Source organism: Streptomyces sp. C10-9-1, from assembly GCF_024497955.1.
Lineage (GTDB): Bacteria > Actinomycetota > Actinomycetes > Streptomycetales > Streptomycetaceae > Streptomyces > Streptomyces sanyensis.
On record NZ_JANHKP010000006.1, the window covers coordinates 224,827 to 282,126 of the forward strand.

General features: G+C 73.7%; 47 protein-coding genes, 3 tRNA genes and 1 pseudogene (2 of these 51 cut by a window edge). 24 read left to right on the plus strand and 27 right to left on the minus strand.

What is annotated here, in order from left to right; all coding sequences use genetic code 11:
• A protein-coding gene (locus tag NPS70_RS10790; RefSeq protein WP_256523914.1) for a universal stress protein crosses the window boundary here: on the minus strand, positions 1–678 show its 5' portion. It extends 252 nt beyond the left edge of the window; 678 of the gene's 930 nt are visible here — the first part of the coding sequence; the start codon lies at positions 676–678; the stop codon falls past the left edge of the window.
• A 197-nt stretch (positions 679–875) separates the two neighbouring features.
• Between NPS70_RS10790 and NPS70_RS10795 the strand changes: the two genes are divergently transcribed.
• Positions 876–1,595, plus strand: a complete 720-nt coding sequence (locus tag NPS70_RS10795) for a DUF4389 domain-containing protein (protein WP_256523915.1) — start codon at positions 876–878, stop codon at positions 1,593–1,595.
• Positions 1,596–1,635: 40 nt separating this feature from the next.
• On the opposite strand, the gene NPS70_RS10800 is transcribed toward NPS70_RS10795, so the two are convergent.
• The 3 genes from NPS70_RS10800 to NPS70_RS10810 form a co-directional block, all read right to left on the minus strand.
• The gene (locus tag NPS70_RS10800; protein WP_256523916.1) at positions 1,636–2,484 is read right to left on the minus strand and encodes an EI24 domain-containing protein; all 849 of its coding nucleotides are present in this window, start codon (positions 2,482–2,484) and stop codon (positions 1,636–1,638) included.
• Between the two features lie 165 nt (positions 2,485–2,649).
• Positions 2,650–3,072 (minus strand): organic hydroperoxide resistance protein, encoded by a 423-nt coding sequence (locus NPS70_RS10805; protein ID WP_256523917.1) that lies wholly within the window; start codon positions 3,070–3,072, stop codon positions 2,650–2,652.
• 78 nt (positions 3,073–3,150) lie between these two features.
• Positions 3,151–4,167: an NADP-dependent oxidoreductase gene (locus NPS70_RS10810; RefSeq protein WP_256523918.1), complete on the minus strand. Its 1,017-nt coding sequence runs from the start codon at positions 4,165–4,167 to the stop codon at positions 3,151–3,153.
• Between the two features lie 91 nt (positions 4,168–4,258).
• On the opposite strand from NPS70_RS10810, the gene NPS70_RS10815 reads away from it, so the two are divergent.
• A complete protein-coding gene (locus NPS70_RS10815) occupies positions 4,259–4,690 on the plus strand; it encodes a MarR family winged helix-turn-helix transcriptional regulator (RefSeq protein WP_256523919.1) in 432 nt (143 codons plus the stop codon).
• A gap of 69 nt (positions 4,691–4,759) precedes the next feature.
• Here NPS70_RS10815 and NPS70_RS10820 read toward each other — a convergent pair whose 3' ends face one another.
• Positions 4,760–5,269: a hypothetical protein gene (locus tag NPS70_RS10820; protein WP_256523920.1), complete on the minus strand. Its 510-nt coding sequence runs from the start codon at positions 5,267–5,269 to the stop codon at positions 4,760–4,762.
• Between the two features lie 477 nt (positions 5,270–5,746).
• Between NPS70_RS10820 and NPS70_RS10825 the strand changes: the two genes are divergently transcribed.
• The 5 genes from NPS70_RS10825 (at position 5,747) to NPS70_RS10845 (ending at position 11,563) form a co-directional block, all read left to right on the plus strand.
• Positions 5,747–6,322: a hypothetical protein gene (locus NPS70_RS10825; protein WP_256523921.1), complete on the plus strand. Its 576-nt coding sequence runs from the start codon at positions 5,747–5,749 to the stop codon at positions 6,320–6,322.
• Between the two features lie 259 nt (positions 6,323–6,581).
• The gene (locus NPS70_RS10830; protein WP_256523922.1) at positions 6,582–7,064 is read left to right on the plus strand and encodes a hypothetical protein; all 483 of its coding nucleotides are present in this window, start codon (positions 6,582–6,584) and stop codon (positions 7,062–7,064) included.
• Positions 7,065–7,213: 149 nt separating this feature from the next.
• Positions 7,214–8,353: a rod shape-determining protein gene (locus tag NPS70_RS10835; protein WP_256523923.1), complete on the plus strand. Its 1,140-nt coding sequence runs from the start codon at positions 7,214–7,216 to the stop codon at positions 8,351–8,353.
• Between the two features lie 92 nt (positions 8,354–8,445).
• Positions 8,446–9,972, plus strand: coding sequence for a GAF domain-containing protein (locus tag NPS70_RS10840; protein ID WP_256523924.1), 1,527 nt, complete (start codon positions 8,446–8,448; stop codon positions 9,970–9,972).
• A gap of 121 nt (positions 9,973–10,093) precedes the next feature.
• A complete protein-coding gene (locus tag NPS70_RS10845) occupies positions 10,094–11,563 on the plus strand; it encodes an AMP-binding protein (protein ID WP_256523925.1) in 1,470 nt (489 codons plus the stop codon).
• Between the two features lie 72 nt (positions 11,564–11,635).
• Here the strand turns inward: NPS70_RS10845 and NPS70_RS10850 are convergent, their stop codons facing one another.
• Positions 11,636–13,243 (minus strand): RICIN domain-containing protein, encoded by a 1,608-nt coding sequence (locus NPS70_RS10850; protein WP_256523926.1) that lies wholly within the window; start codon positions 13,241–13,243, stop codon positions 11,636–11,638.
• A 611-nt stretch (positions 13,244–13,854) separates the two neighbouring features.
• Between NPS70_RS10850 and NPS70_RS10855 the strand changes: the two genes are divergently transcribed.
• Complete coding sequence (locus tag NPS70_RS10855; RefSeq protein ID WP_256523927.1) at positions 13,855–14,271, plus strand: VOC family protein; 417 nt, start codon at positions 13,855–13,857, stop codon at positions 14,269–14,271.
• A 76-nt stretch (positions 14,272–14,347) separates the two neighbouring features.
• Here the strand turns inward: NPS70_RS10855 and NPS70_RS10860 are convergent, their stop codons facing one another.
• Positions 14,348–14,563, minus strand: a complete 216-nt coding sequence (locus tag NPS70_RS10860; RefSeq protein WP_256523928.1) for a hypothetical protein — start codon at positions 14,561–14,563, stop codon at positions 14,348–14,350.
• Between the two features lie 624 nt (positions 14,564–15,187).
• On the minus strand, positions 15,188–15,373 hold the full coding sequence (locus NPS70_RS10865) for a hypothetical protein (protein ID WP_256523929.1): 186 nt from the start codon (positions 15,371–15,373) through the stop codon (positions 15,188–15,190).
• 504 nt (positions 15,374–15,877) lie between these two features.
• On the opposite strand from NPS70_RS10865, the gene NPS70_RS10870 reads away from it, so the two are divergent.
• On the plus strand, positions 15,878–16,213 hold the full coding sequence (locus NPS70_RS10870; protein WP_256523930.1) for a hypothetical protein: 336 nt from the start codon (positions 15,878–15,880) through the stop codon (positions 16,211–16,213).
• Positions 16,214–16,277: 64 nt separating this feature from the next.
• Positions 16,278–18,821, plus strand: coding sequence for a tetratricopeptide repeat protein (locus tag NPS70_RS10875; protein ID WP_256523931.1), 2,544 nt, complete (start codon positions 16,278–16,280; stop codon positions 18,819–18,821).
• A gap of 638 nt (positions 18,822–19,459) precedes the next feature.
• Here NPS70_RS10875 and NPS70_RS10880 read toward each other — a convergent pair.
• From NPS70_RS10880 to NPS70_RS10905, 6 genes are all read right to left on the minus strand, one after another.
• Complete coding sequence (locus NPS70_RS10880) at positions 19,460–19,951, minus strand: hypothetical protein (RefSeq protein WP_256523932.1); 492 nt, start codon at positions 19,949–19,951, stop codon at positions 19,460–19,462.
• Positions 19,952–20,034: 83 nt separating this feature from the next.
• Entirely contained in the window at positions 20,035–21,468 is a 1,434-nt protein-coding gene (locus tag NPS70_RS28695; protein WP_256523933.1) for an alpha/beta fold hydrolase, read from the minus strand.
• 573 nt (positions 21,469–22,041) lie between these two features.
• On the minus strand, positions 22,042–22,248 hold the full coding sequence (locus NPS70_RS10890) for a hypothetical protein (RefSeq protein ID WP_256523934.1): 207 nt from the start codon (positions 22,246–22,248) through the stop codon (positions 22,042–22,044).
• Between the two features lie 884 nt (positions 22,249–23,132).
• Positions 23,133–23,209: transfer RNA gene (locus NPS70_RS10895), tRNA-Ile, on the minus strand.
• Between the two features lie 198 nt (positions 23,210–23,407).
• Positions 23,408–23,480 (minus strand) — tRNA-Asn (locus NPS70_RS10900).
• A 5-nt stretch (positions 23,481–23,485) separates the two neighbouring features.
• Positions 23,486–23,558, minus strand: a tRNA-Asn gene (locus tag NPS70_RS10905).
• 172 nt (positions 23,559–23,730) lie between these two features.
• On the opposite strand from NPS70_RS10905, the gene NPS70_RS10910 reads away from it, so the two are divergent.
• From NPS70_RS10910 to NPS70_RS10925, 4 genes are all read left to right on the plus strand, one after another.
• Positions 23,731–24,030 (plus strand): YtxH domain-containing protein, encoded by a 300-nt coding sequence (locus tag NPS70_RS10910; protein ID WP_256523935.1) that lies wholly within the window; start codon positions 23,731–23,733, stop codon positions 24,028–24,030.
• A gap of 35 nt (positions 24,031–24,065) precedes the next feature.
• Positions 24,066–25,511, plus strand: coding sequence for an FGGY family carbohydrate kinase (locus NPS70_RS10915; protein ID WP_256523936.1), 1,446 nt, complete (start codon positions 24,066–24,068; stop codon positions 25,509–25,511).
• A 188-nt stretch (positions 25,512–25,699) separates the two neighbouring features.
• Positions 25,700–27,433, plus strand: a complete 1,734-nt coding sequence (locus tag NPS70_RS10920; RefSeq protein WP_256523937.1) for an ABC transporter ATP-binding protein — start codon at positions 25,700–25,702, stop codon at positions 27,431–27,433.
• The gene (locus NPS70_RS10925; protein ID WP_308314998.1) at positions 27,430–29,373 is read left to right on the plus strand and encodes an ABC transporter ATP-binding protein; all 1,944 of its coding nucleotides are present in this window, start codon (positions 27,430–27,432) and stop codon (positions 29,371–29,373) included. The genes NPS70_RS10920 and NPS70_RS10925 overlap by 4 nt, the downstream gene beginning before the upstream one ends.
• A gap of 50 nt (positions 29,374–29,423) precedes the next feature.
• Here NPS70_RS10925 and NPS70_RS10930 read toward each other — a convergent pair whose 3' ends face one another.
• From NPS70_RS10930 to NPS70_RS10950, 5 genes and pseudogenes are all read right to left on the minus strand, one after another.
• Positions 29,424–30,503 carry a sigma-70 family RNA polymerase sigma factor gene (locus NPS70_RS10930; protein ID WP_374211979.1) on the minus strand — a complete coding sequence of 360 codons (1,080 nt, stop codon included), beginning with the start codon at positions 30,501–30,503 and terminating at the stop codon, positions 29,424–29,426.
• A gap of 412 nt (positions 30,504–30,915) precedes the next feature.
• Complete coding sequence (gene dnaG, locus NPS70_RS10935) at positions 30,916–32,826, minus strand: DNA primase (RefSeq protein ID WP_256523938.1); 1,911 nt, start codon at positions 32,824–32,826, stop codon at positions 30,916–30,918.
• 63 nt (positions 32,827–32,889) lie between these two features.
• Positions 32,890–34,152: an FAD-dependent oxidoreductase gene (locus tag NPS70_RS10940; protein WP_256523939.1), complete on the minus strand. Its 1,263-nt coding sequence runs from the start codon at positions 34,150–34,152 to the stop codon at positions 32,890–32,892.
• A gap of 179 nt (positions 34,153–34,331) precedes the next feature.
• Positions 34,332–35,750: a deoxyguanosinetriphosphate triphosphohydrolase gene (locus NPS70_RS10945; protein ID WP_256523940.1), complete on the minus strand. Its 1,419-nt coding sequence runs from the start codon at positions 35,748–35,750 to the stop codon at positions 34,332–34,334.
• Positions 35,751–35,799: 49 nt separating this feature from the next.
• Positions 35,800–36,797, minus strand: a pseudogene (locus tag NPS70_RS10950) (sirohydrochlorin chelatase).
• Positions 36,798–36,978: 181 nt separating this feature from the next.
• Here NPS70_RS10950 and NPS70_RS10955 point away from each other — a divergent pair.
• Positions 36,979–37,773 carry a vancomycin high temperature exclusion protein gene (locus NPS70_RS10955; protein ID WP_256523942.1) on the plus strand — a complete coding sequence of 265 codons (795 nt, stop codon included), beginning with the start codon at positions 36,979–36,981 and terminating at the stop codon, positions 37,771–37,773.
• A 45-nt stretch (positions 37,774–37,818) separates the two neighbouring features.
• Positions 37,819–40,002 (plus strand): molybdopterin oxidoreductase family protein, encoded by a 2,184-nt coding sequence (locus tag NPS70_RS10960; RefSeq protein ID WP_256523943.1) that lies wholly within the window; start codon positions 37,819–37,821, stop codon positions 40,000–40,002.
• 13 nt (positions 40,003–40,015) lie between these two features.
• Here NPS70_RS10960 and NPS70_RS10965 read toward each other — a convergent pair whose 3' ends face one another.
• Positions 40,016–40,453: a gamma-glutamylcyclotransferase family protein gene (locus NPS70_RS10965; protein ID WP_256523944.1), complete on the minus strand. Its 438-nt coding sequence runs from the start codon at positions 40,451–40,453 to the stop codon at positions 40,016–40,018.
• On the minus strand, positions 40,450–40,785 hold the full coding sequence (cutA, locus tag NPS70_RS10970) for a divalent-cation tolerance protein CutA (protein ID WP_374211980.1): 336 nt from the start codon (positions 40,783–40,785) through the stop codon (positions 40,450–40,452). The genes NPS70_RS10965 and cutA overlap by 4 nt, the downstream gene beginning before the upstream one ends.
• A 380-nt stretch (positions 40,786–41,165) precedes the next feature.
• Between cutA and NPS70_RS10975 the strand changes: the two genes are divergently transcribed.
• Positions 41,166–41,672: a hypothetical protein gene (locus NPS70_RS10975; protein WP_256523946.1), complete on the plus strand. Its 507-nt coding sequence runs from the start codon at positions 41,166–41,168 to the stop codon at positions 41,670–41,672.
• A 146-nt stretch (positions 41,673–41,818) separates the two neighbouring features.
• A complete protein-coding gene (locus tag NPS70_RS10980) occupies positions 41,819–42,454 on the plus strand; it encodes a class F sortase (protein WP_256523947.1) in 636 nt (211 codons plus the stop codon).
• Positions 42,455–42,526: 72 nt separating this feature from the next.
• Here the strand turns inward: NPS70_RS10980 and NPS70_RS10985 are convergent, their stop codons facing one another.
• Complete coding sequence (locus NPS70_RS10985) at positions 42,527–43,309, minus strand: TSUP family transporter (protein WP_256523948.1); 783 nt, start codon at positions 43,307–43,309, stop codon at positions 42,527–42,529.
• 215 nt (positions 43,310–43,524) lie between these two features.
• On the opposite strand from NPS70_RS10985, the gene NPS70_RS10990 reads away from it, so the two are divergent.
• The 3 genes from NPS70_RS10990 to nirD are packed head-to-tail and all read left to right on the plus strand — an operon-like array spanning position 43,525 to position 47,739.
• Positions 43,525–44,760 (plus strand): NAD(P)/FAD-dependent oxidoreductase, encoded by a 1,236-nt coding sequence (locus NPS70_RS10990; RefSeq protein WP_256523949.1) that lies wholly within the window; start codon positions 43,525–43,527, stop codon positions 44,758–44,760.
• A gap of 1 nt (position 44,761) precedes the next feature.
• A complete protein-coding gene (gene nirB / locus NPS70_RS10995) occupies positions 44,762–47,374 on the plus strand; it encodes a nitrite reductase large subunit NirB (protein WP_256523950.1) in 2,613 nt (870 codons plus the stop codon).
• Positions 47,371–47,739 carry a nitrite reductase small subunit NirD gene (nirD, locus tag NPS70_RS11000; protein WP_256523951.1) on the plus strand — a complete coding sequence of 123 codons (369 nt, stop codon included), beginning with the start codon at positions 47,371–47,373 and terminating at the stop codon, positions 47,737–47,739. The genes nirB and nirD overlap by 4 nt, the downstream gene beginning before the upstream one ends.
• Before the next feature lie 128 nt (positions 47,740–47,867).
• On the opposite strand, the gene NPS70_RS11005 is transcribed toward nirD, so the two are convergent.
• Positions 47,868–48,278: a VOC family protein gene (locus tag NPS70_RS11005; RefSeq protein WP_256523952.1), complete on the minus strand. Its 411-nt coding sequence runs from the start codon at positions 48,276–48,278 to the stop codon at positions 47,868–47,870.
• A 256-nt stretch (positions 48,279–48,534) separates the two neighbouring features.
• Here NPS70_RS11005 and NPS70_RS11010 point away from each other — a divergent pair, with 256 nt between their 5' ends.
• Positions 48,535–49,695: an alkaline phosphatase PhoX gene (locus NPS70_RS11010; protein WP_256523953.1), complete on the plus strand. Its 1,161-nt coding sequence runs from the start codon at positions 48,535–48,537 to the stop codon at positions 49,693–49,695.
• Here the strand turns inward: NPS70_RS11010 and NPS70_RS11015 are convergent.
• The 3 genes from NPS70_RS11015 to dusB form a co-directional block, all read right to left on the minus strand.
• Positions 49,665–50,696, minus strand: coding sequence for a winged helix-turn-helix domain-containing protein (locus NPS70_RS11015; RefSeq protein ID WP_256523954.1), 1,032 nt, complete (start codon positions 50,694–50,696; stop codon positions 49,665–49,667). The two genes, NPS70_RS11010 and NPS70_RS11015, sit on opposite strands and share 31 nt — an antisense overlap.
• Before the next feature lie 656 nt (positions 50,697–51,352).
• On the minus strand, positions 51,353–54,061 hold the full coding sequence (gene ppdK / locus NPS70_RS11020) for a pyruvate, phosphate dikinase (RefSeq protein WP_256523955.1): 2,709 nt from the start codon (positions 54,059–54,061) through the stop codon (positions 51,353–51,355).
• A 444-nt stretch (positions 54,062–54,505) separates the two neighbouring features.
• Positions 54,506–55,672 carry a tRNA dihydrouridine synthase DusB gene (dusB, locus tag NPS70_RS11025; RefSeq protein ID WP_256523956.1) on the minus strand — a complete coding sequence of 389 codons (1,167 nt, stop codon included), beginning with the start codon at positions 55,670–55,672 and terminating at the stop codon, positions 54,506–54,508.
• A gap of 119 nt (positions 55,673–55,791) precedes the next feature.
• Here dusB and NPS70_RS11030 point away from each other — a divergent pair, with 119 nt between their 5' ends.
• A complete protein-coding gene (locus NPS70_RS11030; RefSeq protein ID WP_256523957.1) occupies positions 55,792–56,340 on the plus strand; it encodes a hypothetical protein in 549 nt (182 codons plus the stop codon).
• Positions 56,341–56,431: 91 nt separating this feature from the next.
• On the opposite strand, the gene NPS70_RS11035 is transcribed toward NPS70_RS11030, so the two are convergent.
• Entirely contained in the window at positions 56,432–56,671 is a 240-nt protein-coding gene (locus NPS70_RS11035; protein ID WP_256523958.1) for a DUF6243 family protein, read from the minus strand.
• A 266-nt stretch (positions 56,672–56,937) separates the two neighbouring features.
• Here NPS70_RS11035 and NPS70_RS11040 point away from each other — a divergent pair, with 266 nt between their 5' ends.
• Positions 56,938–57,300, plus strand: the beginning of a protein-coding gene (locus NPS70_RS11040; RefSeq protein WP_256523959.1) for an aldo/keto reductase. The gene runs 675 nt beyond the window's last position; only the first 363 of its 1,038 coding nucleotides appear in the window; it begins with the start codon at positions 56,938–56,940; the stop codon falls past the right edge of the window.

The window sequence follows — 57,300 nt, forward strand, 5'->3', positions numbered from 1 at the left end:
CCCCTGCACCTGGTCGGCCAGGTCCTTGAGCTCCTGCACCCGCTCGCGGGCCACGTCGTCCAGGTCGTCCAGCATCGTGGCGACATCCCCCACATGGCCCAGCACGTTCCAGACGGCGAGCATCCGCAGGGAGGCCTTGCGCGCCTCGGCCTCGGCCGCGGCGAGCAGGAGCCAGTCGAGGTCGGCGGCTCCGTGGACGGCCGCCGTGACCGTGCCCGTGCCCGGGCGGTCCGCCTCGCCCCGGACGACGACCACGGGCACCTCGGCGCGGGCCACCACGCCGAGGCCGACCGAGCCGAGCAGCAGCGCGGAGAACCCGCCGAGCCCGCGGCTGCCGACCACGACCGTCGCCCGGTGAGCGGCCGCGGCCCGCAGTCCCGCCAGCGGCTCCATCCGGCTGAGCTCGGTGGTCATGGCCAGGTCGGGGAAGCGCTCCCGGACGGCCGAGGCGGCCTCGACCAGCAGGTCGTGACCGGCCTCCCGGACCGACTGCAGGGTCTCGGCGGTGGAGAACAGGGCGCGCCGGTCGGTGTCGGCGGCGTGGACGAGGGTAAGCGGGCGGCCCCGGCGGTCCGCCTCCGCGGCGGCCCACAGCACGGCCTCCCTGGCTCCGTGGGAGCCGTCCACTCCGACGACGACCCCGCCGAGTTCCGGGCGGGTGGGGATGTCGCTCTGCATGACTCCTCCTCCGGCATGGGCGGCGGGGCCGGCGGTGCGCAGCCCCCGGTGCCTCCACCGTCGCACCGCACGACCGGGGCGGGAAGGGCCGACCGGTCCCCGGGGGGCCCGGTCGGCCCCGGCCCGCGCGGGGACGGCCTGCCTCGGGGAGCCCTCCGGGGCGGGTCGGAGGACGATGGGGGCAGGAGGTGGTCCGCATGGCTGTCCCCGGCTACCCGCCCGTGAGGGTCTCCGCCCGGCTGGACGAGCCGCTCTCCCGCTGGCTCTGGCTGGTCAAGTGGCTGCTGGCACTCCCCCACTGGATCGTGCTCGTCTTCCTGTGGACGGCGTTCCTGGTGCTGAGCGTGGTCGCGTTCTTCGCGATCCTGTTCACCGGGCGGTACCCGCGGCAGGTGTTCGACTTCAACCTGGGGGTGCTGCGCTGGTCCTGGCGCGTGTCCTTCTACTCGTACGGGGTCCTCGGCACGGACCGCTATCCGCCGTTCAGCCTGGGCCCGGAGCCGGACTACCCCGCGCGTCTGGACATCGCCTACCCCGGGGAGCTGTCGCGCGGGCTGGTCCTGGTGAAGTGGTGGCTGCTGGCGCTGCCGCACTACCTGGTGCTGGGGGTGTTCCTGGGCGGTGTGCGCGGCACCTGGAGCACGGGGCTGAGCGGTCTGCTGGTCCTGTTCGCGGGGATCGCGCTGGCCGCGACCTCCCGCTACCCGTCCGGCATCTTCGACCTCGAGGTGGGTCTGCACCGCTGGGCGCTGCGGGTGGCCGCCTACGCGGCACTGATGACGGACGCCTATCCGCCCTTCCGGCTGGAACAGGGCGGATCGGAGGCGGACGGGGACGGGCCGGGAGCCTTCGAGGCGGACGCGCCCGGGCCTGCCGCGTCCGGACCGGACTGGACCAAGCCCTCCGGCCCGGTGTGATGCGGCCGGTTCCGCCGGGCCTCGGCCTTCGCGGCCCGCCTCAGCCTTCGCGGCCCGCCTCGGGCCAGTGGACCGGCGGCGGGGTGGCGCCCGCGGGCGCGGCGGGTGGCTGCGGGACGGCGGCGTCGGGAGCCCCCGCGTCGGCGGCCTCGTCCTCCGGGACCATCGCGCGCGCCATCAGGGTGGCCCCCGCCACCGCCCCGGGCATCAGCAGCACGGCGACGAAGGGCACCAGGAAGGCGAGGACGAGGGGGACGCCGAAGCCGAGCACGCGCAGCCGCCGGGCGCGCAGCAGTGCGAGGCGCTCACCGAACGGGACCCCCCGGCGCTGGAGCGCGACCGCCGTCAGCTCCTCGGTGAGGAAGAAGCCCGAGACGCAGAAGCCGATCACGGGGACCACGGTCTGCCCGGCGACCGGGATGAAACCGCAGGCGAAGAGGATCACCCCGTAGAAGGCGACACGCAGCAGGATCCGCAGGGAGTCCCGCGCGGAGATCCACAGTTCCCGCCAGAGCGGCAGGCCGGAGGTGGGTACCCGGCCGCCCTCGGTGCGGTCCACCTGCTCGGAGAGCGACTCGTAGAAGGGCTGGCCGACCAGCAGGGTGACGGCCGTGAAGGTGATCACCGCGAGGAAGAGGCCCAGCGCGAAGAGCAGCGCGGTCAGCGTGCCCCGCAGCAGGCCCTGCCACGGCGAGGTCCAGTCGTCGGCGAAGGGCGTCGCCCAGGACGTCACGTCGCCGGCGCCGGCGACCAGGCCGGCGAGGGCGGCCGCGTAGAGCACCAGCGTCACCAGACCGGGCAGCAGGCCGAAGCCGAACCACCGCCCGTGCCGGAAGACCCAGCGCTGACCCTGCATCAGATAGGAGAAGCCCACCCCGAGATCACGCATGGGCCAAGCCTAAGGGGTGGGTCCTCACCCCCGGTGGCGGAACCGTCCCCGGTGCGTTCGGATCGTGTACCGGTTGCGGCGGCTCCCCGGCGGGACGCCGGGCCCGGCGGAGCACGCGGCGCCCGCCCGGGGGACCGGGCGGGCGCCGCGGACGGCCGGCCTCCGTCAGACGGCCAGGTCGACCGTGATGTTGCCGCGGGTGGCCTTGGAGTACGGGCACACCTGGTGGGCCTTGGCGATGAGGTCCCGGGCGGTGGCCGGGTCCACCTGCGGGATGGTCGCCGAGATCCTCACGATGATGCCGAAGCCGTCGTCGTTCCTGCCGATGCCGACCTCGGCGGTGACCGTCGAGCCGGAGACGTCGACGTCCTCCTGGCGGGCGACGACGCCGAGGGCGCCCTGGAAGCAGGCGCTGTAGCCGGCTGCGAACAGCTGCTCCGGGTTGGTCCCGGAGCCGCTGCCGCCCATGGCCTTCGGCGGGTTGACGACGACGTCGAGGCTGCCGTCGTCGGTGGCGACGCGCCCGTCGCGGCCGTTGTGCGCGGTGGCCACGGCGGTGTAGAGCACGTCGGACTGCTGGATGGACATGGAGTCGTTCCTCCTGCTGGTTCGCCGCGACTCGCGCCCACGATCGCGACGGCTGCGCAAGAGCCTAACGGGTGACGCTCAGGCCAGGGAAACGATCATCTTGCCGGTGTTCTCGCCCCGCATCATGCCCGCGAAGGCGTCGTAGCCGCGCTCGATGCCCTCGACCACGGTCTCGTCGTAGGTGAGCTCACCGGAGGCGATCCAGCCGGAGACGTCGCGGACGAACTGCTGCTGGAGGTGCTTGTGGTCGTTGACCAGCATGCCCTGAAGGCGCAGCCGCTTGCCGATGACCAGGGCCAGGTTGCGCGGGCCGGGGGCCGGCTCGGTGTTGTTGTACTGCGCGATCATGCCGCAGATGGTGGCGCGGCCGCCGACGTTGAACGAGGAGATCGCGGCCTCCAGGTGCTCGCCGCCGACGTTGTCGAAGTAGACGTCGATCCCGTCGGGGGCGGCCTCCTTCAGCTGCTCGGCCACGGGGCCCTTCTTGTAGTTGAAGGCCGCGTCGAAGCCGTACCCGTCGACGAGGAGGGAGACCTTCTCGTCGGAGCCGGCCGAGCCGATCACCCGGGCCGCGCCCTTGATCCGCGCCATCTGGCCGACCTGGCTGCCCACGGCTCCGGCGGCGCCGGAGACGAAGACGGTGTCGCCCTCCTTGAAGGAGGCGACCTCGAACAGGCCCGCGTAGGCGGTCAGACCGGTCATGCCCAGCACGCCGAGGTAGGCGGACAGGGGCGCGAGCTTGGCGTCGACCGCGACGGCGTGCTCGGCGGGCAGCTCCGCGTACTCGCGCCAGCCCAGCCCGTGCAGCACGTGGTCGCCCACCGCGAAGCCCTCGGCCGAGGAGGCGATGACCTCGCCGACCGCGCCGCCGTCCATCGGGCGGTCCAGCTGGAACGGCGGGGTGTAGGACTTGACGTCGTTCATCCGGCCGCGCATGTAGGGGTCGACCGAGAAGTACAGGTTGCGGACGAGGATCCGGCCCTCTGCGGGCGCGGAGACCTCGGCCTCCCGCAGCGCGAAGTCCTCGGGCTTCGGCACGCCGTGCGGACGGGCGACGAGGTGCCATTCACGGCCGGACGTGGGAAGAGCGGACATGGTGCGTGCCTCCAGAGAGATACTTCAGTACGTGAAACAACCATGCCCCTGGATATTTCATGTTGTCAAGTAAATGGGTACCCTGGTGCCCATGGCCACTCCCGGAGCAGACCCCCTGACCATCGAGGTCGTCGAACTCATCGGCGCCGTCGTGGCCCGGTACCACGAGGAGTACGAGGAGGCCGCCGCCCAGCACGCCCTCACCGGAGTGCAGGCGCGGGTCCTGAGCCTCCTCGCCCTCGAACCGCTGCCGATGCGCCGCGTGGCCGAGCGGCTCAAGTGCGAGCCGTCGAACATCACCGGCATCGTGGACCGGCTGGAGGCCCGCGGCCTGGTGGAGCGGCGTCCGAGCCCAGACGACCGCCGGGTCAAGCTCGCCGGGGCCACCGAGGAGGGCCGCGCCACGGTCTGCCGCCTGCGCACCTCGCTGGACTTCGCCCGGGAACCGCTGGGAGAGCTGTCGACCGAGGAGCGCACCGCCCTGCGCGACCTGCTGCGCCGGATGCTCGGCACCCGCGACTGAGGCGCCCCGGCGCGACTCCCGCACCGGCCCCGGCAGCACGTCCGGGCCCCGGGCCCGCGCCGTCGCGGCTCAGACGCACCACCACAGGAAACGCCTGCACGGCGGTGCGTCCGGGGCGGGAGGCGGCGAGGGCGAGGACGAGGCGGACGGGGTGGCCGAGGGGGGCTCGGCCGACGGTGGCGTGGCGCTCCCGCCGGGGCCGCCCGGAGCCTCCGGCGGTCCGCCGGCCGGTGCGGACGGGGGCCCGTCGGACGCCGAGGGCGCCGCCCCGGCCGGCTCCGAGGGGCTCGCGGCGCCGGGAGCGGCGGTCGTGGCGGGGGCCCCGCCCGCGGAGGGCCGCGCACTGCCGCCCTCGCCGGAGGGCCGAGCCGTGCCCGTACCGGCGGGCCGGGGGGCCTCGGAGGAAGCCGCCGGCCGCTCGGCGGCCTTCTCGGGGCCGGAGGCGGACGCCTGGGGGGCCACCGGCTCCAGCGGCTCCGGCGCGGTGGCGGCGCTCTCCTTCACCCGGGTGGCCGCCCCGTCGCCCGCTCCCCCGGCGGCCAGCTGGGCCAGCCCCAGGAGGCCGGCCGCCAGCACCACGCCCGACACCCCCGCCACGGCCGCGCGCCCCCGCCCGCTGCGGGCGGCGCGATGCGCGGGTGCGGCGGCCCTGCGCCCGGCCTGCCGCCGGCCGGAGCGCGCACCCGGCGGGCGGAGCGGTGCCGCGGCCGGCTCCCCGGGAGCCCGGGCGCCCCTCCCCTCGGGCGCGCCGGCCCCGTCCGGCGGCGGTGCGGCACGGTCGGCGGGCATGCGGGCCGGGGCGGCGTCCGGGCGCCCCGCGGCGGGTGGTGCGGAGCCGAGGCGGCGGAGCTCCTCGGCGGGGGTGCCGCACCCGGCGCAGGCCAGAGCTCCGTTGAGGTGCCGTCCGCACGGGTGGCAGTAGTCCATGGCCCTCGGAGACTAGGCGGCCCCCGGGAGCGGGAAGCGGGACCGCGGTGAGGATCCTGTGTGGAATCCGGGCCCCCCTGCACGGCCGCGCGGCCCGCGGGCGGCCCGCGTCCGGGCAGGATGTCGGGCATGGACCACAGCGCCCCCTTCGGACCGCTCGACTTCCAGCTCGTCCTGCTGCGCCGCATGGCCGACCACCGGCCGGAGCTGGTCGAGGAGGCCCGCCGTGCGCTCGGCGCGGACGCCGCGCGGATGCGCGAGGCCAACCGCCGCTGGCAGGCCATGGCCCGCTCTCCACGCGGCCGCGGCGCCCTGGCCCGCTACCGCTCGGCGCTGGGGCCACCGCCGGAGGTGGAGCCGCGCCGCATCGGCGACCTCGCCTGCGAGTCCCTGCGCTGGCCGGTGCCGCTCTGGCCCGGGCTCCGCTTCGAGGTGCTGGCGTCCGCGGGCGGAGGTCCGGGCGGCAGGGCGGTGTTCAACGAGTGGCTGGTGCGCGCCCCCGGTGAGCCCGGTCCGGTCCTGGGCGGCACCGGGGACCTCACGCCCTGGTCGGCGACGGTCGACGAGGTGGCCCGCGCCTTCGCGCCGGCCAGACTCCTCCCGGGCACGGCCCCGACCAGGATGCGCCTGGCCTTCACCGACCCCGCCGACGGCGCGGAGCGCGTCGCCGACTTCACCTGGGGGCTGCTCCAGCAGGTGGACTGACGGCAGCGCCGGGCAGGGGAGGGACGGGCCGCCCGGGACCGCGCGGACCTCGGCGACGGCGCGGCGCCCTCCCCGTCGCCCCCGCGACACCGCGGCCCGCGACGGACTCCGGATAGTGGATCGACCACCCGATTTCGGGCAAGGTGTGCCACGACCGTCCCCCACCGTCCCCCGGAGTCCGTGCGCCCCGGAAGGGCTTCCCGGCCCCGACCGCGGGCCGCACGCCGCGCGCCGGACGGGTCCACAGCCCCTGGAGTCGATGGTGCAGCCGCGTGCGACCTTCTGCGGCGTCTACGGCCTGGTGCAGGCCACCGTCCTGCTGGCGGCCCTGCACTCCGAGGGCGAGGTGTACACGCCCTTCGCCGACGCGGCGTGGATCCTCGTCACGGCCCTCGCCTCGGTGCTGGCCCACGGCTACGCCCACCACATGGCCGCCCAGCGGGAGCGGGGTGACGCGGTGTCCGCCTTCTGGCGGGGGCTGGGCGTCGCGGTCAGGGGGGAGTGGCCCATGGCTGCGGCGTGCCTCCCCACGGTGCTCCTGCTGGTCCTGGCGGGACTCGGCGACTGGCCGGAGCCGGTCACCACGGCCACGGGGCTGGGCATGAACACCCTGATCCTCTTCGCCTGGGGCGCCCGGACCGCGCTCTCCGTGGGGTACCGCCGCACCTCCGCCCTGCTCGCGGGCGCGGGCGACGCCGCCATCGGCGTGCTGATCGCCCTCGCCAACGCGGTGCTCAAGTAGCGGGCCCGTCCGGGCCGACGGCATGCCGCGGGCCCGCCCGGACCGTGCCCGGGTGGGGGAGGCGGGCGCCCGCCCGGCTCAGCTCAGCGCGCGCGCGGCCGCCCGCGGCCGGACGATGCCAGGAGGTACCGCACTCGGGAGGACTCGCCATGACCGTCAGCCTTGAGCAGCTGCGCCGCTGCCATGTGGCCGTCGACCTCGGAGCCGCGCGCACGCGCGTGTTCGTCAAGGGCGCCGGACTCGTCGTCGACGAGCCGAGCGTCGCCGCCGTGAACACCCGGACCGGCGCGCTCATCGCCGTCGGCGCACTGGCCGAGCAGATGACCGGCCGCACGCCCGACTACATCCGGGTCGCCCGCCCCGTCTCCGGGGGCACCGTCGTGGACATCGAGATGGCCCAGCGGATGCTGCGCCACCTGCTCGGCGAGAAGCTCCGCCGCCAGCTGCGCCGGAAGCCCCGGCTCCGGGCAGCCGCCAGCACCCCCCACGACAGCGACCCGCTCGCCCAGCGGGCCACGGTGGAGACGCTGGTGGGGCTCGGGGCGCGTCGTGTCGAGCTGGTCGACACCCTGATCGCGGCGGCCGTGGGCTGCGGACTGCCGGTCGAGCAGCCGACCGCGACCATGATCATGGTGTGCGGTGCGGCGACCACGCAGATCGCCGTCCTCTCCCTCGGCTCCATCGTCACGGCCGAGCGCATCCCGATCGGCGGCAACGCCATCGACTACGCCGTCATCCAGCACCTCCGCCACCAGCACGAGCTGCTGCTGCCCAGCCAGTCGGTGCGGCCGCTGCAACTGGCCCTGCGGGGCAACGGCCTGAACGCCCAGGGCCCGGACGTGACCGAGATCCACGGCCGCGACGTGGCGACCGGGCTGGCCCGTTCGGTGCGGGTGGACACGGCCGCCGTCCGGGACGCGATCCACACCCCCCTGACCTCCGTCATGGACGGCATCGGCAAGGTGCTGCGGGTCTGCCCGCCCGACCTGGTCGCGGACCTGGTGGACCGCGGGATCATGATGGTCGGCGGGAGCGCCCTGCTGCCGGGGCTGGACCAGATGCTCCGCGACGCCACCGGGATGCCGGTGCAGATCGCCGAACGCCCGGACGCCTGCACGATCCTGGGGCTCGGGGCGATGCTGGAGGGCCGCATCCGCCCGATGACGCTGGACCCGCTCGCCGACTCGATCCCGGACACGGAGCCGGGCGCCCGCTCCGCGTTCCCCGCCGACGCCGGCGGAGAGGTGCCGCTGCACACGGCGGCCGACGCGGACGCCGAGGTCCGCTGACCTCCGGCGGGCCCCTCGGAGGCCCTTCCTCGCCGGACGGCGGCGCCGGGTCCGGCGCGCCGCCGTCCGAAGCGGCCGGCCTGCTCCGGGCGATGGTCGCCGCCGGGAACGCCCCCTCGCTCGGGCCCGCCCTCCGCCGTCTCGCGGACGCCGCCGCCGAACTGGGCGGGGCGCGCTACGCCGTGCTGAGCGTCGTCGACCCCGAGCGGGGGCTGGTCGACGCCCTGTTCACGGCGGGGCCGGGCGCCGAGGAGCTCCGGCAGGCCGCGCGGCGGCCCGCGGCGGGGGCGGGCCTTGCGGGGCAGCTGCTGCGCAACCCCCGCCCCGCGGTCCTCCGCGAGCCGACCGACGACCCCCGGGCCTGCGGCCTGGGGGCGGACGCCCCGCGGCCGGGCGGGTTCCTGGGCCTCCCGCTGCGGGTGGCCCAGGAGGTGTTCGGGAACCTGTACCTCGCGCGGACGGAGGGGGGCGCCTTCGGCGAGGACGACGTGCGGCTGCTGACCGTCCTCGCCGCGCAGGCGGGCCTCGCGATCGGCAACGCGCGGCTTCAGGAGACCGCCCGGCTGCGGGAGCGGTGGATCGAGGGCGCGGCGGCCGTGACCAACACCCTGCTCGCCGAACGCAGCGCGGCCGACGCGCTCACCACCGTCGCGGAGCAGGCCCGGGTGCTGGCCGACGCGGCCGCGGGGGTGGTGCTGACCCCCACGGGGGACGGCGGCATGGAGATCACCGCCGCGTCGGCCCCCCGGGACCCGGAGGGGCTGGTGGGCACGACGATCCTGCCCGGTTCGCCGGTCCTGGTACAGCTCCTGGGCGGGGAGCCGGTGTTCATCGAGGACTCGGCGACCGATCCCAGGATGACGACGGCGGTGCGCACCCGGTTCGGTCCCTCGATGATGCTGCCGCTGCAGAGCGGCGGGCGGCTGGTCGGCACCCTCGCCCTGCCACGGCGCCGCTACGGCCGCCCCTACACGGAGCTGGAGCGGCAGTTGGCGGCCCGGTTCGCCTCGCAGGCCGCGCTGGCGCTGGTACTGGCCGGGGCGCGGGCCGACCGCGAGCGGCTCGCCGTCTTCGAGGACCGCGACCGCATCGCCCGGGACCTGCACGACCTGGTCGTCCAGCGGCTGTTCGCCACGGAGATGATGCTGGAGTCCACCCGGCGCCGGGCCACCGAACCGGTCGCCGACGAGCTGCTGGCCCGCGCGGTCGACGAGCTGGACTCCACCGTCCAGGAGGTGCGTACGGCGATCTTCGCGCTCCAGCAGCCTCCCGCCGACGCCTCGGCCACCTTCCGCGGCCGGGTGCTGCGGGAGACCGCCGGTGCCGCCGCGCTCCTGGGCTTCTCCCCCTCCGTCCGCTTCACCGGTGCCGTCGACGCGCTCGTCGGACCCGAGTCGGAGGAGCGGCTGCTCTCCGGGCTGCGCGGCGCACTGGCCGCCGCCCACCGCAGGCCGGGGGTGTCGCGCATCGAGGTGGAGGTCGACGCGACGGCCGCGCTGCCCTCGGGCGGGGCCGGGGTGCGGCTGCGGGTGTACGACGACGGGCTGCGCGAGGACGGCACCCGGGGCACGGAGTCGGTGACGCGGGCACCCCGCGCGGAGCCGCACGACGGCGTCTGATCCCCGGGCCGGACCTGTCCCGGCGGGAGGCGCGGGGGCGATGATGCCCCGGGGGCCGCGCGACGGGCGCGGCCCGGTGACGCCGCCACGACGCGGCGACGCGACGACCGGAGGTCGACCCGTGAGTTCGCTCTTCCCCTCGCTGGCACCGGCCGGCGGCCGCCTCGACCGGACCGCCCTGCGCTTCGGCGACCGGTCCCTGACCTACCGGCGGCTCGCCGGTGCGGCGGGTGCCCTCGCCGGGGAGCTCGCCGGGGAGGCGCCCGGGGCCGAGGGGCCCCGTCCGGTGGCGGTCTGGGCCGTGCCGTCACCGGAGACGGTGGTCGGCACGGTGGCCGGGCTGCTGGCGGGGCGCCCGGTGGTGCCGCTCAACCCCAAGGCGGGGAGCCGGGAGCTGGCGCACGTCCTCGGCGACAGCGACCCGTCGGCCGTGCTGACCGCCCCCGGCGAGGCGCTGCCCGCTCCGGCCGACGGACTTCGGCGGACGGACGTCCGCCTCGACGCCGAGGGCCCGCTCCCGGCGCGGGAGCCGGAGCCCGGTGCGGCGGCGCTGATCGTGTACACCTCGGGTACCACCGGGCCGCCGAAGGGCGCGGTCCTCCCGCGCCGGGCGCTCGCCGCCACCCTGGACGCGCTGGCGGACGCCTGGGCGTGGACCGACGCGGACGTCCTGGTGCACGGCCTGCCGCTGTTCCATGTGCACGGCCTCGTGCTCGGGGCGCTCGGCCCGCTGCGCCGCGGGGGCGAGTTGCGGCACCTGGGCCGGTTCACGCCCGAGGGCGTGGCGCGCGGGCTCGGCGGCGGGGGGACCATGCTCTTCGGGGTGCCGACGATGTACCACCGGCTGGCCGAGTCCCTGGAGACGGAGCCGGGGCTGACCGGCGCGCTGGCCGGTGCGCGGCTGCTGGTCTCGGGCTCGGCGGCGCTGCCGCTGCCCGTCCACCGGCGGATCGAGGCGGCCACCGGGCGGCGGGTCGTGGAGCGGTACGGCATGACCGAGACGCTGATGAACACCAGCGTGCGGGCCGACGCGGCCGGTGGGCCGGGCACCGTGGGAGTGCCGCTGCACGGGGTGGAGCTGAGGCTCGTCGGGGAGGGCGGCGGGGTGCTCACCGACCGGGACGGCGAGACGATCGGCGAGGTCCAGGTCCGCGGGGAGAACCTGTTCAGCGGCTATCTGAACCGTCCGGACGCCACGGCCGCCGCCTTCGACGGCGACTGGTTCCGCACCGGGGACATGGCGGTACGCGAGCCGGACGGCCGGGTGCGGCTGGTCGGGCGCCGGGCCACCGACCTGATCAAGAGCGGCGGCTACCGCATCGGGGCGGGCGAGGTCGAGAACGCGCTGCTGGACCATCCGCGGGTCCGCGAGGCGGCGGTGACCGGTGAGCCGGACACCGCGCTCGGGGAGCGGGTCGTGGCCTGGGTGGTGGCCGCGGACCCGGCGGCGCCGCCGTCCGCCGCGGAGCTCGTGGACCATGTGGCACGGGTGCTGTCCCCGCACAAGCGGCCCCGCCGGGTGCGGTTCCTGGACGCGCTGCCGCGCAACGACATGGGCAAGGTGGTGAAGCGGGCGCTGGGCACCGGGTGACGCTCCGCGCGTCCCCGGGCGGGGGCGGGCCGACGGCCGGGGGCGGTGCCCCCGGGGCGGGGGCACCGCCCTTCAGGGTGCGTGGTGCACGGGGCGGAGTGCGGCGGCGCGGTCGGTGCGGCCGAGCGCCGTCGAGGCGGAGCGGGGCGCGGTGGTCGCCCATGCCTGACCGGGCGAGTCGTCGCGGACCTTGACCACCAGTGGCGAACCCGGGTCGGTGGCGGCGGGCACGACGGCCAGGTTCTCGTTCCAGCGCGGGACGAGCCGCCCCTGGATGGTCAGGTCGTAGCGGGTGTCGGGGCCCTCGGGGGCCGTGCGGGCCGTGCAGTTGGTCGCGACAACGATGCCATCGAGCCCGCGGGAGTTCAGGCAGAGCCCCGGAGCCTGCGCGCTGCGGAGGCGGCCGTCGGTCTCGTACACCCAGCGCTGGCTGGGCGTGGACGAGCAGGCCGCCATCAGCACGTCCGCGTCGGCGGTGGCCCGGCCCCCGGCGAAGTCGACGCAGAGTTCGGCCTCGACGCCGCGCAGGACGATGGTCAGGGGGCCGGTCTGGCGGCCCGCGGAGGTGGCCGAGGGCCGGGGATCCGCGGTCCCGGGCGCGGTGGCGGGCGGCTCACCGCCGGGGGCGGCGGAGCCGCCGTGCTCGGAGTCGTCGGAGGACAGCACGGCCACCAGGGCGGTGACCAGCACCGCGGTGACGGCGACGAGCCCGAGCACCGTGGCCCCGGTGCGCTCCACGGCCGCGCGGCGGCCCCGGTCCACCAGGCCGGGCACGGCGGCGCGGGCGCGGCCCGAGCGCGAGTGGCGCCCGCGGGGGGCGCTCGGGGGCGCCGCTCCGTCGTCCGCCGCGTCGCCCCGGAGCCTGGCCTGGCGCCGCCGCCCGGGCCGGGAGGCGAGATAGGGACCGGCCGCCCCGCCCAGCAGGGCCTCGGCGAGGAGGGGGCCGAGGCGTCCCTCGGACTGACGCAGTTGCTCGGCGGCGTACCGGCAGTAGGCGCACTCGGAAAGGTGCACCTGAATGTCGGGTATCAGGGTTTCGCCGCGCCGCAGGGATATGTCGAGAAGCCGGTTGTAGTGGCGGCAATCCGCGGTGGGCGCGTGCTCGCGGTGAGTGCGGACGCAGGTCTGCCGGAACTGTTCGCGCGCCTGAACGAGTCGGGCGGACGCTTCCCGGGGATCGGCCGCGAGCAGGGCCGCCGGTACGGATATGCCTTCGGCCTCGGTCTCGACGTGCCAGAGCAGGACCTGGTCCTCGACGGGCATGGCCTGGAACGCCCAGGAGGCCAGCTGCCTTTCCTCGGAGGGAGGTTCGGGGGCCGACAGGCCGGGGACGAGGGCGGCGGCACGGGGGTCGCGGGACCACGCTCCGGCGAGGTGGCGGGCCGCCACCAGCAGGTGGGGGCGGACCGCTCCCGCGGCTCCGCCCCGCGCGAGGCGGTCCGTGAGCTGGGCGAACGCCGCCGTGGCCAGCATCGACGCCGCCTGCGCGGAGGGTGCGCACAGGGCCGCGTAGTCGAAGAGCGGCTGCCAGTGCCGGGACAGCAGCGCGGCGACGGGAAACGTCGTCGGCCGGTCGGCGGCTGCCGCCTGCAGGGCTGCGGCAAGCTCGGCGTCGGAGGGCCCCGACGCGCTTCCCGCCTGCTCGTGGGGCACGCTCACGGGCGTGCTGGGGTGCTGCATAGACGTCTTTCCATCCATGGCATTGCGGGTGGGGGGTTACTGACGGGCCATCGGCTCCGTTCGGCAGAGCGCCGGCTGCCGGCGGAAAGGTGCGCGACTATTGGTACACACCTTTCTGCGGGCGGCGCCGGTCCCCTTGCGGAGGGCTTCACCCGAAATTCGAACGATTGATCAGCTTGCATCTGTTCGGTAACAAGGAGCCTCACCCTGGCACAACTGGCCTGCCATGAACAAGAGTTCCGGAACCTGCGCCATTGACAGGGTCCAGGTCAAGCCATGCCGCGATCGGGAAAACGCTTACTGCGGCACGAGTAAGAACAACAATGCGAAGTCATCGGAAGCGGACTCCTTGACGCTCGGCCGAAAGGCCCTCACCCGCCGCGGGGTTACCGCACGAAACCTCCGAACCGAATACCCCCGCCTCCGGGAGCACACGACCTCACGCGCGTGTCGAGCCCCTCCGCCCTCCGACTCGACCCTCGCGCGGGGCCCGGCACGAGGCCCCCTCCGCCCTCCGGGGCTCCGCATCCGACACCGCACGCCGGTCCACCGGGAACCGTCGAGCAGGTCATAAGGTGCGATTCCGGCATATCTCGCGAAAGGAATCAGCGGTGGCCACTCGGCTCAACCCCTATCTCAGCTTCGACGGCGACGCGAAGCAGGCGATGGAGTTCTACCGCGACGTCTTCGGCGGCGACCTGACCACTCACACCTACGGTGAGTACGGGGCCGACCGGGACGGCGCGCACGCCGACCGGATCATGCACGCCCTGCTGGAGACGCACGCGGGCTTCACGCTCATGGGCGCCGACACCCGTCCGGGCATGGAGCACGCCCCGGGGAACGCCTACGCGGTCAGCGTCAGCGGGGACGACGACGCCGAACTGCGCGGCTACTGGGAGAAGCTGTCCTCCGGCAGCACCGTGGAGGTGCCGCTGGAGAAGCAGATGTGGGGCGATGTCTTCGGGATGTGCCGGGACCGCTTCGGCGTCTCGTGGATGGTCAACATCACGGCGCCGCAGAACTGAGCGGGCCGCCCGCTGCGCCCCGGTGGGCACGGCGGCCGGGCGCCGCCCCGCGGCGGCACCCGGCTCCCCCGCTCGCTCACACGGCGGCCACGGCGTCCAGCCGTCCGGCCTTCGCCTCCTCGACCAGGGAGGCGAACTGGTCCGCGCTCATCTCGACCTTCTGGCCGAAGTCGTCGGTGATCACGACCCTGCGCTCGGCAGGGGCGCTCTCGTCGACGAAGAGCTGCGGGCATCCGCAGTCGCACTTGCCGCAGAAGGTCGCCAGGGGTTCGAGGGAACCGGGAACGGTCATCGCATTCACTCTCCTGATCGTTGGCCCTGCGGGGCCGGTCCGGTCTCCGGCCCGACGCCTTCGGTCTGCCCCGCCCGCCACCACCGCAAGCACCCGAGGCGCCGCCCCCTGGTGCAGGGGTCGGCCCGCACGTGCACCCGGTGCCCCCGGACGCTCCCGGCGCACGGGAACCCCCGGCACCCCCCGGACGACGGCGGGGCGGGCGAGGGCCGTGCGCCCACGGGTCCCCGCCCTCGCGGGGCGGCCGGTCCACCGGGACGGGACTCCGCCGACGGAACCGCGTCCGCGGCCCCGGCACCGGGTGGCCTGACCCTCCGCCACCGCTCTGCATCGCATCGTCCTCACCACCGGCGCTTGGGGCGTGTCCGGGCCCTGGCGGTCGGCGCGGGACAGGACCGAGATCTCCACGCTTCGGGAGCACTTCCGCCCGGTGGCCGACGCACAGGTCCGCGGCCGGAGGGTGACCGTGCACGAGCGGCGGTCGGCCGTCGCGGCCCCTCGGCTCCGGGGCCGGGCGGCCTCCTCTCCGCCTCGCCCGACCCCTGTACCTGGGGGTGAGGACCGGTCAATCGGTGTTCTCGCACGGTTCGAGCAGAGCGAAGCGCTTCTCCGGCTGCGCGCCGGTCAGCTCGCCGTCGGCTGAGAGCGCCGGCCGAGGCGCACGTAGAGGGTTCGTCTTCGGCACACCCCGCATCGTGTGGGCTGCCGCTGGATCTCCCCGATGCAGGAGTACGCGTCGCCGGGGAAGCGGCGGATGCACCAGTCGGGCATCTCCGCCACCGGGATGGTCAGGTTGAGGTGCCGCCCCATACTGGTGCCCCCTCACCCACCCTGTCGTCGGCGAACATCTCCGCGGACTCGGCGACGTCGTACGCCACCGTGGCCCGCACGACCCGCCCCGGGTGCCGGGTGAGGGTGATTCGGTCGAGACTGGCGGCGTCGGACCAGGCGAGTTCGTTTGCGACCTGAAAGGCTGGACTGCTTGTTGCGGTGGCGCAGCCCCCACCGCCTGCGCACGTCGGGACGGTCGAACGGCGCGTGCTGGAAGTCGGTGGCGAACCCGTCGCACACCTCGGCCGCGCCGGGGGACTGTCACGGTCGCCGAGACAGGCCAGCGCCCGCCAGAGCCCCCGGGGACCGCCGAGAGCGCGGGTCAGCAGGTTGTCGCGGTCCCCGGCGCTCGGGCGTGAGGAGCCGTGGAACCAAGGCAGCACGGGGCGCGTTTCCTGTTTCGGACGACATCGCGGCGGAAAACCAATGGGAGCGCCCTGAGCCGTTCTGGCGGGTCCGCCGAAACCATGGGGGAAGATCGGCATGATGCAGGGTGGGAAGATCGCAGTCATCGTGCTGGCGACGGCGGGCATCCTCTCCACGCCGCTGATCTGGCTACTGAACAGCCCCGGTGCCGGGCAGCTGGCCGGGGCCTCGGTCCAGACCGCCGTCGGCATCGTGACCCTGGTCTGGGCCCTGTTCCAGAATCCGGCCCCTGCCGGGCCCACCGACCGGGCCACCCGAACCGGTAGGGCCAGCCGCGGCGGTCTCACCGGCATCAAGCGGCCCGGCGGCCGGGGACACGGCTCGGCAACAGCCGAGCGGACGGGAGACGCCAGCGGCGAAGGCTCCGTCTCCGGCATCGACTACTCGAGCTAGGACCCACACGCCCATGGCGAAGTCGTCATCCCGCACGGCAAGGGACGAGGTACCTGAGCCGTCGGTGACCGTGACGGACACCGGCGACGCCGAGGCCGCCGGCGACGGCACGGCCGTGACCGGCTTTCGCGGCCCGGCTCCGGGAACCGGCCCTGAGTCCCCTGACCCGGTACACCTGTCCCGCACCGGGAACGTGACCGTCAACGACGGTGGAATCGGAGTCAGCGGCTACGTTCACCAGCTGACCGTGCCGCCACGGCCGATCCGGGAACCGGCCCCCTGGCCGCACCAGGTCGGCGTCATCCCGCCCGCGGCACGGTCCTTCCAGCACCGCGCCGAGACCGACCGGCTCCACGCGGCGGCCGACGTCGGCACCACGGTGACGACCCAGCTGCTGACCGGCATGGGCGGGGTCGGGAAGACCCAGCTCGCCGCCGACTACGCCCGCACCGCCTGGAATGACACCAGCCCTGGCGGCGGTCTGGATGTCCTGGTGTGGGTCACCGCGAGCAGCCGTTCCTCCATCGTGACCGGCTACGCCCAGGCCGGCGTCGAGCTGTGCCGGGCCGACCCGGACGATGTGGAGCAGGCCGCCCGCACCTTCCTGGCCTGGCTCACCCCCAAGTCCGGAGCGAAGCCGTGCCGGTGGCTGATCATCCTGGACGACGTCGCCGACCCCGACGATCTGAAAGGCCTGTGGCCGCCCGAGAACCACCGCGGCCGCACCCTGGTCACCACCCGCCGCCGGGATGCCGCCCTCGTCGCCCGCGGCCGCCGCACCATCGAGGTCGGCCTGTTCACGAAGGCCGAGGCCATGACCTACCTCACCGCCTCCCTGACCGGGCATGACGAATCTGCCGACGAACTGACCGCCCTCGCCGACGACCTGGGGCGCCTGCCGCTGGCTCTCGCCCAGGCCGCCGCCTACGTCATCGACTCCGGCCGGACAGCAGCGGCGTACCGCTCCCTGCTCGCCGACCGCACAGCCACACTCAGCGACACCGTCCCCGATGTCCTCCCCGACGACCAAGGCCTCGCCCTGGACGCCGCCTGGTCGCTGTCCCTCGACCGGGCCGACGCCCTGAAGCCGCACGGCCTGGCACGCCCCTTGCTCCACCTCGCCTCCCTGCTCGACCCGAACGGCATCCCCCATTCCGTGCTGAGCAGTACCCCCGCCCTCAACCACCTCTCGGTGCACCGCACCAGCCGCCCCTCCGCTGACACTCCCCCACAGGAGGTCACCGCCCAAGACGCTGCGGCGGCCCTGCGGGTCCTGCACCGGCTCAGCCTCATCGATCACACTCCCACCAACCCCCACCAGACCGTTCGGCTGCACCAGCTCATCCAACGCGCCACGCGTGATGCCCTCACCGTCCGCCAGCACCACCAGAGTGCACGCACCGCCGCCGACGCCCTCCTTGCCGCCTGGTCCGGCGTCGAACACCACTCCGCCCTAGCCCAGACCCTGCGCACCAACACGGACGCCCTGGTCACATGGGCCGAGGACGCCTTGCACCGGCCTGACGCCCACGAGGTGCTGTTCTGCGTCGGCCGCAGCCTTGGCGAAGCCGGCCAGGTGACCACAGCCCGCAACCACTTCCAGCACCTCTCCCGCACCACCCACCGCCACTTAGGCCCCCACCACCTCGACACCCTCACCACCCGAGGCAACCTCGCCCACTGGACGGGCCGGGCCGGCGACAGAGCAAGCGCCGTGGACGCACTCGCCGCGCTCGCGACGGACATGGTCAGGGTCCTGGGCGCAGACCACCCCGACACCCTCACCACCCGCAACAACCTCGCCCACTGGCAGGGGGAAGCACGTGATGCGGCAGGCGCCGTGGACGCACTCGCCGCGCTCGCGACGGACATGGTCAGGGTCCTGGGCGCAGACCACCCCGACACCCTCACCACCCGCAACAACCTGGCGTCCTGGCGGGGGGAATCAGGCGATGCGGCAGGCGCCGTGGACGCGTTCAGCGCGCTGCTGGCAGACCGGAGACGCGTCCTCGGCCCCGACCACCCCGACACCCTCACCACCCGAGGCAACCTCGCCTACTGGACGGGCCGGGCCGGCGACAGAGCAAGCGCCGTGGACGCACTCACCGCGCTGCTGGCAGACCGGAGACGCGTCCTCGGCCCCGACCACCCCGACACCCTCACCACCCGGAGCAACCTCGCCTACTGGACGGGCCGGGCCGGCGACAGAGCAAGCGCCGTGGACGCACTCACCGCGCTCGTGACGGACATGGTCAGGGTCCTGGGCGCAGACCACCCCGACACCCTCACCACCCGAGGCAACCTCGCCTACTGGACGGGGCAGGCCGGCGACAGAGCAAGCGCCGTGGACGCGTTCAGCGCGCTGCTGGCAGACCGGAGACGCGTCCTCGGCCCCGACCACCCCGACACCCTCACCACCCGAGGCAACCTCGCCTACTGGACGGGCCGGGCCGGCGACAGAGCAAGCGCCGTGGACGCACTCACCGCGCTGCTGGCAGACCGGAGACGCGTCCTCGGCCCCGACCACCCCGACACCCTCACCACCCGCCAGTACCGTGCCCTCTGGCAAGCGCGACCTGAGGGCGGCGGGTCAACCACCAGGCCATGAAGGGTCAGGCGTGGACCTAGCGTGGTACGTGACCCCGGCCGTTCACCCGGGCCCGTCTTGGTTCGTTTCCGGGACAGCAAGGCGGTCGTTCCTCCCGCCTTGTGGTGTCGAACAACGTCGTGTGAAGCAACGGCCGCTGCCGAGGAGCTCGCCGCCGAACAGTCCGCTGATGCCGCGTTGGGGGTCCTGCCCCACCTTCGTGTCCACTTCTCCAACTGTCCTTACACCCGGGTGAATGCGTTCTTCGCGCTGGCCGTGCTGTCACGTCCACGGGCATGGCCGCAGCGTGGATCGGTTCATCCCCGGCTGACCGTACTCGAGTGAGGCAGGGCAGGACACCGAAGAGGCATCTGACGCTGCCCAGTCGAGGCGCTGAGCACCTCTCTCCACGACACGGGGGCCTCGTGCGTTGCGGAACGGCGACCGGTCACCCGATCAGTGGCCACTTGAAAGAACTCACTGGTACGGAGGCTGGAGCCAACCTTGCCCCTGGATGGCCTCCTGCGGCCTCCGCAGCGGGGTAACGATTCCTCCGGAGCCCTCAAGAACCCCGGATGCCCTGCCAGGTCCGGCTGAAGCACCACGACCCGTGGTTCGTGACCACAAGACCTTTGCGCCACCGCCAGGCCGTCCGCGCACTACTGCCCGGTGGCCACCCAAGGCGAAAGGGGATCGATGAGAGGCGATACGAAGGACAAGTCCGGGACATCCTCCGGGTCGTACTCGGCCACGGAAGCGATGGAGAACTGGAATGCCTTGATCTCTTCCACTCCAGACTCTCGGAATATATTACTCAACGTGAACGCCGCGGCGAGCTGGTACGGGAGGGTCTGGTGAATGTCTGCGAGGTTGACTCTTGCCGCAGTCAGCAAGATCGAGTTGCAGATGTCAAAAACCGCTTTCTCGGGGCGCCGATTCGGGAACCAGACTCCGTGATACCCGCGACGCCTTTCGGTGGTGTCGATCTCCTGCCATTTGCCGAGTCGCCCGGCACGGTCGACGGTGCGATACGCGAAGCGGAAATCCTGTGTCGACGGCTCCGGCGCGAAGAACCTGTAATCCGGGACGAGTGACCAGGGATCCCTTCGGCGAATGCGATTGAAAGACCGGTGCGGGTGCTGGGCGAACACGGATGCCACAAGTGCCGCTGCGGCGGCCCATCGCACTATGGAGTCCGAGCCTACCCGACGTGTCCCGCGCAGCATGAGGCGATTCACCCACCTCTCCGACCCGTTTCCTCGATGAACTGCGCAATCAGTCTCGCCGCCTCGTAGGCGTGACAGCGGTCCACGAGAAGGGTCTGGTGGTCGGGCCCTTCCACTACGCGGAGGTTGTTGCCGTGTTCCGCCTCATGACCCCGGAGCAGTTCTTCGCAGTACGGGATCTCTCGCGGATCCCGGTCCACGGCCTGACGCGTCGTGATAACCAACGCCGGAGCGGCCACCGGCTCCACCGGCTCGCTGTGATCAGTGAGTTCTCGTTCGATCGAGGACCATTCACGCTGCGCCGCCTGCCACAACCGGGCGTCGGTGTACTGGGCGAGAGCACTCCTCTGACTTGCTTTCGGCAGTGAGCCAAGCCAGTCGGGGCGGCTTAACAGGACCCCGCTTCCCAGTCGAAGCCAGGTCGCCGTCGAGGACAGCGTTCGTCCGAATCTGCTGTTCCCGGCCGAAGCGTGAATACTGCTGCGCAACTCGGTCAGGTGAGCGGGAGTGATGTAAACCAGGCCCCTCAGCCGACCGGAGAGCCGCGACGCGGCCCGCCGAGCCAGTTCGCTTCCCAGCGCATGCCCGACCAGTAGCACACCGCGGTCCGCCGGAACCACTGCTCTGACGAGGTCTTCCAGGTCGTCCACCGACTCCGGTGACCGATAAGGGCCCCGGGCTCGACGGATGCTTGCGGAGTAGCCGGCGCGGGAGTACGTCACGACTTCGACCCCGGTGAGGGAAGTCAACCATTCGGTGACCCACGCAAAATCTTCCGAGGTGGAGGCAACGTTGTGACAGAAGACAACAACGGGCGCGCCGGATTCCTTGCCGGCCACATCGCAGGCCAGGGTGTTCCCATGGCGGGTGACGACGGGCTGCGAAGTCGGTCTTCCCCGAAGAACCACGAGGCGCCGATATGCCATCAGGGCGGCACCACCGACGGCCGCGGCCGTCACAAGCAACGCCGTGGCGCCGGCCGTGCTGTCGTCCCGCCCCGCAACAGCTCTGTGGGAGCGAGGCGTGCTGGTGTAGGCGACTGCGGGGTGCATTGCAGGAAAGGCCGTCGCGAACCTCCCGAGCCCCATCACGAACCCGGTGACCAGGTGAAACCCCGTGGTTGCGCCCAGGAAGACCCGGGTGAGTCTTCCACCGGTGCAGCTCACCAGAGGGAACAGGCACTCAAGGCCCAGCACCGCGTACTGGGTGCACCGGGACAGCTGCGGGTGGCGCACGGCGAGACGGTAGATGCGTTCGGCGCCGAACGTCTGTGTCCTCAGGATCCCCGAGAGGGCGTGGCCGCTACGCCATTGCCTTCCTGTGAGCTTGACCCATCCGGAGGCCGAGTAGGCCAGGTGGGCATGCAGTGCCACGAACCAAAGCAAGGCGTCCTGGGTGCGCTCATTTCGTGAAAGACGGGCCAGTCCGGTGGAGACCTGCACAAGGTTGGATACCTGGTCGGATCCGTCTCTTCCATAGCGGTGGCGAGTCTGCAAAAGAAGTGACGAACCGAAGAGAAAGAGACTTGGGGCCCCGCGCCACCGCCCCCGCCCCGGTAGGAGAAGTGCGAGACTGGCGACTACTTGAGCACCGTGCAGGAAGACCGTGCAGGGTTTACGGCTGGCACGGTCAACAACGTTTCGGAGCCATGGGTTCCTGGTGTCCAGAAACCGCCGCATGACGCCCCAGTCCCCGATGCCGCCGGGGTCCATGTGACGATTTTGGTGCAGGTGCTCCAGCGATGCGGACAGGGTTGTCAGGGCCGCTAGCCTCTCCGAGATCCCCAACGCCGCGGATCTCGACACCGGGACAGGGGAAAAGAACGTTGCAGTGACCTTCCGAAGGAACTTCAATGAAGACTCCCTGACGAATGCCCCTGACGCTCTGCACGCAGCTTGGGGCCTGTCTCAGAGCGGGAGTGGCCGCTGGAACGAGGAGCAGCCAGAGGAGGCCTTCGTCCCAGCGAACAGCCCGGTGGCTTTGCGTGCCCGCGCGCCCAAGGCCACCGGGACGGGTCAGCGCGGTTCACCCCTGCGCTCGGTGACGACGGCGGGTGGCGGACTCACCGGGCCCAGACCCGCCTCGACGGTCGATTCAGCGGCGACGACCACATCCGTGGAATGGCTGTTCCTCACCGCGAGATCGAGCGAATTTCGTTCCACCATACCTTCCGGCATTTCACTCAGGACTTCTTCATTCATGAACGCCTCGATACGCCCCATGCATACCCCTCCTCATGCGGCCTCCCTCGTTCGACCACGAAGCCGAATGCGGCGATGACCACACCTCAAGAATAGCGAAATCTCAACCGAGCGAATTGCGAAGGAGTCCGGGAAATTGGCGCAAAAACCACTGCTGCGGCAATCCTGAATTCCCTGCAGGTTTCCTGCACGCCACACCTGCGACCGCAGGATACATTTTCGAGATTAGAGTAGGGGGGCAACGGGGTCAAGGCCCGCGTAACTGCCGGGACTCTTGAGGCGCATGTGCCAAATTCCGCTTCGCCCGTCTGCGGCATGCCGGGTAGATTCGGTGATGCCGCCTTCCCCCAGCTGAAGTGGATGGCGCGGCACACCCTGCGGCTGCCCACCGGTTCACCCCGCCGACGGCGGCAGCGGACTGTGGGCGGTTCGCACGGTGCCTCACGGCCTCAAAGGGCGGGGGCGCCAAGCAGCGTCCGCCCCGGCCCGCCGCTTCCATGCGCGCTGCACGCGGAGCGTCGGCCCCGGCCGGGAGCCCGACATGGACGTGAGCGTAGAGCTTGGCCTTCTCCGCGTCCGGCGCCGACGGCTCGCCCGGCCTCGACGAAGCCCCTCGAATTCGCCCCCCACCCCGGCGGGCCTTGCTGTCCGTGGCCATTGGCCGGGCCGCGGAGATGCTCGGCCTGCGTCTCGTCGACGACGGCGTCACGGCGCCAGCGGCCCGCCCGGGTTCCCCCGGCCCGCCACACGGCGGTGCAGGAGCGGTCTCCGGACAGCCGGGTTTTGGCCGTGATGTAAGCCATGGGAGCGGATCGCACGAGGCTTCGGTGCGGCGTCCGTGCGGCGAACGCTGCGCGGCAGCTAGCGTGAAACCCGCATCCTCGCGGGCCACGATGATGCTTCCGTGGTGGGGCGGGTGGGACTCGAACCCACGGCCGACGGATTATGAGTCCGCTGCTCTAACCGGCTGAGCTACCGCCCCTCACGGCGCGCCGCGCACATATGTGCGCGCCGTCTGCCGCAGCATAGCCGGTCATACGATCTCCCGCCTCGCCTGGTCGGCAACGCCTGACCATGAGGACTCCGCTGGTCGCCGCATGGTTCCGCATCCGTGCAGAACGCACGAAATGTCGCACGGCACACGCGAAGAGGGCCCCCGCCGGGGGCCCTCTTCGCTCTGCTCCCCCGGCTGGACTCGAACCAGCAACCCTCCGGTTAACAGCCGAATGCTCTGCCAATTGAGCTACAGGGGACCGCGCTCCCCCGACTGGACTCGAACCAGTAACCTGCCGGTTAACAGCCGGCTGCTCTGCCAATTGAGCTACAGGGGATTGCTGCGTGTGCACCGAACGTACCTACCGAGGGCTCCCCGGAGGGCGTGCGCTCGCTGCGACACATACATTAGCGCAAGCAGGGGGGTGCTCCGCCAATCGGTTCGGTGCCGGGTGATCACGTGCCCCGGAGGGTAGGCGGGCAGCACCGACGCAACGGAAGGTGACACCCATGCGGTACAAGCTCACGTTCGTCGCCGGGCTGGCCCTCGGCTTCGTGCTCGGCGCACGGGCCGGGCGCGAGCGGTACGAGCAGCTCAAGAAGTCGGCACGGGAGATCTCGCAGAACCCCGCGGTGCGCAACGCGGCGGAGTCCGCCGCCCACAACGGGCGGGAGGCCGCCGGCAAGGCGTTCCACGCCGTGAGCGACAGGATGGGGGAGCACGTGCCCGACTCGGTCGCCGAGCGGGTGCGGGCCCTGCGCGAGCGCGGGCCCGCGGCGGAGGACGACTGGGGAACGAGCAACACCTGACGCGGCCCCCGTGCCCGTGCGGCAGAATTCCGGGCATGGGGATTGTCGCCGGATTGGACAGCTCGTCCGAGTACACACGCATCGTCGTCTGCGACGCCGACACGGGCGCGGTGCTGCGCCAGGGCTATGCGCAGCATCCCGTCGAGCCGAAGGCCACCGAGGTGGACCCGCAGTCCTGGCTGCTGTCCCTCGGCGAGGCCGCCGGTTCGGGCCTGCTGGAGGGCGTGGAGGCCATCGGCGTGTCCGCGCAGCCCCACGGGATGATCCCGCTCGACGCCCAGGGCGGCCTGGTGCGCCCGGCCCTGGTCGGCAACGACAGGCGTGCCCAGGTGGCGGCGGCGGATCTGGTGGACGCGCTCGGCGGGCGCCAGGCATGGGCCGAGGCGGTCGGCTCGGTGCCCCAGGCCGCTCAGCCCGTCGCGAAGCTGCGGTGGCTCGCCCGGAGCGAACCCGAGGCCGCCCAGCAGGTGGCCGCCGTGCTCCAGCCGCACGACTGGCTGGTGTGGCAGCTGCTCGGACGGCCCGCCCGCCGCACGACGGACCGGGGTGCGGCCTCCGCCACCGGCTACTGGTCCGCCGCCACCGGTGCCTACCGGCCCGACCTCGTGGAGACCGCCCTCGGCCACCGCTGCGCCCTGCCGGAGGTGCTCGGCCCGGCCGAGGCCGCCGGCACCACTCCCGAGGGACTGCTGATCTCGGCGGGTACCGGGGAGACGATGGCCGCGGCCTTCGGCCTCGGGGTCGGTGTCGGGGACGCCGTGGTCTCGCTCGGGGCGTCCGGCTCGGTGATGGCGGTCCACCACGAGGCGCTGGCCGACCCGAGCGGGATGATCACCTCGTTCGCCGACGCCACCGGGATGCACCTGCCGGTGGTGCACACCCTGAACGCCGTCCGGGCGCTGCGCGGCACGGCCGAGATGCTCGGCGCCGGGGAACTCGCGGAGCTGTCGGCACTCGCTCTGGCGTCGACGCCCGGCGCCTCCGGACTGGTGCTCCTCCCCTATCTGGAGGGTGAGCGCACCCCGATGCTCCCGCACACCGCCGGCACCCTCAGCGGGCTGCGCCGCGAGTCGATGAAGCCCGAGCACCTGGCGCGGGCCGCCTTCGAGGGGATGCTCTGCTCGCTGGCCGACGCCCTCGACGTGCTGCGCGGGCGGGGCGTGTCCGTCGGGCGGGTCTTCCTGCTGGGGGCGGCCGCGGAGCTGCCCGCCGTCCAGGCGATCGCTCCCTCCGTCTTCGGGGCTCAGGTCGTGGTGCCGCAGCCCGCCGACTACGCGGCGCTCGGCGCCGCCCGGCAGGCGGCCTGGGCGCTGGGTGCCGCCCGGGGCACCCACTCCCCCGCGGCGCCGCCCCGCTGGCAGGGCGCCGCGGCCCAGGTGTTCGAGGCGGGTGAGGAGGCGGCCGTCGGCAGCGCGGTGCGCCAGCAGTACGCGGCGACCCGCGAGCAGGTGCACCCGGGGGCCTTCCCGCCGGTGTCCTGAGACGGCCCGGCCGGGGCGGGCGCGGGGCCGGGCCGCCGTCGCGGGGCGGCGGACGCGCCCGGGTCCGGCCGCGTGCACCGGTGCGGGCGCACTCTTGACCCGGCCTTGGGAAAACCCTTGGGTGTCCGGTCCCTCCGTGGCGCAAGATGAGGTGACCCCCGATCTTCGCCGACCCCGAGAGACCGTACGTGCTGATACGACTGCTCCGGACCTATCTGGGCCCGTATAGACGCCCCATCGCCCTGCTGGTGGTGCTGCAACTGCTGCAGACCAGCGCCACCCTCTACCTGCCGAACCTGAACGCCGACATCATCGACAACGGCGTCGTGAAGGGTGACACGGGCTACATCCTCTCCCTCGGGGCGCTGATGATCGGCATCAGCGTCGTCCAGGTGCTCGGCAACATCGGGGCCGTGTACTACGGGGCGCGCACCGCCTCGGCCGTCGCGCGTGACATCCGCGCCGACGTGTTCGCCGGGGTCCAGGGCTTCTCGGCCCGCGAACTGGGGCAGTTCGGCGCCCCCACGCTGATCACCCGGACGACCAACGACGTCCAGCAGGTCCAGATGCTGGTGCTGATGGCCTTCACCCTGATGGTCTCCGCCCCGATCATGTGCGTCGGCGGGATCGTGATGGCGCTCGGCCAGGACGTGCCGCTGTCCGGGGTGCTGCTGGCCGTGGTGCCCGTGCTGGGCATCTCCGTGTCACTGATCGTGAAGCGGATGCGGCCGCTGTTCCGCACGATGCAGGAGCGCCTGGACACCGTCAACCGGGTGCTGCGCGAGCAGATCACCGGCAACCGCGTGATCCGCGCCTTCGTCCGCGACGGCTACGAGCGGGAGCGCTTCCGGACGGCGAACCGGGAGCTCACCGACGTCTCCCTGGCCACGGGGCGGCTGATGGCGCTGATGTTCCCGACCGTGATGACGGTGGTGAACGTCTCGTCGATCGCCGTGGTGTGGTTCGGCGCCCGGCGGATCGACAGCGGCGGTATCGAGATCGGCGCCCTGACCGCCTTCCTCGCCTATCTGATGCAGATCGTGATGGCCGTGATGATGGCGACCTTCATGTTCATGATGGTGCCGCGGGCCGAGGTGTGCGCGGAGCGCATCCAGGAGGTGCTGGACACCGAGTCCAGCGTCCGCCCGCCCGACGCCCCCGTGCGGGAGCTGGGCGAGCGGGGTGTGCTGGAGATCCGGGACGCGGACTTCCGCTACCCCGGCGCGGAGGAGCCGGTGCTGCGCGGGGTCTCCCTCACGGCGCTGCCGGGCCGGACCACGGCGGTCATCGGCTCGACGGGCAGCGGCAAGTCGACCCTGCTCGGGCTGGTGCCGCGGCTGTTCGACGTCACCGGCGGGCAGGTGCTGGTGAACGGCGTGGACGTGCGAGAGCTGGACCCGGCGGTGTCGGCCCGCACGGTCGGGCTGGTGCCGCAGAAGCCCTACCTGTTCGCGGGCACCGTGGCGAGCAACCTGCGCTACGGCGACCCGGAGGCGTCCGACGAGGAGCTGTGGCGGGCCCTGGAGGTGGCGCAGGCGGCCGACTTCGTCCGCGGGCTGGACGCCGGGCTGGAGGCGCCGATCTCCCAGGGCGGCACCAACGTCTCGGGAGGGCAGCGCCAGCGGCTGGCGATCGCCCGCACCCTGGTGCAGCGCCCGGAGGTCTACCTCTTCGACGACTCCTTCTCCGCCCTGGACTACGCGACCGACGCGGCGCTGCGGTCCGCCCTGGCCGACGAGACCTCCGAGGCGACCGTGGTCATCGTCGCCCAGCGGGTCTCCACCATCCGCAACGCGGACCGGATCGTGGTCCTGGACGAGGGCAGGGTGGTGGGAGCGGGCACCCACGACGAGTTGATGGCCGGCAACGGAACCTACCGGGAGATCGTGCTCTCCCAGCTGACGGAGGCTGAGGCGGCGTGAGCGGGCCGGGTGTCGGCGGACGGATGATGGCGGGCGGGGCCCCCACGGACCGTTCGATGGATTTCAAGGGGTCGGGCAAGCGCCTGCTGCGCCGGCTCGCCCCGGAGCGGGCCGCGCTGTGGCCGATGCTGGCCGCCGCGGTGCTGAGCGTCGGGCTGTCGGTCGTCGGGCCGAAGATCCTGGGCATGGCGACCGACCTCGTCTTCGCCGGGGTGGTCGGCCGGCAGACGGCGGAGGGTGCCTCCAAGGAGCAGGTCGTCGCCTCGCTGCGCGAGCAGGGCGACGGCGGGCTCGCCGACATGCTCGCGGGCGTGGACTTCACCCCCGGTCAGGGGATCGACTTCACGGCGGTGGGCCGGGTGCTGCTCGCGGCCCTGGCGGTCTACGTGGGCGCAGGGCTGCTGATGCTGGTCGCCACGCGCCTGTCGACCGTGGTGATCAACCGGACCGTGTACCGGATGCGCGAGGACGTCCAGGGCAAGCTGGCCCGGCTGCCGCTGTCCTACTTCGACAGGGCGCAGCGCGGTGAGGTGCTCAGCCGGGCCACCAACGACCTCGACAACATCTCGCAGACCCTCCAGCAGTCGATGGGGCAGCTGATCAACTCGCTGCTGACCATCGTGGGAGTGCTGGTGATGATGTTCTGGATCTCCCCGCTGCTGGCGCTGGTCGCGCTGGTGACGGTGCCGTTGTCGGTGGTCGTGGCGGCGAGGGTCGGCAAGCGCTCGCAGCCGCACTTCGTCCGGCAGTGGACGTCGACGGGTGCGCTCAACGCCCATGTCGAGGAGATGTACACCGGCCACACGCTGGTGAGGGTCTTCGGGCGGCAGGAGGAGTCCGCCCGGCGGTTCGCCGAGCACAACGAGGACCTGTACGAGGCGGGGTTCCGGGCGCAGTTCACCAGCGGCATGATGCAGCCGCTGATGTTCTTCGTCTCCAACCTGAACTACGTGCTGGTGGCGGTCGTCGGCGGGCTCCGGGTCGCCTCGGGCTCGCTGTCGATCGGCGACGTGCAGGCGTTCATCCAGTACTCCCGGCAGTTCTCGATGCCGCTGACGCAGGTGGCGTCGATGGCGAACCTGCTGCAGTCCGGCGTCGCCTCCGCGGAGCGGGTCTTCGAGCTGCTCGACGCCGAGGAGCAGGAGCCGGACGCGCCGCGGCAGGAGGGCCGTACGGCGGCCGGACGGCCGGCGGGCCGGGTGGACCTGGAGAAGGTCTCCTTCCGCTACGAACCGGACAAGCCGCTGATCGAGGGCCTGTCGCTGTCCGTCGAGCCGGGCCACACGGTCGCGATCGTGGGCCCGACGGGTGCGGGCAAGACCACGCTGGTGAACCTGCTGATGCGGTTCTACGAGGTGACCGGCGGGCGGATCACCCTGGACGGGACGGACATCGCCTCGATGCCGCGCGACGAACTGCGCGCGGACATCGGCATGGTGCTCCAGGACACCTGGCTGTTCGGCGGCACGATCGCGGACAACATCGCCTACGGTGCCGCGCGGGAGGTCAGCCGCGAGGAGGTCGAGGAGGCGGCGCGGGCCGCGCATGCCGACCGCTTCATCCGCACCCTGCCCGAGGGCTACGACACGGTGATCGACGACGAGGGCTCGGGCGTCAGCGCGGGCGAGAAGCAGCTGATCACCATCGCGCGGGCGTTCCTGTCCGACCCGGTGATCCTGGTCCTCGACGAGGCCACCAGCTCGGTCGACACCCGGACCGAGGTGCTGATCCAGCAGGCCATGGCCCGCCTCTCCCACGGCCGGACGAGCTTCGTCATCGCGCACCGGCTCTCCACCATCCGGGACGCCGACGTGATCCTGGTCATGGAGGACGGCGCGATCGTGGAGCAGGGCAACCACACCGAGCTGCTCCGGGCCCGGGGGGCGTACGCGCGGCTGTACGACGCCCAGTTCGCCCAGGCGGCGGTCGAGGTGGAGTGACGTCCTTCCCGGGGGTGCCGCCCGGCGCGGCGCCCCCGGGGCCGGCCCGCTCAGTCCAGGTAGCCGCGGAGCTGGTCGGCGAAGGCGTGGTCGCGGAGCCTGCCGAGGGTCTTGGACTCGATCTGGCGGATCCGCTCCCGGGTCACGCCGAAGAGCCTGCCGATCTCCTCCAGGGTGCGGGGTCTGCCGTCGACCAGTCCGTACCGGAGCTGGACCACCTTGCGCTCCCGCTCCCCGAGCGTGGACAGCACAGCCTCCAGGTGCTCGCGCAGCAGCAGGAAGGCCGCCGACTCCACGGGCGAGGCGGCGTCGCCGTCCTCGATGAGGTCGCCGAGGGCCACGTCCTCCTCCTCGCCGACGGGGGTGTGCAGCGAGATGGGCTCCTGGGCGAGCCGCAGCACCTCGCCCACGCGCTCGACCGGCAGGTCCAGCCGGGCCGCGACCTCCTCGGGCGTGGGCTCGTAGCCCAGCTCCTGGAGCATCCCCCGCTGGACGCGGACGACCCGGTTGATCAGCTCGACCACGTGGACGGGCACCCGGATGGTGCGCGCCTGGTCCGCCAGCGCACGGGACATCGCCTGGCGTATCCACCACGTGGCGTAGGTGGAGAACTTGTAGCCGCGGGCGTAGTCGAACTTCTCCACCGCCCGGATCAGCCCGAGGTTGCCCTCCTGGACGAGGTCGAGCATGGTCAGGCCGCGGCCCACGTAGCGCTTGGCGACGGAGACCACGAGCCGCAGGTTGGCCTCGATCAGGCGCCGCTTGGCGAGGCGGCCCATGACGACCAGGCGGTCCAGGTCCGCGGCGAGGCGGGAGTCGGGGTCGGTTCGGGCCAGCCGCTCCTCGGCGAACAGGCCCGCCTCGACGCGCCGGGCGAGTTCGACCTCCTCCTCCGCGCTGAGCAGCGGTATGCGCCCTATCTCGCGCAGGTACTGGCGGAACAGGTCGGACGAGGGGCCGGAGGGTTCGGCCCTGCGGGGCGGCCCGGGCGGGCGGGTCTCCTCCGGCGGCCCGCCGGGGAGCCGTTCCGGCAGCACCTCGGGGTGGCCGGCGGGCGGCCCCTGGCCGGGCACCTGTCCGACCGGGGCGACGGCGAGGGCCGTCGCTGACGTGTTCGCGGTCTCGGTCAGGGTCCGGGTCTGCACGAGGGCGACCTCCAGGGTGATCGCTGCCGGTCGGGGGCGTTCGACAGCTCCGAGGGCTCAGGCACCGCCCCCCAGTGTGGGGTACGGCACATCGCCGCCACGAGGGGCGTGCGGGCACTTTCTGGAACCCGTTGTGACCGGACGGTTACGCGGATGCCCCCTTGTGTGCCGGTCTGGCGGGATCGTCGGGCGTCCGGAGCGGGCGCCTGAGCCGGCGGTCCCGCGGGGTGGCGACCGGGCCGGGGCCTGTCCGGCACAGGGCGTCGCACCCGGAGGGCGGGCCCCGGTGTCCGGTGCGTGCGGTCGCACGGCGAGGGAGGCGGTGCGCAGCGGGCCGCGCCGGGGACCGGCGACGCCGTCGGGCGCGCAGGGCGCCGCCCGGACGGGAGGAGCGGTCCTACAGGGCCGCGGCGCCCTGGTTGCGCAGGGCCTGGCCGTACTGCTGGAGCACCCAGAGGTCGCCCGCGACGGCCGCGTAGTGCTCCGGGTCGGCGGTGGTACCGAGGCGGGACAGCTGGCCCTGGATGTCGCGCACCCGGCGGTCGACGGCGCGCAGGCGGACCGCCACCAGCTGCTCGCCCGCGTAGATCTCGTCGACCGTCCGACGCAGGATTGCCTCGACCGCGAGTTCGGTGACCATGGCGCGCACCCGGTCGTCGGGGGCGGCCTCGCGGACGGCGACCAGGTACGCCTGGGGGTCGGCGACGCCGCGCTCGGCGCCGCCCGCCTCCATGATCGCCTGGCGGACGGCGGCGTAGGGGGCGGCGGTGAACTCGTCCGCGCCGTAGGCGTCGAACGCCGGGGAGACCAGCTCGGGGTGCTGGAGGGCCAGCTTCAGCAGCTCGCGCTCGGTGGTGTGGACGGGGTTGCGCAGATGGAGCGCCGCGCCGCCGGAGCGGGGGGCGGCGGGGGCGAACTCCTCGCGGCCTCCCGCGCGGGGCGGCCCGGACGGCGGGCCGCCGCCCTGCCGTCCGCGCTCACGGGCCCAGCGGGCCAGCTGCGCCACCCGCTTCACGACGAACTGGGTGTCCAGGATGCCCAGGATGCCCGCGAGCTGGACGGCGGACTCGTGCTGGATGGCCACGTTCTTGATGCCCGCGACGATAGGGGCGGCCTCGTCGAGCGCGGCCGCGCGCCCGGCCGGGGTCTCCAGGTTGTGGCGGGCGACCGTGTGCCGGAGGGCGAACTCGAAGAGCGGGGTGCGCGTGTCGACCAGCTTCTGCACGGCCGCGTCGCCCTCGGCCAGGCGCAGCTCGCACGGGTCCATGCCGCCGGGCGTGATCGCGATGGAGGTCTCGGCGGCGAACTTCTGGTCGTCCTCGAAGGCGCGCAGCGCGGCCTTCTGACCCGCCGCGTCACCGTCGAAGGTGAAGATCACCTCCGCGGTGGCGTTGTCCATGAGCAGGCGGCGGAGGATCTTGATGTGGTCCCCGCCGAAGGCGGTGCCGCAGGTCGCGATGGCGGTGGTGACCCCGGCGAGATGGCAGGCCATGACGTCGGTGTACCCCTCGACGACGACGGCGCGGCTGGTGCGGGCGATCTCCTTCTTGGCGAGGTCGATCCCGTAGAGCACCTGCGACTTCCGGTAGATCGCGGTCTCGGGGGTGTTGAGGTACTTGGGGCCGTTGTCGTCCTCGCGGAGCTTGCGGGCGCCGAAGCCGACGACCTCGCCGGTGATGTCCCGGATCGGCCACATCAGGCGGCCACGGAAGCGGTCGATCGGGCCCCGGCGGCCCTCCTGGGAGAGGCCGGAGAGGAGCAGCTCCTTGTCGGTGAAGCCCTTTCCGCGCAGGTACCGGGTGAGGTGGTCCCAGCCGGCCGGGCTGTAGCCGATGCCGAAGTGCTCGGCGGCGGACTGGTCGAAGCCGCGCTCGGCCAGGAACCTGCGGCCGATCTCCGCCTCCGGGGAGTCGAGCTGCTCCGTGTAGAAGGTGGCGGCGACGCGGTGCGCCTCGACCAGCCGGATCCGCTCCCCGCGCTGGTGGGAGGGGTTGTAGCCGCCCTCCTCGTAGCGCAGGGTGATGCCCGCCTGGGCGGCGAGGCGCTCCACCGTCTCGGAGAACGAGAGGTGGTCGATCTTCATCACGAAGGCGATCGTGTCGCCGCCCTCCTGGCAGCCGAAGCAGTGGAACAGGCCCTTGCTGGGGCTGACCTGGAAGGAGGGTGACTTCTCGTCGTGGAAGGGGCACAGGCCCTTGAGATTGCCGCCGCCGGCGCTGCGCAGCTGGAGGTACTCGGACACGACGGCGTCGATCGGGACCGCGTCCCGGACCGCCTTCACGTCGTCATCGTTGATCCTGCCTGCCACGCGTGAATTCTACGGGGGAGCACCGACGGTCTCCGCCGCCGTGTGCCCTCCGCGGCCGGGTGCTCAGCCGGCCAGGTCGGCGAGCGGCACACCCGGGTCGCCCAGCGCCTGGGCGTCCACCCGGGCCCCGGACCGGATCATGCGCTGGATCGGCTCGGTGACATCCCACACGTTCACGTTCATCCCGGCGAGGACGCGGCCCCCGTCGAGCCAGAAGGCGATGAACTCCCGCTTGCCGACGTCCCCGCGGAGGACCACCTGGTCGTAGGAGCCGGGGGGCGCCCAGCCCGAGTACTCCAGGCCCACGTCGTACTGGTCGGAGAAGAAGTAGGGGACCCGGTCGTAGGAGACCTCCCGGCCGAGCATGGCCCGGGCCGCGGCGGGCCCGCCGTTCAGGGCGTTGGCCCAGTGCTCGACGCGGAAGCGCTCCCCGACCAGGGGGTGCCGCTGCGCGGCGACGTCGCCGGCCGCGTAGATGTCGGGGTCCGAGGTGCGCAGGGCGGCGTCGACGGCGATCCCGCCGCCGTGCGCCCGGTCGGCGAGTTCCAGCCCGGCGCCCTCGGCGAGCGCCGTGCGGGGGGCGGCGCCGATGGCGGCCAGCACCTCGTGGGCGGGGTGCTCCTCGCCGTCGTCGGTGCGGGCCGCGAGGACCATCCCGTCCTGGCCGGTGATCTCGGTGAGGCGGGCGCCGAAGTGGAAGCGGACGCCGTGCTCGCTGTGGAGGTCGGCGAAGACCTGGCCGAGCTCCGGGCCGACGACCCGCTGCAGCGGGGTGGCCTCCGGCTCGACGACGGTGACCTCGGCACCGTATCCGCGGGCGGCGGCCGCCACCTCCAGGCCGATCCAGCCGGCCCCCGCGATGACGAGGTGGCCGTTGTCCCGGCCGAGGGCCCCCAGCACCCGGCGCAGGCGGTCGGCGTGGGAGAGGCGCCGCAGATGGTGGACGCCCGCCAGGTCGGTGCCGGGGATGTCGAGGCGGCGGGGCTCGGCCCCCGTGGCGATCAGCAGCTTGTCGTAGTGGAGGACGGACCCGTCGCCGAGGCGGACCGCCTTCGCCGCCCGGTCGATGGAGACCGCCGTCTGGCCGAGGTGCAGCTCGACGTCCGCTCGGGCGTACCACGCGGGCTCGTGGACGAAGACGCCGTCGCGCTCCTCCTTGCCGGTCAGGAGCCCCTTCGACAGCGGGGGACGCTCGTAGGGGCGGTCGCGCTCGTCGCCGACGAGGATCACTCGCCCGGTGAACCCCTCGGCGCGAAGCGTCTCGGCGGCCTTGGCCCCGGCCAGTCCACCGCCGACGATGACGAAGGTCCTATCTGCGTCGACCACGTGATGCCTCCTCTGATTCCCAGCGCTGCTCGGCCATCAGCGAGCGTCCCGCACTGAGCGTGATGGCGGAAGAGGGGATGCCCTCTCCTGGGGATGCCCTCTCTTCGGTGCCCTGCCCGACGACACACGAACGATCACCGTAGTCGCTGAGTGCCGTGCCGGCCGTCAGCGGCGGGTCGTCAGCCGCGGGAGGGCAGTCCGGCGTGGAGCGTACGGGCCGAGGCGTCGGTGAGGGACGCGATCTGGTCGACCACCACCCGCTTGCGGGCACGGTCGTCGGGCGCCGCGTCGAACAGGGCGCGGAACTGCGGCTCCAGGCCCTCGGGCGCGCCGGCGGCGAGGGCCCCGGCGAGTTCGGTGAGGACCACCCGCTGGTCGGCGCGGAGTTCCTCCTGCTCGGCGCGCTGCATCACATAGCGGTCGGCCACGGCCTTGAGCACGGCGCACTCGGCGCGGGTGGCCCGGGGGACGACCAGCTCGGCGCCGTAGCGGGTCAGCCGGCCGCCGCCGTACGCCTCCCGCGTGGCCCGCTCGGCCGCGAGGGCGAAGCGGCCGATGAGCTGGCTGGTGGCGTCCTTCAGCATGGCCTGGGCGGGTGCGGAGCCGTCGTAGTGGTGCGGCCACCACGGCTGGCCGGTGAGCCGGTCCAGCGCCTCGTCCAGCTCGGCCGGGTCGGTGCCGCGGGGGACGTAGCGGCCGACGGCGACCGACCACACGGACTCCCGCTCGGCCGGTGACCGCAGGCGGTCGGGGTCGATGTGCCCGGCGTGGAGGCCGTCCTCGAAGTCGTGCACCGAGTACGCCACGTCGTCCGACCAGTCCATCACCTGCGCCTCGAAGCAGGTGCGGTGCTCCGGTGCCCCGCGCCGCAGCCAGGCGAAGACCGGCAGGTCGTCCTCGTAGACGCCGAACTTGGCCGAGGACGGGTCGGCGGGGTTGCCACCGCGCGGCCAGGGGTACTTGGTCGCGGCGTCCAGGGCGGCGCGGGTGAGGTTCAGGCCCACGCTGACGGCCTCGCCGGTGCCCGGGGCGGGGGCGAAGCGCTTGGGCTCGATCCGGGTGAGCAGGCGCAGGGACTGCGCGTTGCCCTCGAAGCCGCCGCAGTCCGCGGCGAACTCGTCGAGCGCCTGCTCCCCGTTGTGCCCGAAGGGCGGGTGCCCGAGGTCGTGGGCGAGGCAGGCCGCCTCCACCAGGTCGGGGTCGCAGCCGAGGGCGGCGCCCAGTTCGCGGCCGATCTGGGCGCACTCCAGCGAGTGGGTCAGCCGGGTGCGGGGGCTGGCGTCCCAGGTGTGCCCGCGGGTGCCGGGGGTGACGACCTGCGTCTTCCCGGCGAGGCGGCGCAGCGCCGAGGAGTGCAGCACGCGGGCCCGGTCGCGCTGGAAGGCGGTGCGGCCGGGGCGCTTGTCCGGTTCGGGGGCGAAGCGCTCGGCGGAGGCGTCGTCGTAGGGCCCGGCCCCCGGGTGGGCGCCGGAGCCGAGAGCCGGTGCCTCGGGGTCGTGGGGCCACACCGCCCCCGGCGCATGGGGCGGGTAGAGCTCGCGGCCGCGGTCGTGGGGCCAGGTGGTGCCTTCGGTGCCGGTGGTGCCAGTGCCGTCCATGCGTCCGACGGTAGCCGCCCGCAGCGGCACGGGGCACCGCGGCAGCCGCTCAGGCCGCGACGAGTTCCGTCCCCCGGACGCTCCCGGCGTGGTCCGGGCGGGCGAGGGCCTCGTCGTAGCGGCGCAGCAGCAGGCGGGCGAGGGCGGGGTGGGCGCCGAGCGGCTCGGCCGCGATCCAGGGCGCGTCGGCGGCGCAGCGGGTGGCGAAGAGGCCGGGGGCGGTGAAGTGCGACGCGAGGGCGATCCGGTGGCGCCCGCGGGCGGCGAGCGCGCGCACGGCGGCGGGCACGCCGGGGGCGGGGGTGGAGGCGTAGGCGGCGACGACGGGCACCCCCAGCCGCTCGGCGAGCAGCCCGGCCGTGCGGCGGGCGTCGGCCGCGGAGTCGGGGTCGCGCGAACCCGCGGAGGCCAGGACCACGGCGGCCCCGCGGCTGCCGGTCTCCCGGTCCGACCAGCCCGCCTCGGCCAGCCGTGCGCACAGCGCCTCCACCAGGAGCGGGTGCGGCCCGAGGGGGGCGGCGATCCGCAGGGGGGCGGTCGCCGCGGCGGCGGCGCGCGGCAGGTCGTGCTTGACGTGGTGGCCGCGCCCGAGGAGCAGGGGCACCAGCACCCCGGGGGCGCCGTCCAGCCCGGTGAGGGCTTCGGGCAGGAGCGGGGCGTTCAGCTCGATGTGGCCGAGGCGGACGTCCAGTCCGGGCCGGAGTTCGCGGACCAGGTCGAGGAGCCCGCGCACGGTGCCGAGCGCGCGGGGGTCGCGGCTGCCGTGGGCTACGGCGACAAGGGCGGGCCGGCGGGGTGCTGGGGGCATGGGCGGCGGCTTCCGTTCGGTCGGACGCGGCTCAGCTGGGCTCCGAGCTGGGCCGTGATGCGGGTGAGGAGGTACGCGGTGGTGGTGAACTCGGCCGCGGGGGAACCGGCGGCACCGGGCGGGTCACCGGGACCGGGGTCCGTTCCGGGGGCGGCCGGCGCGCCGCGTTGCGCGGGGTGCGGGCCGGGTGTCCCGGCGGGAGGGGGCGGGGACTCAGGAAGGTGTTCCTGCACCGTCATGGACCGATGGTGCCGCCCGCAGGTTGCCGGGGTGTTGCGCAGGGGTGACGGGCGTTTGCGCCCTGCTCACGCAGGGTGCCGCGACGGTGTGCGGCGGGGTGGGGCGCGGGTGCCGGGGCGGGCGGGAGGCGCCGGATGAACCGTTTCGGCTCCCGGGGCGTCCCCCTGTGCGGGAGGGATCATGACGACGCAGAGCGGCCCGGACCCCGCGGGGCCCCCGGGACACGGCGGGCGGACCCGCGGGCGCCGGCGGGCGGTGCAGGCGGTGATGCTCGGCTGCGCCCTCGCCCTGGCCCCCGCCACCTGGGTGCACGCGAGGGCGGACGCGCGGGTGCACACCGCGGCCGAGGCGCCCGCCCGGCCGGTGGCCGTCGTCTTCGGCGCCGGTCTGCGCGACGGGCACCCTTCGCCGTACCTGGCGCACCGCCTGGACACCGCGGCCGGGCTGTACCGGACGGGGCGGGTGGAGGTCCTCCTCGTCACCGGGGACAACAGCCGCAGCGACTACGACGAGCCCGGGGCGATGCGCTCCTACCTCACCCGGCAGGGCGTGCCGGACGAACGGATCGTCAGCGACTACGCCGGTTTCGACACCTGGGACTCGTGCGTCCGCGCGAAGGAGGTCTTCGGCGTGGACCGGGCGGTGCTGGTCACCCAGGGCTTCCACGTCCGCCGGGCCGTCGCCCTGTGCCGCTCCGCGGGGGTGGACGCCCACGGTGTGGGCGTCCCCGAGCCGCGCGACGCGACCTGGTACTACGGAAGCGTCCGGGAACTGCTCGCGGCGGGCAAGGCCTCGCTGGACGCGGCGCTGCGTCCCGAGCCGGTCTTCCCCGGCCCCCGCGAGGCCGGGGTCCGCGAGGCGCTCCGGGCCGCGGGCGCGGCCCGCCCGGGGCCCGGCCGGCCGGACCGCGCCCCGGCGCCCGCGGCCTCACCGTCCGGCGGGCCGGAGGCGGAGGCCGGTGTACCCCGGACGTAATGCGCGGCGCCCGCCCGCGTAACACGGGCGTTGCACGCTGGGCCCATGCGCGACGACACCACCCCCACCCACTGCCCCTACTGCGCCCTGCAGTGCGGGATGAACCTCCGCCGCGTCCCGGCGGGCGCCGCGGGGACCGAGCGGGGCGCGGTGCCCGTCGAGGTGGTCGAGCGCACCGACTTCCCCGTCAACCGGGGGGCGCTGTGCGGCAAGGGCCGCACGGCGCCCGCGCTGCTCTCCTCCCGGGTGCGCCTGACCGGGCCGCTGGTCCGATCCCACGCCACCGGCCGGCTCGAACCGGCCACCTGGGAGGAGGCCCTGCGGGCCACCGCCGAGGGCCTGGCCCGCAGCCGCACGGACCACGGCCCCGACGCGGTGGGCGTGTTCGGCGGCGGCGGCCTGACCAACGAGAAGGCGTACACGCTGGGCAAGTTCGCCCGTGTGGTGCTCGGCACCTCGCAGATCGACTACAACGGGCGCTTCTGCATGTCCTCCGCCGCCGCCGCCCACAACCGGGCCTTCGGGCTGGACCGGGGGCTCCCCTTCCCCCTGGAGGACATCCCGCGGACCGGGTGCGTCGTCCTGGTCGGCTCCAACCTGGCGGAGACCATGCCGCCCGCCCTGCGCTACCTGACCGAGCTGCGGGAGAACGGCGGCAGGCTGATCGTCGTCGACCCCCGCCGCACCAGGACCGCCGAGCAGGCGGACCTGCACCTGGCCCCGCGCCCGGGGACCGACCTCGCCCTCGCCCTCGGCATGCTGCACCTGGTCGTCGCCGAGGGGCGCACGGACGAGGAGTTCATCGCCTCGCGCACCGGCGGCTGGCCCGAGGCGCGGGCCGCGGCGATGGCTCACTGGCCCGAGTGGGTGGAGCGGATCACCGGCGTGGGGGTGCCGCGGCTGCGCGAGGCCGTCGCGATGTTCTGCGACGCGCCGACCGGCATGGTGCTCACCGCCCGCGGTCCCGAGCAGCAGTCCAAGGGCACCGACACGGTCGGGGCCTGGATCAACCTGTGCCTGGCGACCGGCCGCGCCGGGCGCCCGCTGTCCGGGTACGGCTGCCTGACGGGGCAGGGCAACGGGCAGGGGGGCCGGGAGCACGGGCAGAAGGCGGACCAGCTGCCCGGCTACCGCAGCCTGGAGGACCCCGCGGCCCGCGCCCACGTCGCCCGGGTGTGGGGCGTGGCACCCGACTCGCTCCCCGGCCCGGGGCGCAGCGCCTACGAGCTGCTCGACGCGCTCGGCGGCCCGGTGCGGTCGCTGCTGCTGATGGGCTCCAACCCGGTGGTCTCCGCACCGCGTGCCGCCCATGTGGAGGAGCGGCTGCGGTCGCTGGACTTCCTCGCGGTGGCCGACGTGGTGCTGTCGGAGACGGCCGCGCTGGCGGACGTCGTGCTGCCGGTGACCCAGTGGGCCGAGGAGACGGGCACCACGACCAGCCTGGAGGGGCGGGTGCTGCTCCGCCGCCGCGCCCTCACCCCGCCGCCGGGGGTGCGCAGCGATCTGGAGGTGCTGCACGGCCTGGCGGAGCTGCTGGGCCACGGGAAGGGCTTCCCCACCGATCCGGAGGAGGTCTTCGAGGAACTGCGCAGGGCCTCGGCGGGCGGGCCCGCCGACTACTCGGGCATCACCTACCGCCGGATCACGGAGGAGGGCGGCGTGTTCTGGCCCTGCCCCGAACCCGTCGGCGACGCGGCGCGGGAGGAGGCCGGAGGGGGCGTCCACCCGGGCACGCCCCGGCTGTTCCTGGACGGGTTCGCCACCCCGGACGGGCGTGCCCGGTTCGTGCCGGTCACCCACCGGCCCGCCGCCGAGGAGCCCGACGCGGAGTACCCGGTGCTGCTGACGACGGGCCGGGTCGTGGCCCAGTACCAGTCGGGGGCGCAGACGCGCCGGGTGGCGGAGCTGAACAAGGCGGCGCCCGGGCCGTTCGTGGAGATGCACCCGCGTCTCGCCGAGGCGCTGCGGGTGGCCGAGGGCGAGACCGTGGCGGTGGTGTCGCGGCGCGGGCGGGCCGAGGGACCCGCCCGGGTGACCGCGGGCATCAGGGCGGACACCGTGTTCATGCCCTTCCACTGGCCGGGCTCCGGGCGGGCCAACACCGTGACCAACCCGGCACTGGACCCCACCTCGCGGATGCCCGAGTTCAAGGTCTGCGCGGTACGGGTCGAGGCCGTGCGGGAGGGGCTCCGGGAGGGGGGCCCGGACGGGGGCTCCCCGCCGGGGTGACGTCCCGCCCGGCTCAGGCCGGCGGGCGCGTCCGGCACCTCCAGTCGCCGCCCGGGACCGTCCGCCCGTGCGCCGCGAGTGCGCGGGCGACCCGCGCGGCGGCCAGGTACACCCAGGCCGGCCGGGTGCCGCCGTCCGGCCGGCGCACCTCCCGGACCACCCGCTCGTACAGGTTGCGCGGGTGTCCGGGGGCCAGGTACTCCTCCAACCGGTCGAGCTCCGCCAGCAGGCGGTCGTGCTCCCCCGGGGCGGCGGTGACCGCCTCGCCCGCGACCCGGCCCGCCCCCGTCGGGTCGTCGACCGCGTAGGGGTAGCCCGGCCCCTCGTAGAGCACCGCTCCGGGCAGCACCGCGGCCTCCTCGGCCGAGGTGCGGCCCGCCAGGAGGAGGCCGTGGTTGCGTTCGCCCGGACGGAGGGTGCCGTAGACGAAGAACGGGAGCCCTCCGGTCACGGCGCCGGGGCCGTCGTCTGCGACCGCGTCCAGTCGGTGTACGCGGCGGAGGCGCGGACGACGGGCGTCGCGATGATCTCCGGGGTGTCGTAGTCGTGGGCCTCGGTCAGGTGTGCCTCCAGGGCGTCGTAGCGGTCGGCGGTCGTCTTGAAGAGCACCTGCCACTCGGTCGCGGTCTCCGGCACTCCCTGCCAGCGGTAGACGGAGGTCACCGGCGCGGAGATCTGCGCGCACGCCGCGAGCCGCGCGTCGACGGCGCCCCGGGCCAGGGACTGCGCCTTGTCGGCGCTGTCGGTGGTGGTCGTCACGGTCAGCAGGGGCGGGGCCGCCAGCGGCTGGTCCATCGCGGTGTCCTCTCCGGGGGGTTGCGGGGTCGGTGTTTCCGGTGGATTCCGCGGGCCACCGTACGCACCGATGCCCCGGGATGCGGTCGGCACCCCGCGGACCGGACCCCGCCGCGCGGCCGGGCCGCCGCACGGACGGGCGGGGACAGCCGGGCGCGTCACCGCCCGTCACCCGTTCGCCACGGTGCGCACACTCCGTCGACACGCCGTACGAAGATGCCTCCGACCTGCGGTGATGCACTCTGTCCAGTGCGACACGCAGCCGCGGACGAGAAGAACTGACGCCGAATCAGCAGGCAGGCGGCCCGCCGGGACTCTTCCCTCGAAGGAGACGCAGTCCGCACCACCCGCGCTCACCGGAGGGTCCCATGCGCACCACCGCCCGCCTCCTGACCGGCTCCGCGCTGGTCGTCGCCTCGATAGGACTGGGCGCCCAGGCGTCCTACGCCGGGGACACGGGTTCCCTGGAGATCCACCCGCGCACCGTCGCCCCGGGCGACTCGGTCACGGTCAGCACCCGGGCGTGCGGCAAGGACGGCCGGGGCGTGGGCGACGCCGGCTCGCTGGGCGCCGGGGAGTTCAAGCTGCGCCCCGGGACCCACAAGGATTTCGCGGTGGGCGAGTTCACGGTCCCCGGGCACACGCGCTCCGGGACGTACGGCATCAGCGTGCTCTGCAAGAACGGCGAGGAGGCCACCGGGGACGTGACGGTCCGCGGCCACCACACGCCGAGCGGGCACGTGAAGACGGGCGTCGGCGGCAGCGTCGGCCCGGACACCACCCAGATCGCGGCGGGCGCGGCGGTTCTCTCCGCGGCCGCCGTCGGCGGAGTCCTGCTCCTGCGTCGCCGGGCGAGCGGCACGCAGGGCGGGTGACGGGGCGGCTCGTCCGCCCGTCTCCGCCGGATCCCCCGCCCCCGCCCGGTCCCGAACCGGCGGGGGCGGGGCGCCGCCGGCCCCGGACGCGCCGGGGCCGGAGTCCCCCGGTCCGGATCCCCCCCGGCCCGACCCCGAGGAGCGCGATGACCTCCAAGGCCAAGACCTGGGCCCTGGTACTCGCCGTGTGCGCAGGACTGTGGCTGGTCCGCAACGGCTCGCAGGACGTCACCCCGCCGATCCCCTCGGCCGCGGAGGCCTTCGCCGCGGGCCCGAACGCGTACACCGAGGCCGCGGCGGACCCGCTGCCCCCGTCCGACCCGGTGCGGCTGCGGATCCCCGGGATCGGCGTCGACGCACCGGTGACGGGCCTGGGGCTGACGGGTGACGGCGCGCTGGAGGTGCCCCCCGCCGCGGACGGCAACCTGGCCGGCTGGTTCCGCGAGGGCACCGCACCGGGCGCGGCGGGCACGGCGATCACGGCCGGGCACGTCGACAACGCGGAGGGCCCGGCGGTCTTCTACGCCCTGGGGGCCCTGCGGAAGGGCGACCGGATCGAGGTCGACCGCGAGGACGGCCGCACCGCCGTGTTCACCGTCGACGCGGTCGAGGTGTACGAGGCCGAGGGCTTCCCCGACGAGAAGGTGTACGGCCCGAGCGAACGGGCCGAGCTGCGGGTGATCACCTGCGGGGGCGGCTTCTCGGCGAGGACGGGGTACCGGGGCAACGTGGTGGCCTTCGGGCACCTGATCGGGGTCCGGGGCGGGCCCGGCGGGGCGTGAGGGCCCCGCCGGGCGCCCGGGACGGCGCGCCGGCCGGCAGCCGGGGCCGTGCGCCCGGACGGCCGCGGCCCCTCAGGCCCACTGGTCGAAGCCGAGCTTGGCCACCAGCGAGAAGACGACGACCAGGAGCACTCCGCGGACGAACTCGCTGCCCTTGCGCAGCGCCATCCGCGCGCCGATCATCGCGCCGGCCAGGTTGAACACGGCCATCAGCGCGGCGAGCTGCCACAGCACGGTGCCCTGGTAGGCGAACATCGCGAGCGCGCCCGCGTTGGTGCACACGTTGACGATCTTGGCGGTGGCCGAGGCGCTCACCAGGTCCAGGTGGAGCACCGCGGTGAGCGCCAGCACCAGGAAGGTCCCGGTGCCGGGGCCGAAGAGGCCGTCGTAGAAGCCGATCCCCCCGCCGACGAGCACCACGGCGGCGACCGCCCGGGTACGGGTGACCTTCCGCCGCTCCTCCGGGGACGCCGTCCCGAAGGACGGCTTCAGCAGGACGAAGGCGGCCACCGCGAGCAGCACCACCATGATCACCGGGCGCAGCACCTCGCTGCTGATCCCGGCGGCGAAGAAGGCACCGCCCATGGATCCCGCCAGGGCCGCCAGGCCGATCCGGACGGCGGGGCCGACCTGTACCGGCGCCTTGCGTACGTAGGTGACCGCGGCGCCGGTCGTTCCGACGATGGCGACGGCCTTGTTGGTGCCGAGCACATGGGCCGCGCCGGTCCCCGGCAGCCCGAGGAGGAGAGCGGGGAGGAGGAGCAGGCCGCCGCCTCCGACGACGGCGTCGATCCAGCCGGCCACAGCGGCCGCGAGACACAGGAAGACCAGTGTGGTCAGTGATATGTCGGGCACTCCTGTGACCCTACGGAGCGGAAAGGTGGCCCGTCCAACGATCCGGGCGGACTTGAGCGGGCTCTGAGGTTCCCTCCCGGCCTGCCGCCGCGTACGCCCCGGTCCGTACCGGTCCCTCCCCTCACACCCGCCCGCCCCCTCCGCTGAGCGCACGGTTCCCCGCGGGAAACAGAAGGGAACCTGCCGGGTAACACCCGCGACGCACGCTGTTCCGCATGACTTCGCAGATCGTGGTGATCGGTGCCGGGACGGCGGGCGCGCGGCTCGCGGGCCGGCTGGCGCCCGGGGCCGCCGTCACCGTCGTCGGCGAGGAGGACCACGCGCCCTACAACCGCGTGCTGCTCGCCGAGGTCCTGGCCGGCCGGTACGCGCCGGAGGTGATCGCGCTGCCGGAGGTCCCCGTCCGCCGGGGTGTCCGGGCGACCTCGATCGACCGCGCCCGCCGGCTGGTGCACCTCTCGGACGGCGCGCCCCTCCCCTACGACCGGCTGGTCCTCGCCACCGGCTCCAACCCCGTGCTGCCGCCGCTGCGCGGCATCGGTCCCGGGCTCCCCGAAGGGGTGCACCCCTTCCGGACCCTGGACGACTGCGCGGCCCTCGCCGCGGCCACCGGCCCCGGCACCCGTGCGGTCGTGGTCGGCGGCGGGCTGCTGGGGGTCGGCGCGGCGCGCGCCCTGGCCGCCCGCGGCGCGACCGTGGTGCTGGCCCAGCAGGGCGAGCGCCTGATGGAGCGGCAGCTCGACGCCTCCGCCTCGGCGCTGCTCCGGGGGCACCTGGAGTCCCTGGGCATCGAGGTGCACACCGAGTGCCGGGTCCGGGGGCTGCGGACCTCCGATGACGGCGCGGTGCGCGCCGTGGTGCTCGCGGACGGCTTCACCCTGGAGGCCGAGGCGGTCGTGCTGGCCTGCGGCGTCCGGCCCCGCGTCGGACTGGCGGTGGACGCCGGGCTGGAGGTCCGCCGCGGCATCGTCGTCGACGACGAGCTGCGGACCTCCGACCCGCTCATCCACGCGATCGGCGACTGCGCCGAGCACGGCGGCCTGGTCCACGGCCTGGCCGGTCCGGCCGTCGAGCAGGCCGACGTGCTGGCACGCCTGCTCACCGGACGGGCGGCGGGCCCGGCACCCGCCGACGGCCCGGCGCCCCCGCGCTACACCGGGACCCGCGCCCTGACCCGGCTCACCCTGGCGTCCGCGCACCGGGCGGGCGGGCTCGACCTGGCCGCCTTCGGCGACCCCTCGCCCCTGCCGGGGGACGACGTCGTCCAGCTCGCCGACGCCACCCGCGGGGCCTACCGCAAGGTCGTGGTGCGCGGCGACCGGCTGGTGGGCGGCGTGCTGCTGGGCGATCTCGGCTCGGTCGGCGCGCTCGCCCGCGCCTGGGAGGGCGACGAGGCCCTGCCCGACTCCCGCCCCCTGCTCCACCTGCTCACCGATGATGGAGGCCTCTGAGATGGCTGCGACCCCCGCGACGCCCACCCCCGCGAACCGCCCCACGATCGTGGTCGTCGGCCACGGCATGGTCGCCCAGCGCTTCCTCGAGGCGCTGGCCGAAGGCGGCACCACCGCGCGGGCGCGGATCGTCGTCTTCGGCGAGGAGCCCCGCCCGGCCTACGACCGCGTCCGGCTCACCTCGTACTTCTCCGGCAGCACGCCCGAGGACCTGTCGATGGTCGGGGACGGCTTCCTGGAGCGCCACGGCATCGAGCTGCGCCTGGGCACCCCGGTCGCCTCGATCGACACCGCCGCGCGCACGGTCGCCGCGGAGGACGGGCAGGTCCTCGCCTACGACACCCTGGTCCTGGCGACCGGCTCCTACCCCTTCGTCCCGCCGGTGCCCGGCAGCACGACCCGGGGCTGCTTCGTCTACCGCACCATCGAGGACCTGCTGGCGATCGAGGAGTACGCCAAGGGCGCCCGCGTCGGGGCGGTCGTCGGCGGGGGCCTGCTGGGGCTGGAGGCGGCGGGGGCGCTGAAGGGGCTCGGGCTGGAGACCCACATCGTGGAGTTCGCCCCCCGGCTGATGCCCGTGCAGGTCGACGAGGGCGGCGGCGCGGCGCTGCTGAGGACCGTCGAGGGCATGGGGCTGAAGGTGCACACGGGCGTGGGCACCCAGGAGATCACGGCCGGCGACGCCGGCACGGTCGAGGCCATGCTCCTCTCGGACGGCTCCGCGCTCGCCACCGACCTGGTGGTCTTCTCCGCGGGTGTGCGCCCCCGGGACCAGCTCGCCCGGGACGCGGGGCTCGCGGTGGGAGAGCGGGGCGGCATCGTCGTCGACGAGCAGTGCCGCACCTCCGACCCCGACGTGTTCGCGATCGGGGAGTGCGCGCTGGCGGCCGACGGCCGGGTGTACGGGCTCGTGGCGCCGGGATACGAGATGGCCGAGACCGCGGCGGCCGCGCTCGCGGGCGAGGCGGCCTCCTTCACGGGTGCCGACCTGTCCACCAAGCTGAAGCTGCTGGGCGTCGACGTGGCCTCCTTCGGCGACGCGCACGGGACGACCGGCGGCTGCCTCGACGTCGTCTACTCCGACTCGCGCTCCGGGCTGTACAAGAAGCTCGTCGTCGGCGCCGACGGGACCCTGCTCGGCGGCATCCTGGTCGGCGACGCCGAGCAGTACGGCACGCTGAGGGCCTTCACCGGTTCGACGCCGCCCGTCTCCGCCGAGCAGCTGGTGCTTCCCGCGGGCGCGGGTGCGCCCGCCGCGCTCGGCCCGGCCGCCCTGCCGGACGAGGCCGTGGTGTGCTCCTGCCACAACGTCACCAAGGGGGCCGTCCGCGGGGCGGTGGCCGAGCACGGCTGCACGAGCGTCCCCGAGGTCAAGAAGTGCACCAGGGCGGGCACCGGGTGCGGCAGCTGCGTCAAGGTCCTCGGGCAGCTGGTCAACGCGGAGCTGGAGGCGTCCGGTGTCGAGATCGACACGGGCCTGTGCGGCTGCTTCGGGCAGACCCGTCAGGAGCTGTACGAGATCGTGCGCGCCCTGCGCCTGACCTCCTACCGGCGCCTGCTCGACGGCTACGGCCGCGAGTCGGCCCGCGGGGGCAACGGCTGCGAGGTCTGCAAGCCCGCCGTGGGGTCCATCATCGCCTCGCTGGCGCCCACGATCGGGGCCAGCGGCTACGTCCTGGAGGGCGAGCAGGCGGCCCTGCAGGACACCAACGACCACTTCCTGGCGAACCTCCAGCGCAACGGCTCCTACTCGGTGGTGCCGCGGATCCCGGGCGGTGAGATCACCCCGGAGAAGCTCATCGTGATCGGCGAGGTGGCCCGCGAGTTCGGCCTCTACACCAAGATCACGGGCGGGCAGCGGATCGACCTGTTCGGCGCCCGGGTGGACCAGCTCCCGCAGATCTGGGGGCGCCTGGTGGACGCGGGCTTCGAGTCGGGGCACGCCTACGGCAAGGCGCTGCGTACGGTGAAGTCCTGCGTGGGCGAGACGTGGTGCCGCTACGGGGTGCAGGACTCGGTCCGCATGGCGATCGACCTGGAGCTGCGCTACCGGGGCCTGCGCTCCCCGCACAAGCTCAAGTCGGCCGTCTCGGGTTGCCAGCGCGAGTGCGCCGAGGCGCAGTCGAAGGACTTCGGCGTGATCGCCACGGCCAAGGGCTGGAACCTGTACGTCGGCGGCAACGGCGGGGCCACCCCGCGCCACGCCGACCTCCTCGCCCAGGACCTGGGGGACGAGGAGCTGGTCCGCCTGATCGACCGCTTCCTGATGTTCTACATCCGCACCGCCGACCGCCTGGAGCGCACCTCCGCCTGGCTGGAGCGGATCGAGGGCGGGCTGGACCATGTGCGCGACGTGGTGGTGCGCGACTCCCTGGGGATCTGCGCGGAGCTGGAGTCGCTGATGGCCGACCACGTCGCGGGCTACCGCGACGAGTGGGCCGAGACGCTGGACGACCCCGAGCGGCTGATGCGCTTCGTGTCCTTCGTCAACGCGCCGGGCGTGCCCGACCCCACGGTGCGCTTCGTGCCCGAGCGGGACCAGGTCAAGCCCGATCTGCCCCTGCTGACCATCCGCCCCCTGGACGACGCCCTGGAAGGGACCGCACAGCGATGACCCTCGCCCCCGACAAGCCCCTCGCCCCCGCGGACGCCGAGCTCCAGCTCCGGCTGGACGGCGCCTGGCTGGCCCTGTGCCCGCTGGCCCGGCTGACCCCCGGCCGGGGCGTGGCCGCCCTGCTGCCGGGCGGCCGGCAGGCCGCGCTGTTCCTGGACCGCGACGGCGTGCCGTACGCGATCGACAACCGCGACCCGTTCACCGGCGCCCGGGTGCTGTCCCGGGGCCTGGTCGGAACCGCCGAGGGCCGCCCGTTCGTCGCCTCCCCGCTGCTCAAGCAGCGCTTCGACCTCGCCACCGGGCACTGCCTGGACGAGGACGGGGTGGCGGTGCGGGCCTACGAGGTGCGGCTGCACCGGGGCTGAGCCGCCCGCCCGGCCCGGGGTACGGGGCCCCGGGCCGGATCCGCGCCCCGCCCGCGCGCCGCGCCGTCACTGCCCTGGCCCCGCGCGGCGCGCGGGCGGCACCCTCGTGCCCCGCGGGGCACCGGGGTTCAGCCGCCCTGGGCCGCGGCCTCGGTGTCCATCCACATGACCTCCCAGTTGTGGTGGTCCACGTCCTCGAAGCCCCTGCCGTACATGTAGCCCATGTCCTGGGTCTCCCCGGCCGGGCGGCCCCCGGCGGCGATCGCCGCGTCGACCAGGGTGTCGACGGCCTCCCGGCTGTCCGCGCTGAGGCAGATCAGGGCCTCGGTGCCGGTGGCCGCGTCCGTGATCTCCTTGGCGGTGAAGGTCTTGAAGTAGGGCTCCGTCAGCAGCATCGCGAAGATGGTGTCGCTGAAGACGAGGCAGGCGGCGTTCTCGTCGGTGAACTGCGGGTTGAAGGAGTAGCCCAGCTTGGTCCAGAAGGACTTGCTGGCCTCCAGGTCCTTGACCGGCAGGTTCACGAAGATCATCTGGGGCATGGTGTGCTCGCTCTCGTCTCGGGGGCGTGCCGCGCGGTGCACGGGCGGCCGTGCGGTGCTTCTCGCAGGGGTAGACGGCAGCCGCCCGGGGAACTCATCGGTGCGGGGGAGGCGACTTCCCCCGGTCCGCCACCCCCCTTCTCGCCGTCACCCTGCGTTGATGTCCAGTCAACTCCACGCTTCTAGGGTCTGCCACCGCGCGACCCCGCGGTGCCGCCCGGCACCCCGGGGCGGTCGTCATCTGATGGAGAGACACGTGGAACGTCGCAGCTTCCTGCGCGGTGCGGTCGTCGGCACCTCCGCCGCGGCCTTCGGATTCACCCTCTGGCAGGGCGCCGCGGCCGCGGCCCCCGCCCAGCCCGGACCCGGCCCCTACGGCGCGCTCGGCCCCGCGGATTCCAACGGCATCCGGCTCCCCGCGGGATTCACCAGCCGGGTGATCGCCCGCTCCGGCCAGAAGGTCGGATCCACCTCCCACACCTGGCACAGGGCCCCCGACGGCGGCGCCTGCTTCGCCGACGGCCCGGGCTGGGTCTACGTCTCCAACTCGGAGGTCAACCCCGGCGGCGGCGCCGGTGCGGTCCGCTTCTCCTCCTCGGGAGCGATCATCGGCGCCTACGGCGTCCTGTCGGGCACCCGGCAGAACTGCGCGGGCGGCAGCACGCCGTGGAACACCTGGCTCTCCTGCGAGGAGGTCAGCCGCGGCTACGTGTACGAGGCGGACCCCTACGGGGTGCAGTCCGCGGTCCGCCGCCCGGCGATGGGGCGCTTCAAGCACGAGGCGGCGGCCGCGGACCCGGTGCGCCGGGCCGTCTACCTGACCGAGGACGAGTCCGACGGCTGCCTCTACCGCTTCCTGCCCGCCACCTGGGGCGACCTGTCCTCCGGCACCCTCCAGGTGCTGAAGGCGGGCTCGGGCACCTCGGGCTCCTTCACCTGGGGAACCGTCCCCGACCCGGACGGCTCCCCCACCCACACCCGCAACCAGGTCCCGGGCGCCAAGCGCTTCAACGGCGGCGAGGGCTGCCACTACGCGAACGACACGGTCTGGTTCACCACCAAGGGCGACAACCGCCTGTGGCAGCTGAACCTGGCCTCCGGCACCTACGAACTCGCCTATGACGACTCGCTCGTGGCGGGCGGCTCCGCGCCGCTGACGGGGGTGGACAACGTCACCGGCTCGGCCTCCGGCGACCTGTTCGTCGCCGAGGACGGCGGGAACATGGAGATCTGCGTGATCACCCCGGACGACGTCGTCGCGCCGTTCCTGCGGATCAGCGGCCAGTCCGGGTCCGAGATCACCGGACCGGCCTTCTCCCCCGACGGCAGCAGGCTCTACTTCTCCAGCCAGCGCGGCACCTCGGGCAGTTCCTCGGGCGGCATCACCTACGAGGTCACCGGGCCGTTCCGGGCGTAGCTCCGCGGTCTGGTCCACGGCTCCGGGACGGCGCCGCCGCGCAGCAGGGCGGCGCCCAGCGGGGTGAGCGTGTGCAGGACCGCGTTGCCGTGGCGCAGGGTGACCACCAGCCCCGCGTCGCGGAGCACGGCCGCGTGCTGGCTCGCCGAGGCGAGGGACACCCCCGCCCGGCGGGCCAGTTCGCTCGTGGTGCAGCCGTGCCGGATCGCCTGGAGCACCGCGGAGCGGGTGTGGCCGACGAGCCGGCCGAGCGAGGGGCCCGCGGCGTCCGCGATGGCGGACTCGCTGCCGTGCTGCACGGGGTAGACCAGCACCGGCGGCAGCTGCGGGTCGCGCAGCACCACCGGGGTGCCCCGGCAGAAGAACGAGGGCAGGAGCAGCAGCCCCCGTCCGCCCAGGCGCAGTTCGCGGTCGACAGGGTAGTCGGCCTCCAGCACCGGGGCCCTCCAGCGCAGCACGGGCGGCAGCGAGGCGAGCAGTTCGCCGGCGCCGCCGTCGAGCAGCGCCCTCCCGCGGGCCGCACGGTCCGCCTCCACCCTCGCCTGCACATGGGGCCAGTACGGCTCCAGGGCGGCGAGGAAGTAGGCGCGGAGCGTGTCGGCGAGCCGCCCGAGGGCCTCCCCGCGGCCCTCGGCGATCGCCAGCAGCCGGGCGGGCAGCGTGCGCAGCGGAGAGCGGTGCGCGGCCACCAGCGCGAGCTCGGCGCGCAGCCGGGGCGCCGGGGTCGCCCGGAGGGCCTCCAGGCCCGCCTCCAGGCCGTCACGGCCCTCGGAGGGGGTGAGGAAGTCGGGGAAATACCCGCGCGGCGGCACCAGTTGGGCCAGCAGCCGTGTTTCACCCTTCAACCTCACGCGCACCTCGGAGCGCCATTCGCCGAAGACGTGGGCACCCCTGCGGTCCCGCAATCGATGGAAGCTCAGAATCGATTCCCACAAGGGATCGGGACCGGCAGCCATCCTTACTCGCGCCAGGTCGTCCGCCTGGAAATGAATACGAAGCACCGAACCCCCACCTGTTGCACCCGCAATCGCCCCCACCACTGAGTATGCATGCCATCACAGGTTGTTACCACGGTGTTTCAGCCACAATTGAAACGCCTCGCGGGAGCACGGGGGCAACCGAAAGGCTGTACGACGTCGGGCATGAAACCTACTTCACCGATGTGACGTGGCAAGGACCGTGGGGGGCCTACACGTCCGGCGGCGGTGATGGAGGTTGCGGCTCCGTGTCCGGCACGGGTAATGGAGTGCGGCCGGCGGGTGGGGATCCGTCGGTCGCACTCCGCCGGGCCTTTGCTCCGGGAATGGCGGGAAGGCGATTCCCGCTGGACGTACGAAATTCAACTGAACGACGGATCAGCAGGGCGACGGCATGCTATGCGCCCCCTGAACCCTCTCAGTCTGCCGCACGCGGCACGGCGAAGGGCGGGCACCCCCCTGAGGGGGGTGCCCGCCCTTCGCCGTGTGGTGCCGGGGCCGCCACCGGGTCGCCGGTGAGGGCCGGGCCGCGCTCCGGGCTCTGGCCCGGAGGCCGGGATGACGGCCCCGGACGCCTGGGGCGGCGGACGGCCGGCACCGCCGGGCCGGAGGCCGGGGCGGGCCGGGCGGCGGCCGCCGGGGCGCCGCTCCCGCCCGCGGGCCGGGCGGCGCCCGCCGCGTCAGCGGGAGTCGCTGCCCGAGGACTGGGCGGCCGCGCGGCCCGCCTCCAGCCGGGCGACCGGGATCCGGAACGGGGAGCAGGAGACGTAGTCCAGGCCCACCTCGTGGAAGAAGTGCACCGACTCCGGGTCGCCTCCGTGCTCTCCGCAGATGCCCAGCTTGAGGTCGGGCCGGGTGGCCCGGCCCGCGACCACGGCGCTGCGCACCAGCGAGCCCACGCCGTCCTTGTCGATGGTCTCGAAGGGGCTGACGCCGAAGATGCCCTTCTCCAGGTACGCCGTGAAGAAGCTCGCCTCCACGTCGTCGCGGGAGAAGCCCCACACGGTCTGGGTGAGGTCGTTGGTGCCGAAGGAGAAGAACTGGGCGGCCTCGGCGATCTGGCCGGCGGTCAGCGCGGCGCGGGGCAGCTCGATCATGGTCCCGAGCGCCAGCTTGAGCTCGACCCCGGTCTGGCGCTGGACCTCGGCGATGACCTGCTCGGCCTCGTCGCGCACGATCTCCAGCTCCTGGACGGTGCCCACGAGCGGAATCATGATCTCCGCGCGCGGATCGCCCTTCGCCTCGATGCGCTGGGCCGCCGCCTCGGCGATTGCCCGCACCTGCATGGTGAACAGGCCGGGGATGACCAGACCGAGCCGCACGCCCCGCAGACCCAGCATCGGGTTCTGCTCGTGCAGCCGGTGCACCGCCTGGAGCAGGCGCAGGTCGTTCTCGTTGTGGTCCTTGCGGGCCTCGGCGAGGGCGACGCGGACGGACAGCTCGGTGATGTCGGGGAGGAACTCGTGCAGCGGCGGGTCCAGCAGCCGCACCGTCACCGGCAGGCCGTCCATCGCCTCGAAGAGCTCGACGAAGTCCTTCTTCTGGAGCGGCAGCAGCCCCTTGAGCGCCTCCTCGCGCTCCCCGTCGGTGTCGGCGAGGATCAGCCTCTCGACCATCTCGCGCCGCTCGCCGAGGAACATGTGCTCGGTGCGGCACAGGCCGATGCCCTGGGCGCCGAAGCGGCGGGCCCGCAGCGCGTCCTCGGCGTTGTCCGCGTTGGCGCGCACCCGCAGCCGACGCACCCGGTCCGCGTAGGCCATGACCCGGTGCACGGCCTGCACCAGCTCGTCGGCGTCGTCGGCGCCCGCGTGCATCCGGCCCTCGAAGTACTCGACCACCGGGGAGGGCACGACGGGGACCTCGCCGAGGTACACCTTGCCGGTCGAGCCGTCGATGGAGACGACGTCGCCCTCCTCGATGACGTGGCCGCCCACGGTGAGGCGGCGGCGCTTGGTGTCGACCTCCAGCTCCTCGGCACCGCAGACGCACGTCTTGCCCATGCCGCGGGCCACCACGGCCGCGTGGGAGGTCTTGCCGCCGCGCGAGGTCAGGATGCCCTCGGCGGCGATCATGCCGTCCAGGTCGTCCGGGTTGGTCTCGCGGCGGATGAGGATCACCTTCTCGCCCGAGCGCGACCACTTGACGGCCGTGTAGGAGTCGAAGACGGCCTTGCCGACGGCGGCGCCCGGCGAGGCGGCGATGCCGCGCCCGAGCAGCTCCGTCCTGGCGTTCTCGTCGAAGCGGGGGAACATCAGCTGGGCGAGCTGCGCGCCGTTGACCCGCTGGAGCGCCTCGGCCTCGTCGATGAGGCCCTGGTCCACGAGCTGGGTGGCGATACGGAAGGCGGCGCCCGCGGTGCGCTTGCCGACACGGGTCTGGAGCATCCACAGCTGCCCGCGCTCGATGGTGAACTCGATGTCGCACAGGTCCTTGTAGTGCGTCTCGAGGGTCTCCATGATCTGCATCAGCCGGTCGTAGGACGCCTTGTCGATCGACTCCAGCTCCGCGAGCGGCACCGTGTTGCGGATGCCGGCGACCACGTCCTCGCCCTGGGCGTTCTGGAGGTAGTCGCCGTAGACGCCCTGGTGCCCCGAGGCGGGGTCGCGGGTGAAGGCGACACCGGTGCCGGAGTCCGGGCCGAGGTTGCCGAAGACCATCGAGCAGACGTTGACGGCGGTGCCGAGGTCGTGCGGGATGCGCTCCTGGCGGCGGTAGAGCTTGGCGCGGTCGCCGTTCCAGGAGTCGAAGACCGCGTGGATGGCGAGGTCCATCTGCTCGCGCGGGTCCTGCGGGAAGTCGCGCCCGGCCTCGGTCTTGACGATCTTCTTGAACTGCTTGACGAGCTTCTTCAGGTCGGCTGCGTCGAGGTCGGTGTCGACGGTGACCTTCTTGGCCTCCTTGGCCTCGTCGAGCGCGTCCTCGAAGAGCTCGCCGTCGACGCCCAGCACGGTCCTGCCGAACATCTGGATCAGCCGCCGGTAGGAGTCCCAGGCGAAGCGCTCGTCGCCGGCCTGGGCGGCGAGCCCGGTGACCGACGCGTCGGAGAGGCCGATGTTGAGGACCGTGTCCATCATGCCCGGCATCGAGAACTTGGCGCCGGAGCGGACGGACACGAGGAGGGGGTCGTCCGCCTGGCCGAGCCGCTTGCCCATGGCCTGCTCCAGGGCGTCGAGGTGCGCACTCACCTCGTCGCGGAGGGCCGGGGGCTCCTCGCCGCTGTCGAGGTAGACCTTGCACGCCTCGGTGGTGATCGTGAAGCCCGGAGGAACCGGGAGGCCGAGGTTGGTCATCTCGGCGAGGTTCGCGCCCTTCCCGCCGAGCAGGTCCTTGAGGTCCTTGTTGCCCTCGGTGAAGTCGTAGACGAACTTCTGATCTTTGTTTTCCGACACGGGTCTCGACTCCTCGAGGACTCGGTGGCTGCCCTGACGGCGAGGAACATACCCAGATCAAAGGCTCCTGGGTACGTCCACTTGCGCGTCATACGGCCTTAACCACTCGTCCGCCAGCAGATCGAAAGTGCCCACGATGCACCGCGGCCATGGAGAGCTTCTTCAACACTTGAACGAAAGAATCCGGCGCGTGATCGTTGATCGATCATCGGTCACCGTGGGTCGCGAAACCCGTCGGGAGGTGAAGACCACAAGGGTGGCACTGAGTGCCACCCTTTGGAAGGTGCAGCCGTCCGAATATCGCTCATCTGAGCGCACCCCCTATCAAGGGTGGTGAGGATCACGCCGCCCGAGGTGCCGGAATTCCACGATCCGGACCGGCGGGCGGACGGCCGGGCGCGCTGCCCGGTCCGGGCCCGGCGGCCCGCCCGGCGGCGCCCGGCCTCAGCCACCGGAGGTGTCCAGTTCCGCGTCCTCGCCGACACCCGCGCAGTCGTAGGGGTCCTTGAGCCAGCCGTCCGGCAGCACCACCCGGTTGTTGCCGGAGGTGCGGCCACGAGGCCCGTCCGCACCCTGCGGCCACGGCTGGTCCAGCTCCAGCTCGCTCAACTGAGCGCGCAGCTCGTCCAGGGAGGAGGTGACGGCCAGGCGCCCGCGCATGGCGGACCCCACGGCGAAGCCCTTGAGGTACCAGGCGACGTGCTTGCGGAAGTCGATGACTCCGCGGGACTCGTCGCCGATCCACTCCCCCAGCAGCGCGGCGTGCCGCAGCATCACCTCGGCCACCTCGCGCAGCGCGGGCCGCCGGAAGTCGCTCCGCCCCTCGAAGGCCGCCACCAGGTCGGCGAAGAGCCAGGGGCGGCCCAGGCAGCCGCGCCCCACGACCACGCCGTCGCAGCCCGTCTCACGCACCATCCGCAGGGCGTCCCCGGCCGACCAGATGTCGCCGTTGCCGAGCACCGGGATCTCCGGGACGTGCTCCTTCAGCCGGGCGATCGCCTCCCAGTCGGCCGTGCCCCCGTAGTGCTGGGCGGCGGTGCGGCCGTGCAGGGCGATCGCCGTGACGCCCTCGTCCACCGCGATCCGGCCCGCGTCCAGGTAGGTGATGTGGTCGTCGTCGATGCCCTTGCGCATCTTCATGGTGACGGGCAGGCCACCGGAGTTGCCGACGGCCTCCCGGAGGATGGCCCGCAGCAGGTTCCGCTTGTAGGGCAGGGCGGAGCCGCCCCCCTTGCGGGTGACCTTGGGCACCGGGCAGCCGAAGTTCAGGTCGATGTGGTCGGCCAGCCCCTCGTCCACGATCATGCGGACGGCCTTGCCCACGGTGACCGGGTCCACGCCGTACAGCTGGATCGAGCGCGGTGTCTCGGTCTCGTCGAAGTGGATGAGCTGCATGGTCTTCTCGTTGCGCTCGACCAGCGCCCGGGTCGTGATCATCTCGCTGACGAACAGGCCCTTGCCCCCGCTGAACTCGCGGCACAGGGTGCGGAACGGGGCGTTGGTGATCCCTGCCATCGGGGCGAGCACCACGGGCGGCTGCACCGTGTGGGGACCGATCCTGAGCGGCTGGGCGGCGGGGGCGAGCGTGGTCATCCGCCCATTGTCGCGCATGGCGCACCCCTCCCCCATCGGCCCGTGGAACATGCACTACCTCACACTTCGGCCTACTTTGGGCGCGATGCCCCCCTCCCGGGCCACCGCGAGGCCCGGTGCCGCAGAACGGAGACGCCGTGCCCTCCTCCCGCCGCCTCGCCCCCGCCCTGGTGGCCGCACCGCTGCTCGCCCTCGCCCTGGCCGCCTGCGGCTCCGACGGCGACGGGAGCGGCGGCTCAGCCACCCCGACCACGGTCACCCCGACGTCCGAGGCGCCCGGCACGCCCTCGGCCACCGACACCCCCTCGCCGCCCACCCAGCAGGACCTGGAGGAGTCCGTCTCGGCCGAGACGGAGCGCATCCGGTCCTCCGCCTCCGCCCAGCTCGAGGACGCCGAGGGCGAGGGCGACGCCATGGACGACGTGTCCGTGCAGGGCGTGCCCACGGCCAACACGGGCGACCTGCGCACGGGGCTGGTCCGCGTCACCAACCCGACCGACGAGGCCGCCTTCTACGCGGTGCAGGTCGACTTCGTGGCGGGCGACGGCACCGTGGTCGACACCGTCGTCGCCGGCTTCCCGGACGTCGGGCCGGGGGAACAGGTGGAGCGGTACGTCTCCAGCCGCACCGCGGGCGGGTCCGACACCCCGACGACACCGCGTATCGCCAAGGCCGAACGCGGCTGAGCCGCTGCCGGGCGGCCGCCCGGCAGCGGCGGCACGGAGAGGGGCCGCCTCCCGCCGTCGCGGCGGGAGGCGGCCCCTCGGGCCGTGCGGGTCAGCAGGAGCCGTCGGAGCTGCGGCCGTCGGCGGGTTGCGCACCGCCCTCAGGGCGCGGCCCGTCCGCGGCCTCGGCGGCGGCGCGGGTGCGCTCCCGCATCCTGCGCAGCAGTTCCTGCTTCCGGTCGGCGTCGGGGCTGACGGCGTGGTGCGCCGGGCCGTTCCCCTGCCGGTCGGCCCGGGACAGCTTCCTGCGCTGCCCGCCGACGCCGAGGAGGTTGTTGCGGCTCTTGGCCATGGGGTTCTCCCGTCGAGTCGAGATGTGGCTGCCGGTGCGTGGCGCGTGGGCGGAGGGACCGCCGCGCTCTCACTCGTAGATCTGGAAGAACGAGGACATGCGAGGAAGGTAGCGCCGCCGTCCGGGCGCGGTCATCCCGTTTTTCCCGCCCCGGCCCCCACCCCGCACGCCCCGACCCCCTCACGAGGGAATGACAGATATTGAAATCTGTCATCCGTCATGCCATGGTTGGCGTACGGCAACGACCACCGCATCGGGAGCACGTCATGACCACCACCGCAACCGCCGGGCGCACCGCCCTCCCCTTCCGGCCGCTCGGGGCGACCGGCCCCCGCGTCTTCCCCCTCGGCCTCGGCTGCATGGGCATGTCCGCCCTCTACGGGGAGGCGGACCGGGGGGAGTCGCTCGCGACGATCCACGCGGCCCTGGAGGCGGGCGTCACCCTCCTCGACACGGGCGACTTCTACGGCATGGGCCACAACGAGCTGCTGATCGGCGAAGCGCTCCGCGGCGCTTCCTCGGCCGCCCGCGAGCGAGCGCTCGTCTCGGTGAAGTTCGGCGCCCTGCGCACGGTGGAGGGCGGCTTCACGGGCTACGACGGCCGGCCCGACGCCGTGCGGAACTTCGCC

What these genes read in the sequence shown, in the direction of transcription:
- NPS70_RS10795 (WP_256523915.1), top strand. Translation starts at nt 876, where the DNA reads ATGGCTGTCCCCGGCTACCCGCCCGTGAGGGTCTCCGCCCGGCTGGAC.
- NPS70_RS10800 (WP_256523916.1), bottom strand. Translation starts at nt 2,484, where the DNA reads ATGCGTGATCTCGGGGTGGGCTTCTCCTATCTGATGCAGGGTCAGCGC.
- NPS70_RS10805 (WP_256523917.1), bottom strand. Translation starts at nt 3,072, where the DNA reads ATGTCCATCCAGCAGTCCGACGTGCTCTACACCGCCGTGGCCACCGCG.
- NPS70_RS10810 (WP_256523918.1), bottom strand. Translation starts at nt 4,167, where the DNA reads ATGTCCGCTCTTCCCACGTCCGGCCGTGAATGGCACCTCGTCGCCCGT.
- NPS70_RS10815 (WP_256523919.1), top strand. Translation starts at nt 4,259, where the DNA reads ATGGCCACTCCCGGAGCAGACCCCCTGACCATCGAGGTCGTCGAACTC.
- NPS70_RS10825 (WP_256523921.1), top strand. Translation starts at nt 5,747, where the DNA reads ATGGACCACAGCGCCCCCTTCGGACCGCTCGACTTCCAGCTCGTCCTG.
- NPS70_RS10830 (WP_256523922.1), top strand. Translation starts at nt 6,582, where the DNA reads ATGGTGCAGCCGCGTGCGACCTTCTGCGGCGTCTACGGCCTGGTGCAG.
- NPS70_RS10835 (WP_256523923.1), top strand. Translation starts at nt 7,214, where the DNA reads ATGACCGTCAGCCTTGAGCAGCTGCGCCGCTGCCATGTGGCCGTCGAC.
- NPS70_RS10840 (WP_256523924.1), top strand. Translation starts at nt 8,446, where the DNA reads ATGGTCGCCGCCGGGAACGCCCCCTCGCTCGGGCCCGCCCTCCGCCGT.
- NPS70_RS10850 (WP_256523926.1), bottom strand. Translation starts at nt 13,243, where the DNA reads ATGCAGCACCCCAGCACGCCCGTGAGCGTGCCCCACGAGCAGGCGGGA.
- NPS70_RS10860 (WP_256523928.1), bottom strand. Translation starts at nt 14,563, where the DNA reads ATGACCGTTCCCGGTTCCCTCGAACCCCTGGCGACCTTCTGCGGCAAG.
- NPS70_RS10865 (WP_256523929.1), bottom strand. Translation starts at nt 15,373, where the DNA reads ATGGGGCGGCACCTCAACCTGACCATCCCGGTGGCGGAGATGCCCGAC.
- NPS70_RS10870 (WP_256523930.1), top strand. Translation starts at nt 15,878, where the DNA reads ATGATGCAGGGTGGGAAGATCGCAGTCATCGTGCTGGCGACGGCGGGC.
- NPS70_RS10890 (WP_256523934.1), bottom strand. Translation starts at nt 22,248, where the DNA reads ATGGGGCGTATCGAGGCGTTCATGAATGAAGAAGTCCTGAGTGAAATG.
- NPS70_RS10910 (WP_256523935.1), top strand. Translation starts at nt 23,731, where the DNA reads ATGCGGTACAAGCTCACGTTCGTCGCCGGGCTGGCCCTCGGCTTCGTG.
- NPS70_RS10915 (WP_256523936.1), top strand. Translation starts at nt 24,066, where the DNA reads ATGGGGATTGTCGCCGGATTGGACAGCTCGTCCGAGTACACACGCATC.
- NPS70_RS10945 (WP_256523940.1), bottom strand. Translation starts at nt 35,750, where the DNA reads ATGGACGGCACTGGCACCACCGGCACCGAAGGCACCACCTGGCCCCAC.
- NPS70_RS10955 (WP_256523942.1), top strand. Translation starts at nt 36,979, where the DNA reads ATGACGACGCAGAGCGGCCCGGACCCCGCGGGGCCCCCGGGACACGGC.
- NPS70_RS10960 (WP_256523943.1), top strand. Translation starts at nt 37,819, where the DNA reads ATGCGCGACGACACCACCCCCACCCACTGCCCCTACTGCGCCCTGCAG.
- NPS70_RS10975 (WP_256523946.1), top strand. Translation starts at nt 41,166, where the DNA reads ATGCGCACCACCGCCCGCCTCCTGACCGGCTCCGCGCTGGTCGTCGCC.
- NPS70_RS10980 (WP_256523947.1), top strand. Translation starts at nt 41,819, where the DNA reads ATGACCTCCAAGGCCAAGACCTGGGCCCTGGTACTCGCCGTGTGCGCA.
- NPS70_RS10990 (WP_256523949.1), top strand. Translation starts at nt 43,525, where the DNA reads ATGACTTCGCAGATCGTGGTGATCGGTGCCGGGACGGCGGGCGCGCGG.
- nirB (WP_256523950.1), top strand. Translation starts at nt 44,762, where the DNA reads ATGGCTGCGACCCCCGCGACGCCCACCCCCGCGAACCGCCCCACGATC.
- nirD (WP_256523951.1), top strand. Translation starts at nt 47,371, where the DNA reads ATGACCCTCGCCCCCGACAAGCCCCTCGCCCCCGCGGACGCCGAGCTC.
- NPS70_RS11005 (WP_256523952.1), bottom strand. Translation starts at nt 48,278, where the DNA reads ATGCCCCAGATGATCTTCGTGAACCTGCCGGTCAAGGACCTGGAGGCC.
- dusB (WP_256523956.1), bottom strand. Translation starts at nt 55,672, where the DNA reads ATGCGCGACAATGGGCGGATGACCACGCTCGCCCCCGCCGCCCAGCCG.
- NPS70_RS11035 (WP_256523958.1), bottom strand. Translation starts at nt 56,671, where the DNA reads ATGGCCAAGAGCCGCAACAACCTCCTCGGCGTCGGCGGGCAGCGCAGG.